This is a genomic window from Frankia sp. EI5c (assembly GCF_001636565.1).
GTDB lineage: Bacteria > Actinomycetota > Actinomycetes > Frankiales > Frankiaceae > Parafrankia.
This window is the reverse complement of record NZ_LRTK01000054.1, coordinates 1-57,671: the sequence shown is the minus strand read 5'-3', so window position 1 is coordinate 57,671 and position 57,671 is coordinate 1. Positions and strand designations below refer to the sequence as shown.

Annotated in this window: 42 protein-coding genes and 24 pseudogenes (1 of these 66 running past the window's edge); 34 read left to right on the top strand and 32 right to left on the bottom strand. The window is 72.6% G+C overall.

The window, feature by feature from the left end; genetic code table 11:
* The 5 genes and pseudogenes from UG55_RS47715 to UG55_RS20260 all read left to right on the top strand — a co-directional run.
* Positions 1–303, top strand: a pseudogene (locus tag UG55_RS47715) (Eco57I restriction-modification methylase domain-containing protein); its annotated part reaches 618 nt to the left of the window's first position; the annotation flags it as partial.
* A gap of 1 nt (position 304) precedes the next feature.
* Positions 305–544, top strand: a pseudogene (locus UG55_RS47710) (SAM-dependent methyltransferase); the annotation flags it as partial.
* A 254-nt stretch (positions 545–798) separates the two neighbouring features.
* Positions 799–1,232 (top strand): annotated as a pseudogene (locus UG55_RS47705) (PaeR7I family type II restriction endonuclease); the annotation flags it as partial.
* Between the two features lies 1 nt (position 1,233).
* Positions 1,234–1,476: PaeR7I family type II restriction endonuclease (locus UG55_RS39950; protein ID WP_242424837.1), on the top strand; the 243-nt coding region annotated here is incomplete at its 5' end.
* Between the two features lie 42 nt (positions 1,477–1,518).
* Positions 1,519–2,262, top strand: a complete 744-nt coding sequence (locus tag UG55_RS20260; protein WP_066071635.1) for an SDR family NAD(P)-dependent oxidoreductase — start codon at positions 1,519–1,521, stop codon at positions 2,260–2,262.
* A 14-nt stretch (positions 2,263–2,276) separates the two neighbouring features.
* Here the strand turns inward: UG55_RS20260 and UG55_RS20255 are convergent, their stop codons facing one another.
* From UG55_RS20255 to UG55_RS20220, 6 genes are all read right to left on the bottom strand, one after another.
* Positions 2,277–2,732: a nitroreductase family deazaflavin-dependent oxidoreductase gene (locus UG55_RS20255; RefSeq protein WP_396230959.1), complete on the bottom strand. Its 456-nt coding sequence runs from the start codon at positions 2,730–2,732 to the stop codon at positions 2,277–2,279.
* 153 nt (positions 2,733–2,885) lie between these two features.
* Positions 2,886–3,923: an LLM class flavin-dependent oxidoreductase gene (locus tag UG55_RS20250; RefSeq protein ID WP_066071629.1), complete on the bottom strand. Its 1,038-nt coding sequence runs from the start codon at positions 3,921–3,923 to the stop codon at positions 2,886–2,888.
* A gap of 54 nt (positions 3,924–3,977) precedes the next feature.
* Entirely contained in the window at positions 3,978–4,829 is an 852-nt protein-coding gene (locus tag UG55_RS20245; RefSeq protein WP_242424836.1) for an RsiV family protein, read from the bottom strand.
* A gap of 93 nt (positions 4,830–4,922) precedes the next feature.
* Complete coding sequence (locus UG55_RS20240) at positions 4,923–7,346, bottom strand: WD40 repeat domain-containing serine/threonine protein kinase (RefSeq protein ID WP_066071626.1); 2,424 nt, start codon at positions 7,344–7,346, stop codon at positions 4,923–4,925.
* Positions 7,343–8,794 (bottom strand): hypothetical protein, encoded by a 1,452-nt coding sequence (locus UG55_RS39945; RefSeq protein ID WP_242424835.1) that lies wholly within the window; start codon positions 8,792–8,794, stop codon positions 7,343–7,345. The genes UG55_RS20240 and UG55_RS39945 overlap by 4 nt, the downstream gene beginning before the upstream one ends.
* Positions 8,795–9,839: 1,045 nt before the next feature.
* On the bottom strand, positions 9,840–10,646 hold the full coding sequence (locus UG55_RS20220) for a mycofactocin-coupled SDR family oxidoreductase (protein WP_066071617.1): 807 nt from the start codon (positions 10,644–10,646) through the stop codon (positions 9,840–9,842).
* Positions 10,647–10,881: 235 nt separating this feature from the next.
* On the opposite strand from UG55_RS20220, the gene UG55_RS20215 reads away from it, so the two are divergent.
* Positions 10,882–11,253, top strand: a complete 372-nt coding sequence (locus tag UG55_RS20215; RefSeq protein WP_066071614.1) for a DUF1330 domain-containing protein — start codon at positions 10,882–10,884, stop codon at positions 11,251–11,253.
* A 19-nt stretch (positions 11,254–11,272) separates the two neighbouring features.
* Here UG55_RS20215 and UG55_RS20210 read toward each other — a convergent pair whose 3' ends face one another.
* Positions 11,273–11,593, bottom strand: a complete 321-nt coding sequence (locus UG55_RS20210) for a hypothetical protein (protein WP_066071610.1) — start codon at positions 11,591–11,593, stop codon at positions 11,273–11,275.
* 108 nt (positions 11,594–11,701) lie between these two features.
* Positions 11,702–12,115 (bottom strand): hypothetical protein, encoded by a 414-nt coding sequence (locus tag UG55_RS20205; RefSeq protein ID WP_066071607.1) that lies wholly within the window; start codon positions 12,113–12,115, stop codon positions 11,702–11,704.
* Positions 12,116–12,329: 214 nt separating this feature from the next.
* Between UG55_RS20205 and UG55_RS20200 the strand changes: the two genes are divergently transcribed.
* On the top strand, positions 12,330–13,133 hold the full coding sequence (locus UG55_RS20200) for a polysaccharide deacetylase family protein (RefSeq protein ID WP_083987018.1): 804 nt from the start codon (positions 12,330–12,332) through the stop codon (positions 13,131–13,133).
* A gap of 205 nt (positions 13,134–13,338) precedes the next feature.
* The gene (locus tag UG55_RS20195) at positions 13,339–14,778 is read left to right on the top strand and encodes a cytochrome P450 (RefSeq protein WP_066071604.1); all 1,440 of its coding nucleotides are present in this window, start codon (positions 13,339–13,341) and stop codon (positions 14,776–14,778) included.
* A gap of 15 nt (positions 14,779–14,793) precedes the next feature.
* On the opposite strand, the gene UG55_RS20190 is transcribed toward UG55_RS20195, so the two are convergent.
* Positions 14,794–16,152 (bottom strand): aspartate aminotransferase family protein, encoded by a 1,359-nt coding sequence (locus tag UG55_RS20190; protein ID WP_083987021.1) that lies wholly within the window; start codon positions 16,150–16,152, stop codon positions 14,794–14,796.
* Positions 16,153–16,314: 162 nt separating this feature from the next.
* Complete coding sequence (locus UG55_RS20185) at positions 16,315–17,295, bottom strand: alpha/beta hydrolase (RefSeq protein WP_066071598.1); 981 nt, start codon at positions 17,293–17,295, stop codon at positions 16,315–16,317.
* A 343-nt stretch (positions 17,296–17,638) separates the two neighbouring features.
* Between UG55_RS20185 and UG55_RS47700 the strand changes: the two genes are divergently transcribed.
* Positions 17,639–18,013, top strand: coding sequence for a hypothetical protein (locus tag UG55_RS47700; RefSeq protein WP_396230958.1), 375 nt, complete (start codon positions 17,639–17,641; stop codon positions 18,011–18,013).
* Positions 18,014–18,026: 13 nt separating this feature from the next.
* Here the strand turns inward: UG55_RS47700 and UG55_RS20170 are convergent, their stop codons facing one another.
* The 6 genes and pseudogenes from UG55_RS20170 to UG55_RS39920 all read right to left on the bottom strand — a co-directional run.
* Complete coding sequence (locus UG55_RS20170; protein WP_066071587.1) at positions 18,027–19,058, bottom strand: TIGR03842 family LLM class F420-dependent oxidoreductase; 1,032 nt, start codon at positions 19,056–19,058, stop codon at positions 18,027–18,029.
* Between the two features lie 27 nt (positions 19,059–19,085).
* Positions 19,086–19,709, bottom strand: a pseudogene (locus tag UG55_RS39940) (amidohydrolase family protein); the annotation flags it as partial.
* Between the two features lies 1 nt (position 19,710).
* Positions 19,711–20,037: pseudogene (locus tag UG55_RS39935) on the bottom strand (dihydropyrimidinase); the annotation flags it as partial.
* Between the two features lies 1 nt (position 20,038).
* Positions 20,039–20,534 (bottom strand): amidohydrolase family protein (locus UG55_RS39930; RefSeq protein ID WP_242424833.1); only part of this gene is annotated, 496 nt, incomplete at its 3' end.
* A pseudogene (locus tag UG55_RS39925) lies at positions 20,531–20,963 on the bottom strand (nitrilase-related carbon-nitrogen hydrolase); the annotation flags it as partial. The gene UG55_RS39930 and the pseudogene UG55_RS39925, both read right to left, overlap by 4 nt.
* A gap of 1 nt (position 20,964) precedes the next feature.
* The coding region (locus UG55_RS39920) for a nitrilase-related carbon-nitrogen hydrolase (protein ID WP_304440427.1) at positions 20,965–21,379 on the bottom strand (415 nt) is incomplete at its 3' end.
* 298 nt (positions 21,380–21,677) lie between these two features.
* Here UG55_RS39920 and UG55_RS39915 point away from each other — a divergent pair.
* The 3 pseudogenes from UG55_RS39915 to UG55_RS45575 all read left to right on the top strand — a co-directional run.
* A pseudogene (locus UG55_RS39915) lies at positions 21,678–22,173 on the top strand (LCP family protein); the annotation flags it as partial.
* 1 nt (position 22,174) lies between these two features.
* Positions 22,175–22,944: pseudogene (locus tag UG55_RS39910) on the top strand (LCP family protein); the annotation flags it as partial.
* A gap of 1 nt (position 22,945) precedes the next feature.
* Positions 22,946–23,168, top strand: a pseudogene (locus tag UG55_RS45575) (LytR family transcriptional regulator); the annotation flags it as partial.
* 24 nt (positions 23,169–23,192) lie between these two features.
* On the opposite strand, the gene UG55_RS20150 reads toward UG55_RS45575, so the two are convergent.
* The 7 genes and pseudogenes from UG55_RS20150 to UG55_RS20135 all read right to left on the bottom strand — a co-directional run bounded on the left by UG55_RS20150 (position 23,193) and on the right by UG55_RS20135 (position 30,219).
* Positions 23,193–24,242 (bottom strand): phosphotransferase family protein, encoded by a 1,050-nt coding sequence (locus UG55_RS20150; protein ID WP_066071578.1) that lies wholly within the window; start codon positions 24,240–24,242, stop codon positions 23,193–23,195.
* Positions 24,235–24,642 carry a hypothetical protein gene (locus UG55_RS20145; RefSeq protein ID WP_083987017.1) on the bottom strand — a complete coding sequence of 136 codons (408 nt, stop codon included), beginning with the start codon at positions 24,640–24,642 and terminating at the stop codon, positions 24,235–24,237. The genes UG55_RS20150 and UG55_RS20145 overlap by 8 nt, the downstream gene beginning before the upstream one ends.
* A gap of 47 nt (positions 24,643–24,689) precedes the next feature.
* Positions 24,690–25,185, bottom strand: a pseudogene (locus tag UG55_RS39905) (class I adenylate-forming enzyme family protein); the annotation flags it as partial.
* A gap of 1 nt (position 25,186) precedes the next feature.
* A pseudogene (locus tag UG55_RS39900) lies at positions 25,187–25,370 on the bottom strand (AMP-binding protein); the annotation flags it as partial.
* 1 nt (position 25,371) lies between these two features.
* On the bottom strand, positions 25,372–26,180 hold an 809-nt coding region (locus UG55_RS47695), incomplete at its 3' end, for a class I adenylate-forming enzyme family protein (protein WP_396230960.1).
* Positions 26,163–28,859, bottom strand: a pseudogene (locus tag UG55_RS27655) (ATP-binding cassette domain-containing protein); the annotation flags it as partial. The pseudogene UG55_RS27655 and the gene UG55_RS47695, both read right to left, overlap by 18 nt.
* A gap of 25 nt (positions 28,860–28,884) precedes the next feature.
* The gene (locus UG55_RS20135; RefSeq protein WP_066071576.1) at positions 28,885–30,219 is read right to left on the bottom strand and encodes an ABC transporter substrate-binding protein; all 1,335 of its coding nucleotides are present in this window, start codon (positions 30,217–30,219) and stop codon (positions 28,885–28,887) included.
* A 306-nt stretch (positions 30,220–30,525) separates the two neighbouring features.
* Between UG55_RS20135 and UG55_RS20130 the strand changes: the two are divergent.
* The 15 genes and pseudogenes from UG55_RS20130 to UG55_RS39845 form a co-directional block, all read left to right on the top strand.
* Positions 30,526–31,726, top strand: a pseudogene (locus tag UG55_RS20130) (CaiB/BaiF CoA transferase family protein); the annotation flags it as partial.
* 7 nt (positions 31,727–31,733) lie between these two features.
* Positions 31,734–31,925, top strand: a pseudogene (locus UG55_RS39895) (zinc ribbon domain-containing protein); the annotation flags it as partial.
* A 1-nt stretch (position 31,926) separates the two neighbouring features.
* Positions 31,927–32,204: OB-fold domain-containing protein (locus tag UG55_RS39890; protein ID WP_242424831.1), on the top strand; the 278-nt coding region annotated here is incomplete at its 5' end.
* Positions 32,201–32,662 (top strand): annotated as a pseudogene (locus UG55_RS47690) (thiolase family protein); the annotation flags it as partial. The gene UG55_RS39890 and the pseudogene UG55_RS47690, both read left to right, overlap by 4 nt.
* A gap of 78 nt (positions 32,663–32,740) precedes the next feature.
* Positions 32,741–33,427: thiolase family protein (locus UG55_RS39880; RefSeq protein WP_242424830.1), on the top strand; the 687-nt coding region annotated here is incomplete at its 5' end.
* A 54-nt stretch (positions 33,428–33,481) separates the two neighbouring features.
* A complete protein-coding gene (locus tag UG55_RS20115) occupies positions 33,482–34,954 on the top strand; it encodes an aldehyde dehydrogenase family protein (RefSeq protein ID WP_066071564.1) in 1,473 nt (490 codons plus the stop codon).
* A gap of 37 nt (positions 34,955–34,991) precedes the next feature.
* Positions 34,992–35,313 (top strand): annotated as a pseudogene (locus tag UG55_RS39875) (amidohydrolase); the annotation flags it as partial.
* Position 35,314: 1 nt separating this feature from the next.
* Positions 35,315–35,376, top strand: a pseudogene (locus tag UG55_RS39870) (hypothetical protein); the annotation flags it as partial.
* A 44-nt stretch (positions 35,377–35,420) separates the two neighbouring features.
* Positions 35,421–35,865, top strand: a pseudogene (locus UG55_RS39860) (amidohydrolase family protein); the annotation flags it as partial.
* Between the two features lies 1 nt (position 35,866).
* Positions 35,867–36,182, top strand: a 316-nt coding sequence (locus UG55_RS39855) for an amidohydrolase family protein (protein WP_242424829.1), incomplete at its 5' end; no start/stop codon positions are given.
* A gap of 5 nt (positions 36,183–36,187) precedes the next feature.
* Positions 36,188–36,354, top strand: a pseudogene (locus UG55_RS39850) (SDR family NAD(P)-dependent oxidoreductase); the annotation flags it as partial.
* 1 nt (position 36,355) lies between these two features.
* Positions 36,356–36,967: SDR family NAD(P)-dependent oxidoreductase (locus UG55_RS20105; RefSeq protein ID WP_242424828.1), on the top strand; the 612-nt coding region annotated here is incomplete at its 5' end.
* Complete coding sequence (locus tag UG55_RS20100) at positions 36,964–38,229, top strand: cytochrome P450 (protein ID WP_066071555.1); 1,266 nt, start codon at positions 36,964–36,966, stop codon at positions 38,227–38,229. The genes UG55_RS20105 and UG55_RS20100, both read left to right, overlap by 4 nt.
* A 10-nt stretch (positions 38,230–38,239) precedes the next feature.
* Positions 38,240–38,674 (top strand): nitroreductase family deazaflavin-dependent oxidoreductase, encoded by a 435-nt coding sequence (locus UG55_RS20095; RefSeq protein ID WP_066071552.1) that lies wholly within the window; start codon positions 38,240–38,242, stop codon positions 38,672–38,674.
* Positions 38,675–38,757: 83 nt separating this feature from the next.
* Positions 38,758–39,120, top strand: a pseudogene (locus tag UG55_RS39845) (TetR/AcrR family transcriptional regulator); the annotation flags it as partial.
* Positions 39,121–39,350: 230 nt separating this feature from the next.
* On the opposite strand, the gene UG55_RS20085 reads toward UG55_RS39845, so the two are convergent.
* Positions 39,351–40,646, bottom strand: a complete 1,296-nt coding sequence (locus UG55_RS20085; RefSeq protein ID WP_066071547.1) for an HNH endonuclease signature motif containing protein — start codon at positions 40,644–40,646, stop codon at positions 39,351–39,353.
* Between the two features lie 315 nt (positions 40,647–40,961).
* Between UG55_RS20085 and UG55_RS20080 the strand changes: the two genes are divergently transcribed.
* Positions 40,962–43,165 (top strand): arylsulfatase (locus UG55_RS20080; RefSeq protein WP_255360509.1); only part of this gene is annotated, 2,204 nt, incomplete at its 5' end.
* 20 nt (positions 43,166–43,185) lie between these two features.
* Here UG55_RS20080 and UG55_RS20075 read toward each other — a convergent pair.
* A complete protein-coding gene (locus UG55_RS20075) occupies positions 43,186–43,839 on the bottom strand; it encodes a TetR/AcrR family transcriptional regulator (protein WP_066071543.1) in 654 nt (217 codons plus the stop codon).
* 182 nt (positions 43,840–44,021) lie between these two features.
* Between UG55_RS20075 and UG55_RS20070 the strand changes: the two genes are divergently transcribed.
* From UG55_RS20070 to UG55_RS39840, 3 genes and pseudogenes are all read left to right on the top strand, one after another.
* A complete protein-coding gene (locus tag UG55_RS20070) occupies positions 44,022–45,488 on the top strand; it encodes an MFS transporter (RefSeq protein WP_066071541.1) in 1,467 nt (488 codons plus the stop codon).
* A complete protein-coding gene (locus UG55_RS20065; protein ID WP_066071538.1) occupies positions 45,488–46,339 on the top strand; it encodes a DUF72 domain-containing protein in 852 nt (283 codons plus the stop codon). The genes UG55_RS20070 and UG55_RS20065 overlap by 1 nt, the downstream gene beginning before the upstream one ends.
* 375 nt (positions 46,340–46,714) lie before the next feature.
* Positions 46,715–47,098 (top strand): annotated as a pseudogene (locus UG55_RS39840) (NUDIX hydrolase); the annotation flags it as partial.
* On the opposite strand, the pseudogene UG55_RS39835 reads toward UG55_RS39840, so the two are convergent.
* The 4 genes and pseudogenes from UG55_RS39835 to UG55_RS20045 form a co-directional block, all read right to left on the bottom strand.
* A pseudogene (locus UG55_RS39835) lies at positions 47,053–47,678 on the bottom strand (MFS transporter); the annotation flags it as partial. The pseudogenes UG55_RS39840 and UG55_RS39835 overlap by 46 nt on opposite strands.
* Before the next feature lies 1 nt (position 47,679).
* A partial coding sequence (locus tag UG55_RS20055; protein ID WP_242424827.1) for an MFS transporter occupies positions 47,680–48,639 on the bottom strand: 960 nt, incomplete at its 3' end.
* Complete coding sequence (locus UG55_RS20050; protein ID WP_066071531.1) at positions 48,639–49,844, bottom strand: thiolase family protein; 1,206 nt, start codon at positions 49,842–49,844, stop codon at positions 48,639–48,641. The genes UG55_RS20055 and UG55_RS20050, both read right to left, overlap by 1 nt.
* Positions 49,841–50,257, bottom strand: a complete 417-nt coding sequence (locus UG55_RS20045) for a Zn-ribbon domain-containing OB-fold protein (RefSeq protein ID WP_066071526.1) — start codon at positions 50,255–50,257, stop codon at positions 49,841–49,843. Before UG55_RS20045 ends, UG55_RS20050 begins: the two co-directional genes overlap by 4 nt.
* 133 nt (positions 50,258–50,390) lie before the next feature.
* Here UG55_RS20045 and UG55_RS20040 point away from each other — a divergent pair.
* The 3 genes and pseudogenes from UG55_RS20040 to UG55_RS20035 all read left to right on the top strand — a co-directional run.
* Positions 50,391–51,778: pseudogene (locus UG55_RS20040) on the top strand (AMP-binding protein); the annotation flags it as partial.
* Between the two features lie 14 nt (positions 51,779–51,792).
* Positions 51,793–51,956, top strand: a pseudogene (locus tag UG55_RS39830) (AMP-dependent synthetase); the annotation flags it as partial.
* Positions 51,957–51,970: 14 nt separating this feature from the next.
* Positions 51,971–54,340 carry a CoA transferase gene (locus tag UG55_RS20035; protein ID WP_066071655.1) on the top strand — a complete coding sequence of 790 codons (2,370 nt, stop codon included), beginning with the start codon at positions 51,971–51,973 and terminating at the stop codon, positions 54,338–54,340.
* 5 nt (positions 54,341–54,345) lie between these two features.
* Here UG55_RS20035 and UG55_RS20030 read toward each other — a convergent pair whose 3' ends face one another.
* From UG55_RS20030 to UG55_RS39825, 3 genes are all read right to left on the bottom strand, one after another.
* Positions 54,346–55,512, bottom strand: coding sequence for a CaiB/BaiF CoA-transferase family protein (locus tag UG55_RS20030; protein WP_066071519.1), 1,167 nt, complete (start codon positions 55,510–55,512; stop codon positions 54,346–54,348).
* A gap of 92 nt (positions 55,513–55,604) precedes the next feature.
* On the bottom strand, positions 55,605–56,900 hold the full coding sequence (locus UG55_RS20025) for an amidohydrolase family protein (protein WP_066071516.1): 1,296 nt from the start codon (positions 56,898–56,900) through the stop codon (positions 55,605–55,607).
* A 563-nt stretch (positions 56,901–57,463) separates the two neighbouring features.
* On the bottom strand, positions 57,464–57,671 hold a 208-nt coding region (locus UG55_RS39825), incomplete at both ends, for a TetR/AcrR family transcriptional regulator (protein WP_242424826.1).

Below are 57,671 nucleotides of genomic sequence, written 5' to 3'. Positions count from 1 at the left end.
CCGTTCCTTGAGGACGAGTCGACCGGCACCCGGGTCGGGATCGGGGTGGCCACCGGCGCGGACAGCGTCTTCATCACGGATACTCCGGAACAGGTCGACGTGGAGGAAGACCGACTTCTGCCACTCGCCATGGTCCGTGACACCACTGGTGGCACGTTCAGGTGGACGGGAACCCATCTCATCAACCCCTGGGACGCGAACGGAAAGCTGGTCGATCTGGACCGCTACCCACGCCTCGCCCGGTACCTCCGCCGGCACAGCGCCCAGCTGCGCGCCCGTCATGTGGCCCAGAAGCAGCCAGCCNGCTGGTACAAGACGATCGACAAAGTCGATCAACGGCTGGTCGCGAAGCCGAAACTTCTCCTCCCGGACATGAAGGCCAACATTCACCCCGTCCTCGAGCGGGGCGGCTTCTACCCGCATCACAATCTTTACTACATAGTCTCCGACGAATGGGATCCCGAGGTTCTCGGAGGGCTCCTGCTCTCGCGGGTCGCGGAGGCGTTCGTCTCCGCCTACGCGGTCAGGATGCGCGGCGGAACCCNGCGGTTCCAGGCCCAGTACCTCCGCCGCATCCGGGTTCCCCGCCCCGATATGATCGGCGAGGCCGATCGCGCCGCGCTACGAAGCGCGTTCGTCCATCGCGACGTCGATGCGGCAACGAGCACCGCACTCCGCGTGTACGGCCTGCCTGAACTGCCGTCCTGAGGGGGAGCCTTGACCGTCACCCGCGAGGACTTCGAGGCGGCCGTTGCCGCCTACTGGGGGGTCAGGGAGTCGCAGAACCGCTTGTCCGCCGTGCGGGAGAAAGTCGGTGCGGGGACGGCCGGCTCCGTGCGTGGGGGTAAACACTTCGATGCTGTGGCGGCGCTGCTGGCCAAGTTCTTCGTCGATGCCGGCTATCCGCCCGCCTCGATACGGGTTGCCGTCGGGCAGGGTCTGGAACTTCCCGGGTACTACCGCCCGCAGAAGCGGTGGGACGTGGTGGTCGCATATGACAACGTGCTGGTGGCCGCGTTCGAACTGAAAGCTCTCGGCGGGCCGTCCTTCGGAAACAACTACAACAACAGGGTCGAAGAGGCGCTCGGCAGCGCCGTCGACCTGCGGCGGGCGGCTCTTGCCGAGGTCTACTCCGGTGAGCGGCCATGGCTCGGCTACTTCTTCATCATGCATGACGAGGCGGGATCGCGGTCCGGGGTGCGGCTGAACAAGGGGCCGTTCCCGGTCGAGGGNGTCTGGCAGGGATCCTCCTACCAGGAGCGTTTCGCGATCTTCTGTCAGCGGCTGATGGCTGAGAACCTGTACGACGCGGTCTGCTACGTGGTGTCCTCCGAGCAGGACCCACGGCCGGTCGAGCCGGTGGAGAGCCTTGACTGGCGCCACTTCTCCGCCGCCGTCAACGCGCGCCTCGGGTATCTACGCGAGCTCGGGATCCCCGGTGACAGCCAGCCGCCGCGGAGGTCGCAGCCGCGATGACAGGTCGGACGTGATCCTGCCTGGTTCGGTAGGAAGTCAGGTATGGAACTTGCGGGCAAGGTAGCGCTGATCACCGGCTCCACCGGGGGTATCGGTCGGGAGACCGCCAGGGTGCTGGCGGCCGCCGGCGCCGACGTCGTGATCACCGGTCGCGACGCCGCCCGCGGCGCGGTGCTCGTCGAGGAGATCAGCGCCGCCGGCGGATCGGCGAGGTTCGTCGCCGCGGACCTGGCCGACCCGGCCGCGCCGCGTCGTCTCGCGGTCGCGGCGGCCGCGGCGGGCGTGGTGGACGTCCTGGTCAACAACGCGGCCGCGTTCCCCGCCGCGCCGACCCTGTCGCAGGACGTCGAGTCGCTGGACACCGCGCTCGCGCTCAACATCCGCGCGCCCTACCTGCTCACGGCCGCCCTGGTGCCGGCGATGATCGAGAAAGGCGCGGGCAGCATCATCAACATCAGCACGCTGGCCGCCCGGGTCGGGATGCCCGGCTACTCCGCCTACGGCGCGACCAAGGCCGCACTGGAGTCGCTGAGCCGCGCCTGGGCGGCCGAGTTCGGCCCGGCGGGAGTGCGTGTGAACACCGTCGTGCCCGGGCCGACCAGCACGGACGGGGTCGTCGCGGCGATGGGGGAGGAGGGCCTCGGCCGAGCCGCGCGCAACACGCTGCTCGGCCGGCTCGTCACCCCCCGTGAGATCGCCGAGACGATCCTCTTCCTCGCCTCCGATCGCACCCGGTTCATCACCGGCGCCACCATCGCGGCCGGGGCCGGCCGGCCGGCGGTCTGAAGCCGGCCGCCTGATCAGGAACGCTGGAGCGCGAGCACCGGGATCGTCCGGATCCCGGCAGCCTTCTCCTCGTATTCGGCGAAACCCGGGTAACGGCGGGCCTGCTCGGCGTAGATCCGGTCGCGCTCGGCGCCGGCCAGCTCGCGGACGCCGACCCGGTAGGTCTCGGCGCCGCGCTCGATCGTCGTCTCACCGGCGGCGGTGAGGTTGTAGTACCAGTCCGGATTCGTCGGAGCGCCGGCCTTCGACGCGAACACGTAGATCGTGTCGGCGTCACCGTCAGCCGGCAGATACATCATGGGGCTGACGTACTCACGCCCGCTCCGGCGGCCCCGGTGGTGCACCAGCACCATCGGGGCGCCCGCGAAGTTGCCCCCGACGCGCCCCTCGTTCGCGCGGAACTCCGCGATGACCTGCTCGTTCCAGTCGTTCCCCGCAGCCACAATGTTCCCCTTCCGGTCTTCCGACATCGTCTCGGGCGGGCGGACATCGTCGCTCTCCGAGCCACGGGTCGCACGCCTGCGACCACCTTCCCCGGGAACGCGGGCGCTGATGTCACCCGGGCGTGCCTATGTGACGCCGGCCTACTCCGGCCTACTCCGGCCTACTGCGCGCCGTGCGGCCTACGCCGCGCGGCGCCAGGCGTCCGCCAGTGCGGTGAAACTGGCCTGGCGGCGGGCCCGGTCAAGGCTCGGGGTGACCACGACGATCTCGTCAGCCTGCGCTTCCTGCCGCATCTCCAGCAGCCGGGTGGCGACCGCCTTCGGTTCGCCGGTCACCATCCGGCCGTCGTCGCGGCGGGCGGCGCGGAACCGGTCGGAGCGGGCGAGTCCGCGGATGTCCTCCGGCCGCAGCGGTTCCCGGATGCCGCGGCTGATGTTCTGGATGGTCAGCGTCCACGCCGCCTCGAAGTCGAGGACGGCCTCCTCGTCCTCGCTGGCGAAGGCGAGTACGGACAGCGCCGAGTACGGCTCCGCGCCCTCGGCACGGGGGGCGAACTCACGCCGGTAGGCGCGCAGTGCGTCGAATGCCAGCTCCGGGCTCATGTGATGGGCGAACACCGCGCTCATCCCGTTGACGGCGGCGAACCGCGGGCCGTACGGGCTCGACCCGAGCACGAACAGTTCGGGACGCTCGTCGATGACCGGTGCGGCCACCAGGTTCGCGTAGGGATGATCGGCCGGGAAGCCGTCGCCGAGGAACGCCAGCAGCTCGCCGACCTGCCCGGGGAACTCCGCGCCCGCGTCGGCGGACGCCCCGCGGCGCAGCACGTGCGCGGTCAGCGGGTCGGTGCCCGGCGCCCGGCCCAGGGCCAGGTCGATCCGCCCCGGGTACATCGCCACCAGCGTGCGGAACATCTCGGCGACCTTGAAGGGCGCGTGGTTGGGCAGCATGATCCCGGCGGCGCCGACCCTGATCCGGGACGTGTGCGCACCGACGTGCGCGGTCAGCAGCTCGGGCGCGGAGCACGCCAGGCTCGTCATGTTGTGGTGCTCGGACACCCAGTAACGCCGGTACCCGGCCGCCTCGACCGTGCGGGCGATGGCCACGGCTCCGGCGATCGCCGCGCTCGGGCTCTCGCCGTGCTCGATGCCGACGAAGTCGAGCACCGCTAGTGGCAGCGGACCCGCGTTCGATGGTGAACCGTCAATGACACTCACGTTGAGCTCAATCCCGGGCCTGCCGGCGGCATTCCCGCCGGCGGGCCCGGCCTGTCAGGAACGCAGGACGTCCGCCAGCTCGGGCCGGACCAGATCGGCCAACTGGTCCCACGGAGCGAGCACGCTCTGTGGCCCGAGCACGTACGGCAGGTCGGCCACGATCACCACCAGGCCCCGCGGGTTCACGACGAACTGCTGGTAGTTGGCCGGCTCGGGATCGGTGACCCCACCGGTAGGGCCGCCCGGGAACCGCCGGTCGAGCTCCGGGCGGACGATCGACTCCAGGCGGCGCAGCCCGTCGCCGGTGGAGGTGAACACGTCCTCGATGGTGACGCGGTCTCCGGTACGCAGGTCGAAGACCAGACCGCTGGCGAGCTCGGCGGGGTGCGCCGCGCCGGGCGGGTAGCGGTCACCACCGAAGGACAACGCCAGGACCTGCCTGCCCACATGGGGGTCGCCGGCCTTCAGGGTGAGGTTCGCGTAGGACGTGCCGGCCTTCTCCTGGCGCACGTACTCGGCGATGGCCGTGTTGACCCGGTCCACCACCGCCGCGTCGGGACCCTCCAGCACCGGCACCGTCGCGCTGTAGGTGGTATCCGGCCCGAGCGAGCCCTCCTCGTTTCTCGTCGTGATCCGATAGGCCGGCGAGCCGCTCGGCGCGCTGGTGGACGGCGAGGTCGGAGCCCCCTGCGGCGCGATCGTGCCGGTCGGCTCGCAGCCGGTGACCAGCGGGGCTCCCAGCAGGAGCACGCCGACGACCGCGGACGTCACCGCCGCCCTGGTCCGCGAGCGAACCAGGCGCGGGCGGACGTGGGGGTCGGCGCCGGCCGGGATGCCATCGCCGTGCTGGTCATCGCCGTGCTGGTCATCGCTGTGCTGATCTCTGAGCCTGGCTGTCCTGATCACGGGCTCATCGTCGCCCGGCACCGCTGTTGGCGCTGAAGCCAATCTGACAGCGCGCCGGTCAGCTTCCCGACGGCCGGCGGGCGTGGCCGGGCCTCAGGAGCACGGCGGTCCGTAGGGACGGCTCCCGAAGTACTCCTGCCATTCCCGCTGGGTGATGCGGTTGGCGGCGTCGGCGCAGGCGTCGCGGGCGAGCACCCCGGGGTCGATCGTCCAGAGCCGGATCGATCCGTCGCCGCTGGCCGAGACGACGGTCCGCGCCCCGGGAGTGAACAGGACCTCGTTCACCGCCTTCGTATGCCCGCGCAGGTCGATCAGCGGGACGGGGCTGGCCGGCGCGGACACGTCGGTAACCCGGACGGTGCTGTCCTCGCCCGCGGAGACCAGCAGGTTCCCGTCCGCACCGAACGCGACGCTGGTCACGCCGCCGAGACCGCCGGGGGTGGAGCCCAGGTCGACCGGCCCGGCGGGCCCGAGCCGCCACAGGTGCACGGAACCGTCGATGGCGCCGGCGGCGAGCGCGGACCCGGCCGGGGAGAACGCGACGGACTCCACCGTGCCCCCGCCCCCGCCCCCGCTGCCGCCACTGCCACCCCCTCCGCCGCCGCGCAGGGTCGGTCCCGCGGCCGGATGAGCCGGATCCGCGGCGTTCCACAACCGGACGGTCCCGTCGTTGCCGCCGAACGCGAACGTCTGGCCGTTCGGCGAGAAGGCGACCGTCCGGATTCCGGCGGTGGCGCCGTCGGCGAGCCACAGCTGCTGGGGATGGGCCGGGTCGCTCACCCTCCACAGGACGATCTGGCCGTCGTCGCCGCCGGCGGCGAGGAGGTCACCGCCCGGGGCGAAGGCGACGGAGCGGACCCGGTCGCGGTGGACCGTGACGGTCGCCAACGTGCTCGCCCGGGCGGGGCCGGCGACGTCCCACAGGCGCACCCGGCCGTCGCCGATACCGCCCGCCAGCACCTTTCCGTCCGGGCTGAACGCCACCGAGTACACCCAGTCACCGATGTTCGCGATGGTCCGCACGTGGCTGGGGCTGGCGGGGTCGGTGAGATCCCACAGTTCGATGGTCCCGCCGTCCGTCCCGGCGGCGAGCAGCCGGCCGTCGGGCCGCAGGGCGGCGGTCAACACCCGGCCGCTGGCCGGAACGGGCAGCGGACCGGCATCGGTGGCGAAGAGGCTGATCATCGCCGCGCGGGTGGATGTCGACTCCGGTGCGGCCCGGTAGGCCGCCAGGGTGAGCCGGCGGGCGAGGGGACGATCCTGGATCTGCAGGCGCAGCGCCCGGGCCGCCACCTGGCCGGGCCCGTCGGCCGTCGGCGGTTTGCCGCCCCTGGGCAGCACCACGAGCAGGACCGCCGCGAGGACCGTGCAGACCACGGCGGCGAGGACGACGATCCCCCGCCGCCCGTGCGGACGGCGAAGCCCGTCCGAGTTCGGGCCGCTGGGAGGAGTGCCGGTGCCGGCCCCGCGGTGCCGCTCGGCCCGGGCGGTCACCGCCGGCGAAATCACGGTGGGGAGGGTGGTGAGGTTCTTCTCCGGAGCGGCGGGTTGGTGCGGGGAGAGGATCGTCACCGGCGTGGGCGCCGGTTCGGGCGACGGTGGCGCCGCGGGGGGCCCGGGTGTCCTCGGCGTGACCGGTTCGACCAGCGCCGTCAGCTCGGCCAGCGGCGGCCCCACCGGCGGTTCGGCCTCGGTCAGGCGCAGGTCGAGCAGCCGGGCGTAGAGCTGCTCCGCGGTGGGCCGCAGCGCCGGGTCCTTGCGCATCGCCTCCTCGACGAGCGGGCGCAGCGAGTCCTCGAACCCGTCCAGTACCGGGGTGTCGTTGACCACCCGGAAGAGCAGAGCGGCCGGTGGGCCGGCACCGAACGGGTAGCGGCCGGTGGCCGCGTAGACCAGCACTCCGCCCCAGGCGAAGACGTCCGCCGCCGGGGTGACCGACTCCCCTCGGGCCTGCTCGGGTGCCATGAAGGCGGGGGTGCCGACGGGCTGTTCCCGGCTCAGCACCGAGGCCGCGTCGAGGGCGCGGGCGATGCCGAAGTCGATGACCTTCGGGCCGAGACGGGAGAGCACGATGTTGCTCGGCTTGAGGTCGCGGTGCACGATCCCGGCGCGGTGGACGGCCATCAGCGCGGTGGCCATGCTCGCGGCGAGCTGGTGCAGCTCCGCGTGGCTGAGTGGCCCCCGCAGGCGCACCGAGTCGGCGAGGGTCGGGCCGTCCACGAACTCGGTGACCAGGTAGGGGATGTCGCCGGTGATGTCGACGTCCAGCACCGCGGCCGTGCAGAACCGGGCGACCCGGCGCGCGCTGTCTGCCTCCAGCTTGAGCCGCTCGCGGAACTCGGGGCGGCGTGCCAGGTCGGGGCGGATGAGCTTGACCGCGACCTGCCGCCCGGAGGCGTCCAGGCCGAGGTAGACGGTACCCATGCCGCCCGCGCCGAGGCGCCCCCGCAGCCGGTAGGGCCCGACCTCGGTCGGGTCGGAGCCGCCGAGCAGCCCCGTGGTGGTCGAACCGGTCATCGCCGGCTACGGCTCTGGCCCGCCGGGCGGCGGGTACCGCGGAACCGCCGGGACGCCGTCCGCAGGTGCACAGCCAGGCTGCCGGCCGCGAGGCAGAACAGCAGCAGCACGGAAGCGGCGGAGACACTGGTGTCCGCGGAGACGAGCATCATCCCGACGCCGGAGCGCAGCTGGATGCCGCACTCGGCGACGACCTGCCGGTAGCCGGGCCGGAAGCTGGCGAAGCGCACCACGGTCTCGAAGCGGCCGTCCTGGTCGGCGACCGTGCGCCCGACGAGCTCCCCGCCGGTGGTCAGCAGCGTCGTCTCGGCACCCGGCGTGCAGCCGGCGCCCTGTGCGTAGAGGGGATCACCAGCGGACAACACGTACCGGTCGAAGCGCAGTTCGCCCGGCTCGGGCTCGCGTGCCGCCGGGACGCCCGCCGGTGGCTCCGGCGCGCCGGGCCGAGTGACCGGGGTGCAGACTCCGAGCACCCGCACGGTCCCTTCGGGGCAGGCCGCCGCCGGCGCCGGCTCGGCGCACCGGGCGCCCAGCGGCACCGTGATGCCGCCGGGGCAGAAGGTGCGGCCGGGTGGGCAGCCGGCCGTGCTCGCCGCGGACGAACCATCCCAGCAGGCGACGGACGTCTCGCGGGTGGGAACGGGCCGTGGGCACTGCTCGCCCGGCGCCACACTGACCGGGCTGTTCGGGCACTGGACGCGCGGCACCGGGCAGCCGGCGGACGTCGGGGCCCAGGAACCGTCGGCGCAGCGTACCCACGGATCACTGTGCCCGCCGGTGCCTCCGCCGGTGCCTCCGCCGGTGCCGCCTCCGGTGCCGCCTCCGCTGTCTGGCCCCTGGCCGTCGGGCGAGCCGGAACCGGTAGGGCTGCCGGACTGTGGGCAGTCAGGCAGCCGGGGCAGGTAGGCCGGCGTCCGGCAGTCCGCGGAGCTGCTGGGGGAGCCACCGCCCACCTCCCCGGGGGTCGTGGGGCTGGCGCTCGGGGTCTGGGCGTCCCGGGTGGGCGTCGACTCGCCGGACGCGCCCTGTCCCTTCGACGGGCTCGCCGTCCGCGAGGGCGGCCCGGGTGTTCGCGGCGGCGCAGGCGCGGTGTCGGAGGCCGGCGCGGCCTCGGACTGGCGGGGCGTCGTCGCGGGATGGCGGGGCGTGGTCGCGGACGAGCGGGGCGGAGCTGGGGAAGCATGGGCGGTCGGAGTCGGAGTCGGAGTCGGAGCCGGGTTCGGGGTTCGGGCCGGGGTCGGGTCGGGAACTGTCGCCGCGGGGTCGCTCGCGGCCGACGCGTCCGGGGGCGCGGCCGTCGTGGGTTCGGGTGCCGTCGTGGGTTCGGGTGCCGACGTGGCCCGGGCGCTGATCGGTGACAGAACCCCGGCCGCGGTGATCAGTAGCGCGGCAAGCGCCAGCAGCCAGCGAAGGCCGGCGGGCGTCCGCGCCGCACCCCGCGTTCCCACGAACCGTCCTCGGCCTGACATCGGCTTCCCGAGATCCCTCCTGCCCAGGGCGCACCCCGCCAGTGCCGTGGCAGCGGTCACCTACGAAACGCGGGCCGTTGATTTCGCCGCCACCCAATGGTGGAATTCGGCGCCGCGCGGCCGTCGAAAAGAACCTGTTGTGCGGTCGACCGAAGCGCGCTTCCTGTTTGCCAGCGTAACATCGGAGCCGGCGTCCACCCGGTCCATGGGGGAGATGTGATTTCCGGATCGCGTGCACCGACGGCGGCACCTAAATGCCGCCTCCTTGCTTTTGTTGTGGTGTTCCTGACAGGTCTCTGCATGCTCGCGGCCCCGGCCGCGTGGGCGGGGAACGAGAATACGGCAAGGCTGTCGGCGACAATCGACGGTCAGCCACTCGATGGTGAGGTGACCCTCGACGCGTCCGCCGTCACGCACCTTGTCGTAGGTGTTGAGAACCTCGGGGGCACCCCGCTGGAGATCGATTCGGTGCGGCTGCGCGGAATGGTGCTCGGCCTCACGTTCTTCGACTACGACACCCGGGTGCGCACGACCGTTCCCGCGCGCGGTGCGGCGAACTGGACGGTGGACCTCGACCTGCGTGATCTCAAGCGCCGGGCCAGTGGCCTGATGCCGATCCGAGTCGAGATCCGCGACGCGGAGCTGCGCACTGTCGCCTCGCGGGACGCGCGGGCGCGGATCCACGGCTCCCTGTGGTCTACCTACGGCCTGTTCGGCCTGGGTCTGCTGCTGCTGGCGGGCCTGCTGGTGACGGTGACGGGGGCGCCCCCGGGGCGGTCCGCGTCACCGGCGCGGCACTGGGCACGCGGGTCGAGCTTCGTCCCGGCCGGTTGCGCCGTGGGTCTGCTCGCCGTCTTCGTCCTGTCGGCCGCGCGTCTGGTGGCGCCGTCCCCGCCCACCGATTTCGCGATCACTCTCGGCACGACCATGGTCTTCTTCGCCGCCGGCCGATACCTGCCCNGGCGGCGGCGGGCCGGTGCGGACACCGCGGAGCCCAGTCGCGCGGCATCCCCCTGAACAGCGGTCACCTCTTGTTGACGAAACCGGCGTCCACCGGAAGCGTGATCCCGGTGACAAAGCGGGCCTGGTCGGAGACGAGCCAGACGACGGCGTCGGAGACGTCCGCGGCGTCAAGCATCGACACCGGCAGCGCATGCGGATTCGACATGTTCGGATCGCTCTGCAGAAAACCCAGCATCATGTCGTTCAGCACCATCGGCGTGCTCACGCCGGTCGGATGAATGGTGTTGACGCGGATTCGATGGGGGGCGAGCGCGTTGGCCCACGTCCGCATCAGCCCCACCAGGCCGTGTTTGGACGCGGTGTAGCCGAGGACACCGGGTGTGTCGGCGGCCATGCCGGTGAGGCCCGCGGTCGAGCTGGTGATGACGATCGCTCCGCCCGCTCCCCGCTCGACCATGCCCGGGGTCGCGGCCCGAACCGTGTTGTAGACACCGGTGAGGTTCACGTCCAGAACGTCCCGCCACTCGCCGCCGCGGTCTTCGGGCGAGAAGGGCGCGATGCCGGCGTTGGCGATCACGATGTCGACCGGCCCGAGCGCCGCGACGCCGTCGTCCAGAGCCGCCTGTAAGCGGTCCGGGTCGCGGACGTCGGCCACCGCCGGGTGAATGCGCCGGCCGAGCGCCTCGACCTGCCGCGCCGTTTCCTTCAGATCCGCCGCTGTGGCGAGCGGATAACCGACCGAGTCAATGTCCGCGCAGATATCCACCCCAATGATGTCGGCGCCTTCTCGCGCGAGCCGGACCGCATGCGACCGACCCTGCCCGCGGGCCGCACCGGTGATGAAGGCGACCTTGCCCTCCAGAATCATCACGAGCCTCCTTGCCGACGACGGGCGGAGTTCTGCCGGTTAATGCGGGCCGAGTCTAGCCCGGGCGGGACGGCGCGGGGCCGGATACGGGACACACGCCGATCCCCGCTGCCCTGGTTGCCGCGGATAGTGGTGCGCGCGGGTCGCTGTCTGGCATAGCCTCAGGCCGCCGTTCGTNGTTCAACCGGGGAACGGCATCCGCTGTCGGACCCGTGTCCTGGTTCTGGAGGCCTTCATGGCTGTCAACCCGAGTAGCGCCGACCTGCAGAGACTCGATGAGCGACCCCTGGACGAACCGGTCGTGATGCTGAACCTGCTCAGGTTCCGGCCGGACGGCGGCCGTGAGTCCTACGACGAGTACTCCCGGCGGGCGCGAAAGGTTTTGGCCCGCTACGGAGGTGAGCTCGTCTACCTCGGTGCGGGATCAACCGTGCTGATTGCCGAACCGGGCCAGGAGTGGGACGCGGTGCTGCTGATTCGCTATCCGTCGAGGGCGGCGTTTCTGAACATGGTCGCCGACCCGGAGTACCAGGAGACCGTGCGTTTCCGCACCGAGGCGCTGACGGAGGCCGTCCTCCAGGCCACCATTCCGGCGGCTCGCGGCTGAGTGCCCGGCGCCCGCGGGATCATGCCGACCAGCGGAGCGGACCGGTGCCGCCGCGCTCGGACGGGACCGGCCGCTCGGGTCGGTGGCGGCCCTCCCGCTCCCGGCGGCGGGCGAGGAGGACGTCGGCGAGCGCATCCGCGCGTTCCATGTCGTCGAGTGTGGCCCGGGTACGGCCGTCGACCGTGAGGATGGCAGCGAGAAGCTCGGAGGAGAGCCTCGTCCGGGCCGCGACCCGGGCGACGCTGGGGGGAAGCGCCTCATGGGCGGCGTGCTCTCCATGAGCGGTGCGCTCTTCGTGGGCGGTGCGAGGACGGGACCGGACCCCGAGGAGATCGAACATACATTCGATCCTGGCGTCGGTAGATCGTCCTGTCAAGGGCCGTGGACGTCCGGCGGGGCACTGTTGTGGTCCAGCCGTTGGCGGGTCGCCCCGCACCATCCGGCCAGGTCAGATGCCTGGCAGCTCGTCGGCGAGGCCGAGCGCCACGTAGGCCCGGGTGGCGATGCCGGTCGCGGCATGGCGTTCCCCGAGCGTCGCCCCCACCACCCCGACCGCGGGTACGTTCGCCACCGCGCGATGCCACAGCCGGCCCTCCGTGCGCCCGTTCATCAACCGGCGCACGGCCCACATCTCGCGGGCCAGCTGGACGACGCCGGCGGGGACCCGGCGCATGAGACGCACCCACTGAGCCCGTTCCTCCTCGGTCCCCTCGATGTCGGTAGCGGCGCCGGCACCGTCGGCGCTCCCCGCCGACCGGGCTTCCGGCACGGCGAACGCGGGCTCGCCGGCGACCGCCGCCGCCGGGTCCGACGGCGGAACCCAGCCGGTCGGGAGGGTCTCGTCGAGGACAGACCAGAGCACGGGTGGGTAGCGAGGGGTTGACCACACGCCGGCTGGCATGCTTGCGGTCGGGACGATCTCGGGGGGAAATGATGGCCTGTTCTCGGCGCGCGCTCGTCGCCGGCATTCTGGGGATGGGCGGCGGCGCGGCGCTGACCGCCTGTTCGCGGGTCCGTGATCGCGCTGCTGGGCCGCGGCCGCCCGTCACCACTGCGCCCCCGCGGCCCTGCACCCAATGGCACCGAGCTCCGCCGCACCGAACTCCGCCGCACCGAGCTCCGCCGCACCGAGCTCCGCAGCCTCGAACGCCGCCATCCAGGCCCGATCGGGAGCTCTCGGCGGCCTTCCGAGCCGGGCGGATGTGGTCGCCCGGTACGGGGGGCTCCGGCCCCAGGCCTGGGGGCTGGACCTGCCGGGAATGGTGAGCCGGTTACCGGCCGCCGGCCGGGAGCTCGCGCTGACCTTCGACGCCTGCGGCGGCCCCGGCGGGCGCGGCTACGACCGTGCCCTGATCGACACCCTTCGCCGGTGGGCGGTGCCGGCCACCCTGTTCCTCAACACGCGCTGGATCGACGCGAACCCGTCGGTCGTCGCGGAGCTCATCGCCGACCCACTCTTCGAGATCGGCAACCACGGTACGGCGCACCGCCCGCTGTCGACCTCCGGCCGCTCCGCCTACGGGATCGCCGGCACCCGCGACGCCGGTGAGGTCTTCGACGAGGTGGCCGGCAACCACCTGCGCCTGACCACGCTGCTGGGTACCCCGCCACGGTATTTCCGCTCCGGGACGGCCCACTACGACGACATCGCCGTCCGGATCGTCGGCGACCTCGGTGAGACGGTCGCCGGGTTCGGTGTGAACGCGGACAGCGGAGCGACGGCATCCCCGGCCCAGGTGGCCGCCGCGCTCCTGTCGGCGGCCCCGGGCGCCGTCGTCATCGGCCACCTGAACCATCCGGATCACGGGACTGCCGCGGGCGTGGCCGCCGCGTTACCCCAGCTGCTGGACAGGGGCTCTCGCTTCACCCACCTGCCCTAGCTCCGGCATCTGACGGCATAGCGATCCAATCCCGAAGAACGTCTCGTTCGGCCCGTCCTGCCCAGGATCGCCGCGGTCCCCGGTTGGCCGCCGAGGAGTTGCGGAACGGGTTCTGTGGACTGTCCGGAGCCCCGNGGCCTGACCCACCCGAGGTCCACAACCGGCACGGCTCCCTGACCGCGCCGTCCGACCGTGAAAGGCCACTGTGGTGTCTGCTTCTCCCTCGACCAGGCCGTCGCTCGCGCAGCCGCAGCCGCAGCCGCAGCCGCGCTCCGTCGACGAGGTCCCCGGGCCGGCGGACGGGCCGGTCGCCGCCGTGCGCCGCATGCGTGGAGAGCCGCTGCCCCAGTTCACCGCCCTGTACCGGGAGTACGGGCCGGTGGTGCGGCTGGTCCGGTGGCCGGTGTCGCTGTTCCTCGTCTGCGACCCGGAGGCGATCGCGGACGTGCTCGTGAGCGGGAACCGGGCCTACGGCAAGGGTGCGGTGGTGCGCGGCCCCGGCTCCCGGACCCGCGTCGTCCAGCCGCTTCGGCTGCTGCTCGGCGACGGCCTGCTGACCAGCTCCGGCGGGGCGCACCTGCGCCAGCGGCGCCTCGTGCAGCCACTGTTCCACAAGCAGCGGCTCGCCGAGTACGGCGAGCAGTTCGTCGGCCTCGCGCGGGCCACCACCGCGGCCTGGCGGGACGGGCAGCTGCTCGACGTGCACGAGGAGATGTCCGAGATGACCCTGGCGATCGTCGCCCGGACCCTGTTCGACGTCGGCATCAGCGACCATGTCGTGGACGTCGTGCGCGCCGCGCTCGACGAGACGATGGCCGGGTCCGCGCCGCTGCAGGCCAGCGGGCTGGGGCTGGGGGAGTCGACCCGGGTCCCGCTGCCGACGGTCCGGCGGCGCCGGGCCAGCAGGGCCGCCCTCGACCGGACCATCTACGACCTGATCGCCCGGCACCGCGCCGCCGGGGCCGACGGCCACGACCTGCTGTCGCTGCTGATGGCGGCCCGGGACGACGAGACCGGCCACCGGATGAGCGACGTCGAGATCCGCGACGAGGCCGTGACCCTCCTGCTCGCCGGGCACGAGACGACGGCCAACGCGCTGACGTGGACCTTCCACCTGCTCGGCAGATCACCGGAGGCCGCCGCCAGAATGCGCGCGGAACTCGACACCGTGCTGGACGGCCGGCCGCCGACCTTCGCCGACCTGCCGCGGCTGATCTACACCAACGCCGTCTTCAGCGAGTCGATGCGGCTGTATCCGCCGGTGTGGGCGATGGTGCGGCATCTGATCGAGGACCGGCCGGTGGCCGGTTACCTGCTGCCGGCCGGGTCGACTCTCGTCCTCGGCCAGTGGGTGGTGCACCGGGACGAACGCTGGTGGCCGGACCCGGAACGCTTCGATCCCGGTCGCTGGCTCGACGAGGAGGCCGCCGCCGCCCGGCCGCGGTTCGCCTACTTCCCGTTCGGCGGTGGCACCCGGCAGTGCATCGGCAGCGGGTTCGCCATGGCGGAGGGTGTGCTCACCCTGGCGACGATCGCCCGGGAGTGGTCGCTGACCCCGGTCCCCGGCGCGGCCGTCGAGCTGGAACCGTCGATCACCCTGCGCCCGCGGGGCCCGGTGCCGATGATCGCCCACCGGCGGCCCTGACGGCCGGGCCTCGCGTCACGCTGTGAGGGCGCGGTCGAGCATCGCGAGGCCGGCGCGCGCGTCGTCGTCCGAGATGTTCAGCGGCGGCACGATGTGGATCCGGTTGCCGGCCACGAACGGCAGCAGGCCCTCGGCCCGGCAGGCGGCGGTGAGGCGGGCCATGCGTTCGCTGGTGCCGCCGCTGGGCGCGATCGGGGTGCGGGTCGCCCGGTCGGCGACGAGTTCCACGGCCCAGAAGGCGCCCACCCCGCGGACGTCCCCGATGATCTCGTGGCGGTCGGCGAGGGCGCGCAGGCCCGGGCCCAGGACCTCGCGGCCGAGCCGGTCGGCGCTCGCCACGGTGCCCTCGTCCTCCATCGTCCGGATGGTCGCGACGGCCGCCGCGCAGGCGAGGGGATGGCCCGAGTAGGTCAGCCCGCCGGGGTAGGGCCGGTGGTCGAAGGCACGCAGCACCGGGCCGCTGACCGCGACTCCGCCGAGGGGCACATACCCGCTGGTCACACCCTTCGCGAAGGTCACCAGGTCGGGCAGCGCGTCGCCGAGCTCGAAGGCGAACCAGCGCCCGGCCCGGCCGAACCCGGCCATGACCTCGTCGAGGATCAGCACGATCCCGTGCCGGTCGCACAGTTCCCGCACCCCGCGCAGGTAGCCCGCCGGCGGGACGATGACGCCGGCGGTGCCGGGAATCGACTCCACCACCACCGCCGCGATCGTGGCCGCCCCCTCCAGCGTGATGACCTGGTCCAGATGGGCGAGCGCGCGGTCGCGTTCCTGCGTCTCGTCCGCCGCCTGGAACGGGCTGCGGTACAGGAACGGCCCGAAGAAGTGGACGACGCCGGCCGCGCCGTGGTCGTTCGGCCACCGGCGCGGGTCCCCGGAGACGTTGATCGCCAGGTCGGTGCCGCCGTGGTAGGAGCGGTAGGCCGAGAGCACCTTGATCCGGCCGGTGTGCAGCCGGGCCATGCGGATGGCGTGTTCCACGGCGTCGGCCCCACCGCCGGTGAAGAAGACCTTCTCGAAGGTGCCCGGCAGGTGCGCGAGGATCAGCCGGGCGGCCTCGGCCCGGGCCGCGTTCGCGTGCTGCGGGGCGACGACGCAGAGCGTGCCGGCCTGCCGCTGGATCGCGGTGACGACCCGCGGATGCTGGTGGCCCAGGTTCGTGAAAGCCAGCTGCGAGCTGAAGTCGAGCAGCGGGCGGTCGTAGTCGTCCCACACCCAGGATCCCCTGGCGTGGGTGATCACCATCGGGCTGATCCGGGCCTGCGCCGACCAGGAGTGGAACACGTGCCGCCGGTCGAGGTCGTATGTGCGCTGGGCGAGCAGCGGGCGGGCCGGGGCCTCGCCCGCGCGGGCGCGGAGATCCCCGGTGGCCATCGTGTCGTGCGTGCTCATGAGCCCCCGCCTCGCTCGTCGCGTCGGCACGACGCGTCCGAGACGATTAGAACCGCGGCGGCCCGCGCCCGCTCGGCGGCCGGTGGCGATCTGATCGCCGCCGGCCGCCTGTGCTCCGGTTCGTTCCCGGTTCGTTCCCGGGTTTCAGCCCCGTGGCAGCCCCAGCGCGGTGGCCAGGACCCGGATGCCCTCGGCCGCCTCGCGCCGCGAGATCGCCGCGTGCGCGGCGACCCCGGAGCCGTGGAAGGTGCCCGGGAACAGGTGCAGCTCGACCGGAACCTCCGCGGCGAGCAGGGCCTGCGCGTAGGCGATGCCCTCGTCGCGCAGCGGGTCGAACTCCATCACCGAGATGTAGGCGGGCGGCAGGCCGGCCAGGTCGGTGGCCCGGGCCGGCGCCGCGTACGGGGAGACGTCCGGTGTGCCGGGCACGCCCTCGCCGAGATAGGACGCCCAGCTGATGACGGCGTTCGGGCGGTTCCACATGGGGGTGTCGACGAAGCGCCGCATGCTCGGGGTGTCCAGCCGGTCGTCGACCTCGGGGACGCCGAGGAACTGGAAGCACAGCGGCGGCCCGCCGCGGTCGCGGGTCAGCAGCGCGAGCGCGGCGGAGAGGCCCCCGCCGGCGCTGATCCCGCGCACCGCGATCCGCGTCGGGTCGACGCCGAGCTCGGCGCTGTTGGCGGCCATCCATTCCAGGGCCGCGTAACAGTCCTCCAGCGGGGCCGGGAAGGGGTGTTCGGGCGCGAGCCGGTAGTCCACCGAGACGACGACCACACCGAGCTCACGCACCAGCCCGAGGCAGCTGGTGTCGTCGATGTCGACGTTGCCCAGGACGAACCCGCCGCCGTGGATGTTGAGCACCCCCGGGGTCGGCCCGGTCGGCGGGCCGTCGCCCGACTCCGCGGTGGCGTCCCCGGCCGGCCGGTAGACCCGCACCGGCACCGGGGGCGCGCCCGGCGGACCGGGCACGCTCACGTCCCGCACCTCGACCCCGGTGCGCGCCGGCGGCTCCACGTTGCGCCGGAATTCGTCGAGTAAGGCGCGGAACTTGGGCAGGTCGGTCAGATCGGGGCTGGGCAGCATCGGGATCACAGCGGCGAGCTCAGGGTCGAACCGGTAGGTCATCGTGACATTCCCTTTCGGTTAGGGTCGGATTCGTGACCGATCTGACGACGGGCGCCGGTCCGGCGGCGGAGACCGCGGACGGCCCGGTCACCGAGGCGGCGCGGCGCCTCGCCGACCGGCAGTGGCTGGGCCTGGAGCTGCTCGACGACGGCGAACCGGCGCACGCCCGGATCACCATGGAAGAGCGTCATCTCCCGCGAATGTACGGCGGCATGGGGCTCGCCGTCGTCGGCGCGCTGGTCGAGGCGGCGGCCGCGCGTCCCCTTGCCGGCCCGGACATCCCGGACGGGACTGTGCCCACGATGCCCGTCGTCCCCCCGCCCGAGGAGTGCCGGCCGGTCCGGTGCGCGTCGCGCCGCCCGCCACGCCCGGCTTCTTCGGCGCGGTCGAGATGCGGGAGCTGGGGGTGCCGGGCCCGCGGCTGCGGTACTGGATGCGCTTCCCCGGCCGGCCGGTGACCCGGCCGGCGCTGCTCGCCCTGGTCGCCGACTCGGTGCCGACGATGGTGATGGGGGCGCTCGGGCATCGCGGCTCCGGGTCCAGCCTGGACAACACGATCCGGGTCGGCTCGGCACCGGAGGCCGAGTGGGTGCTCGTCGACGGCACGCCCGAGCAGGCGACCGGCGGCTACGGCCACGGCTCGGTGCGGCTCTGGTCCCCGGACGGCTCCCTCGCCGGCGTCGGCAGCCAGACGGCGGCGCTGTGGTACACGCGATGAATGGTGCCGGTGGTCAGAGCCGGGCGGCGAGGCGGGTGCCGGCCCGGGGAATGATCTTTTCGCCGTAGGCGGCCAGGGTGGCGTCCTTGTGGTCGTGCTGCAGGTAGACCGCGAACTGGTCGACGCCGAGCGCGGCCAGCTCGCCGAGGCGCCGCACATGTGTCTCCGGCGGGCCGATCAGGCAGAAGCGGTCGATGACCTCGTCGGGGACGAAGTCGGCGGACGAGTTGCCGGCCCGGCCGTGGGCGTTGTAGTCGTAGCCGGCGCGTCCGGTGACGTAGTCGGAGAGCGCGGCCGGTACCGCGGTGCCGCCGGCACCGTAACGGGCCACGATGTCGGCCACATGGTTGCCGACCATGCCGCCGAACCAGCGGCACTGGTCGCGCCCGTGCGCCAGGCCCGTGTCGGTGCCGTCCGTGACGTAGGCCGGCGCGGCGACGCAGATGGTGACGGTGTCCGGGTCGCGCCCGGCCTCGGCGGCGGCCCGGCGCACGGCGGCGATCGACCAGGCGGTGACGTCGGGGTCGGCCAGCTGGAGGATGAACCCGTCGCCGATCTCACCGGTGAGCGCGAGCGCCTTCGGCCCGTAGGCGGCGACCCAGATCGGCAGCCGGGACGCCTCGCCCCACGGGAGGCGCAGCTTGCCGCCCCGGTGGCCGGCGACCCCGCCGTTGGCCAGCGGGCGGATCACCTCGATCGCCGCGCGCAGGTGGGCCAGGGTGACGGGCCGGCCGCCGGTGACCCGCACCGAGGAGTCGCCCCGGCCGATGCCGCAGACGGTGCGGTTGCCGAACATGCTGTTCAGCGTGGCGAACAGGGACGCGGTGACCGTCGGGTCGCGGGTGGCCGGGTTGGTCACCATCGGCCCGACCGTCACCCGGTGGGTGGCGGCGAGGATCTGGCTGTAGATGACGAACGGCTCCTGCCACAGCACGTGGGAGTCGAACGTCCAGACATGGCTGAAGCCGTACAGCTCGGCCTGGCGGGCCAGGTCGACGACCCGCCAGGCCGGCGGGTCGGTCTGCAGGACGACACCGAAATCCATGATGCCCGTGCCCCCGTGGGTCGCTGGTCAGATCAGGTTCTGGGACAGGCCGCGCGGGACGAACCGGCCGTGCCCCCGGCGCCCGAGATAGCCGGTCCGGTCCTTGATGACGGACCCGCGGGAGAGGACGACATCCACGTGCCCGTCGATCTCGAAGCCCTCCCAGGGGGAGTAGTCCATGTTCATGTGATGGGAGCGGCCCTCGCCGATGCCGATGGAGGTGTGCCCGGCCGGGTCGTAGAGCACGATGTCGGCGTCCGCTCCCGGGGCGATCACACCCTTGCGCCCGTACAGGCCGAACATCCGCGCCGGGGCGGCGCAGCACACCTCCACCCACCGGGCGAGGCTCAGCCGGCCGTCCCGCACCCCCTGGTACAGCAGGTCCATCCGATGCTCGATCCCGCCGATGCCGTTGGGGATGCGGGAGAAGTCGCCGATCCCCCGTTCCTTCTGGCCCGCCATGCAGAACGGGCAGTGGTCGGTCGAGACCGCGGTGACGTCGCCGGTGCGCAGGTAGCGCCACAGTTCGTCCTGATGCCCCTCGGCCCGGGAACGCAGCGGTGTCGAGCAGACCCACTTGGCGCCCTCGAACTCGCCCCACTGCTCGCTGCGGGCGCCGAGCTGCTCCTCCAGCGACAGGTACAGGTACTGNGGGCAGGTCTCGCCGAACACGTTCTGCCCGGCGTCGCGCGCCTCGGCGATGCGGGCCAGGGCCTGCCGCGCGGACACGTGCACCACGTAGAGCGGCGCGCCGGTCAGATCGGCGAGCATGATCGCCCGGTGGGTGGCCTCCTGCTCGGTCTGCCAGGGCCGGGTCGTCCCGTGGTGGTAGGGCGTCGTGCGGCCCTCGGCCAGCGCCGCGCGCACCAGGACGTCGATCACCGGGCCGTTCTCGGCGTGCATCATGATCAGGCCGCCGTTGTCCGCCGCGGTCCGCATCGCCCGCACGATCTGCCCGTCGTCGGAGAGGAACACCCCCNGGTAGGCCATGAACAGCTTGAAACTGGTGATGCCCTCGCTGATCAGCTCGTTCATCGCCTTGAGGGACTCGTCGTCGACGTCCCCGACGATCTGGTGGAAGGCGTAGTCGACGGCGCAGTTGCCGGCGGCCTTCTCGTGCCAGCGCGCGACCTGGTCCTGCACCCGCTGCCCGTGGGCCTGGACGACGAAGTCGACGACGGTGGTCGTACCGCCCCAGGCGGCGGCGCGGGTCCCGGTCTCGAACGTGTCGGCGGCGTGCGTGCCGCCGAACGGCATCTCCAGGTGGGTGTGGGCGTCGACCCCGCCCGGGATCACGTACCGGCCGGTCGCGTCGATCAGCCGGTCGGGGGGCATGGGGCCGGTGCGCACTGCCTCGGCCAGCGCTGATCCCGGCTCCAGCACGGCGGCGATCCGCTCGCCCTCGACGAGGACGTCCTGGCGGGCGGCGCCGTCCGGGCCCACCACCGTGCCACCGCTGATCAGCAGGGTGCTCATCCCAGCCCCGTCCGCTGGTAGGTCTCGGGGCGGCGGTCCCGGTAGAACTGCCAGTCGTCGCGGGCGCGGGTGATCTCGTCGAGGTCGAGGTCGCGGATGACCAGCTCCTCCTTGTCCTCGGACGCGACGTCGCCGACCACGTTCCCGCGCGGGTCGACGAAATAGGACGAGCCGTAGAAGCGCGGCGCGTCGGCGCCGAACTCGCCGGTCTCGTGGCCGATGCGGTTGTTGGCGGCGACGAAGTACTGGTTGGCCGCCGCCGCGGCCGGCTGCTCGATCTCCCACAGCCGGTTCGACAGGCCCGGCTTCGCCGCCGACGGGTTGAACACCAGCTGGGCTCCGTTCAGCCCCAGCTCCCGCCAGCCCTCGGGAAAATGCCGGTCGTAGCAGATGTAGACGCCGACCCGGCCCACCGCGGTGTCGAACACCNGGTATCCGAGGTTCCCGGGCCGGAAGTAGAACTTCTCCCAGAAGGACGGCAGCTGTGGGATGTGGTGCTTGCGGTACCTCCCGAGCAGGCGGCCGTCGGCGTCGACCACCGCGGCGGCGTTGTAGTACTCGCCCTGGGCCGCGACTTCGTAGATCGGCAGGATCATGACCAGGCCGAGCTTCGCCGCCAGCCGCTGGAACCGCTCGACGGTGGGCCCGGGGATCGGCTCCACCTGGGCGTAGTACTTCTGATCCTGGACCGCCCCGAAGTAGGGGCCGGTGAACAGTTCCTGAAAACCGATCACCGTGACGCCCTGGGCCGCGGCGTCGTGTGCCAGTTCCTCATGCCGGGTGATCATCGATTCCCGGTCGCCTGTCCAGGCCACCTGTGTTACCGCGGCCCGCACCGTCGTCATCCGGATCCGACTCCCCTTTGTCTGTGGACCCCGCGTTCCCGCAGGTCAAAGCATCCCACGAAGTTGGTCTGTTGATGTGGCGCGTGCGTTGTGGGAGTCGGCGTGCCGCCGGCCGAGAGGGCTGTTCACCCGCAAGCTAGTATTTCGCCCGGAATGGTCAGCCGATGAGCTGGTCTGCGCCCGGTGGGAGATTGAAGCGAGAGTGGTGGACGACGCGCGGGAGGGCCGGTTGCCCTTCGATCTCCGGGGTGGCCGGCCGCGGCCGACGCTCGCGCGCCGCCTGCGGCGGGCGGTCGCGATGCTGGTCTCCGTCGCGATCACCGTCGGGGTCGTCGGCGGCTGGGCCGCATACACCCGCTTCGACGCGAAAATCAACCGGGTGGCGATCGGCGACCTCGGCAAGGACCGGCCGGCCGCCCGCAAGGGCACGAAGAACTACCTGCTGGTGGGCACGGACAGCCGCCCCGGCCTGGCCGGCGAGCGCTCGGACACGACGATTCTCGCTCATGTCGGTGAGGACGACAAAGTCACCCTGACCTCCTTTCCCCGCGATCTTCTCGTGCTCGTTCCCGAATACACGGACAAGGGCACCGGAAAGGTGCACCCGCCGCGGGAGAACAAGTTCAACTACGCCATCTCGGCCGGCGGTGCCACCCTGCTGATAAAGCAGGTCGAGCGGCTCACCGGGCTGCGGGTGGACCACTACGTCTCGGTGGACCTGGCCGGATTCAGGACTATCTCGGACGCGATCGGCGGCGTCGACGTCTGCATCACCGAGTGGGGCCGTTCCCAACNGGTGTGGAATCCGGATGCCGGAAGATACTTCGTCAGTACGAACACCGACGATCCCTGGAGCGGTTTCCGGGGCGGGCCGGGAACCATCCATATCAGCGGCGAGCAGGCACTGGCCTTCGTCCGCCAGCGTCATGGCCTGCCGAACGAGGACCTCAGCCGCACCGAACGACAGCAGTACTTCCTGAGCAGGGTGCTGGCCAGGATCAGCGAGGGCGGGGTGCTCAACAGCCCGGCCAGGATCAACAGTCTGTTGGGGGCGGTCGGATCCGCGCTGAACTTCGGTGAGGGCACCGACAGCTTCGATCTGCGCGGGCTCGCCGACCGGCTGCGGGGAATCTCCAACGGCTCGCTCGGGGCCCAGACGGTGCCCACCCACACCGCCACCCGGGCGGAAGGCGCCATCAAGGACGACGGAACGATCTCCACCCGGGTCGGGGCGGTCCAGATCTACAACCAGGCGGATCTCGACGCCCTCTTCCGGTCGCTCGTCGCCGATCCCGGCGGCACTGATCCCGGCGGCACTGATCCCGGCGGCACTGATTCCGGCGGCACTGATTCCGGCGACGGTACCGCCCGGATCTCGGTGGTGAACGGCAGCGGGACCGCCGGCCTCGCCGGGAAGGCCGTCCGCGGGCTCGCGGCGAGGGGCATCAGCGCCGCCGTCAGCGCCGACAACGGCGGCAACGCGCCGTTCAGCGACTTCAAGTCCACCTGGATCCGGTACGGCACCGGTGCCGAGGCGACCGCCCGGAAGATCCTGACCCACCTCCNCGAGGCGAAGCTGGCCTCCGACGGCTCCGTCGACGGCGTCGAGATCATCGTGGGCGCCGCCTTCGACGGGCTGGCCGACCCGGCCCCCTCAGCCACCCCGGGAACCCCGGGGACCTCCGCCGCGCCGGACCCCGCGAGCCCGGTGGCCCTGGCCGGCGCCGAGCCGCGGCCGACCGGCTCCGCGGTACCGACTCCCGAGCCGCCCAAGGACTGTGTGTACTGAGGGCAAGGGTGTACTGAGGGCAGGTCAGACGGCGGCGTAGGAGTCGTGGTCGTCGACCGCGGTGCCGAGCCGCTCCAGCAGCACGCTGGTCACCTCCGGGTCGACCAGCGAGGTGATGCTCCACAGGTAGAAGCCGTGCAGCGCGCCGCGGCGGACCCCGAGCCCGGCCTCGTCCCAGGACGGACGTTCGACCCCGGCCGCGGCCAGTGCGTCCAGGTAGTGGCGCAGCAGGTCGTCCTCGTGCCGCCGGCGGTCGGCGACGGTGAGCGCGGAGGCGATGTGGTAGCCCACGTCGAGATACCAGGGCGCCCGTTGCACGAGCTGCCAGTCCAGCAGCGACGGCCGGCCGCCGCCGTCCAGGAAGATGTTGCCCACATGCGGGTCGCCGTGCACGATCGTCCAGGCGCGGGTGCTGGCGACCAGCGCCGCGAGGGCGCCGTAGGCGGCGACGAGCCGCCCGACGTCACGGACCCGCTCGGGCACGCCGGCGCCGGTGTCACCGGTGTAGTTCGCCTCGATCTTCGCCCGCCACGCCTCGCCGGTGCGTGGCCCCATCCGCGAGCTCAGCCACCCGGCCGCGGCGAGGCTCGGGTCACCCCAGGTCACGGCGTGCAGCCGGGCGAGCTGCTCCAGGCTGTCGGCGGCCTGGTCGGGGGTGTAGGGGTGCCGGCCGTCGAGGAAGGCGCCGCCCGCGGCGATGACGTCCTCGGTGATGACGACGTTCGCGCCCGTCCCGGTGTCGGCTTCGGCGTAGACGCCGCGCAGGGTGCGTACGCCGGTCCGGTCGGCCAGGTCCCGGTAGAACAGCGCCTCGGGCAGGCCGGCGTGCCGGGCCGGCCGGCCGCGCGGGGTGAAGTAGCCCTTCACGCACAGGCTGGGGGACAGGCCCGCCGGGACACCGCCGGCGCACTCGATGCCGAACCGGACGTTGGTCGAGAACCGGCTGACCGTGGGGCCGCGGGTGACCCCGGTGACCTCGATGCCCGGGTGCCGGCGGCCGAGCGCGGCCGTCAGCCACCCCGGGGACAGCACCTCGTCCAGCCGCTCCGGGACGTGCCCCGACGCCTCAGTCACCGTCGACCGCCAGCCGGTCGGTGCCGGCGAGCGACTCGAAGTGCGCCATGACCTGCTGCAGGGCCGCCGCCGGGTTGAGTTCGAGTACCTCGCTCGGCTCCTCGTAGATCAGCGAGTGCCCGGCGGGGAAGAAGTAGACGTCACCGGCGGTGGCCACCTCGTCCGGCCAGTTCGTGCCGGGGTAGATCGCCCGGAGCCGGCCGGAGAAGACGTAGCCGTAGTGCGGGCACGGGCACACCCCGCCGGGCAGGCCCTGGTAGCCGGGGGTGCAGTCCAGCGGCCCGGTGGCGGTGTAACCGACCTCCAGGTCACCCCACTGCACCGACCGGAAGCCGGCGCCGCTCGCCGGCCACCGGCCGCCACCGCCCACCGGTAACTCGTTCGGCTTGCTCACTGGCATCTGCTCCTCCTGGGCATGTCAAGCGGGCGGTCACGATTCGCGGGCGGTCACGATTCGCGGGCGGCCACCAGCGCGCCGCGGTTCACCTTGGTCGCGGCACTGCGCGGGATGGCCTCGACGACCTCGACGGTCTTCGGCACCTTGTAGGGGGCGAGGCGACTCCTGGCATAGCTGACGATCTCATCGGCCGTCGGTGGTTGGCCAGGGTCGGCGGGCTCGATGATCGCGTGGACCCGCCGGCCCCACTTCGGGTCCCGCAGGCCGATGACGACGACGTCCGCGATGTCGGGATGGTCGATGAGGGCGGCCTCGACCTCGGCCGGGAACACGTTGGCACCCCCCGAGACGATCATGTCCACCCGCCGGTCGAGCACGTACAGGTAGCCGTCGGCATCGAGGTGGCCCAGGTCGCCGGCGGTGCTGAAACCCTCGGTGGTCTGCCGCAGCGGCGGCGCGTCCCCGAGGTAGCGGTAGCCGGCCGACATCCCGGAGCGTAGGTAGATCAGCCCCGGCTCGCCGGGCGGCAGCGGCTGGCCGTCGTCGNCGAGCACCCGCACCTCGGTGTCACGGAACGGGCGGCCGACGCTGCCCTCGTGCGCCATCCACTCGTCGCCGCGCAGGGCGGTGAGGCCCAGGCCCTCGGTCATCCCGTAGGCCATGACGATCCGCTCGGGGCCGATCAGCTTCGCCCAGCGGTGCACCAGCGACCGCGGCATCGGCGCGGCGCCNTGCAGGATCCAGGCGAGGCTGGAGAGGTCCCGCTCCTCGATGCCGGGCAGGTCGGCGATGCGCTGCAGCATCGTCGGCGTCGCGGTGAACGTGCTCACCCGGTGCCGTTCGACGACGTCGACGACCCGGGCCGCGTCGAACTTCTCCAGCACCACCAGGCTGTCACCGGCGAGCAGGCTGTAGAGCGTCGTCAGCCCGTTCGCGTGGTACATCGGCGCGAGGACGCCGATGGTCTGCGGGCGCGACACCGGGTTCCACGCGGCGATGAACGGTGTGGTGAGCCGTTCGTCGTAGACCGAGGGCCGGTCGGTAAGGATGATCTTCGGTGTGCCGGTCGACCCGCTGCTGCAGATGCCGTTGATCTGCGGGGACACCGCGTCCGGCAGGTCCGGCACGGCGAGTGCGGCGGTGGCGTCGATCCAGGCCAGGTCCGCGTCGCCGAGATGAACCCGCGGGTTGATCACCTCCCGCAGCCTGGTCAGCTCCCACTCGGGGACGTCCCAGCGCACCGGCACCGGCACCGCGCCGATCTTCCAGGCTGCCAGCACGGCGAGGACGAACTGTGGGGAGTTGCGCAGCCCGATCCCGAGGCGGTCACCCAGGGCGAGGCCGCGTCCGGCCAGCGCTCCGGCGAGCTGGCTGGACCGCCGGTCGAGTTCGGCCCAGGTGAGGGCCGCCTCGGTCCCGTCGGCCGCCACGTGCCGCACGGCGATCTCCGCCGGACTGGCCGCGGCCAGGTCACGGATGCGCCGGGCGTTGCTGATCTCGGTGTCCACAGGAGAGTCCTTTCGGCCGAGGTAGGCGTCCATCACGGCCCGGTCGGCACGGATCCGTTCCGGCGGGCCCTCGGCGATCAGCCGTCCGAAGTCGAGGACGTACACGTGGTCGCAGATGCCGAGCACCAGGCTGACGTCGTGGTCGATGAGCAGTACGCCGACCCCGGAACCGCTGATCGTCCGGATACGCTCGCCGAGCCAGGCGGTCTCGGTGGTGTCGAGGCCGGCCGCCGGCTCGTCCAGCAGCAGCACCCGGGTGTCGACGGCGCAGGCCCGGGCGATCGACACGAGCTGGCGTTCACCGTGGCTCAGGGCGCTCGCCGGCCGGTCCGCCCGGTCGGCCAGCCCCACCAGGTCGAGGGCCCGGTCGAGGGCCCGCCGTCGTTCTTGACCGCGGACGCCGGACAGCGCCGCGCCCACGTTCTCCTCGACCGTCAGATCGTCATAGAGCTCCAGTGCCTGGAACGTGCGGGTGAGGCCGCGGCGGACCCGCCGGTGTGGGGGCAGGCCTTCGAGGTGGGCGTCGCCGAGGCGTACCGAACCCGCGGCGGGCGCGAAGCCGGTGACGGCGTCGATCACGCTGGTCTTGCCGGCACCGTTCGGGCCGATGAGCCCGACGATCCGGCCCGGTTCGACCCGCAGCGAGACGCCGTCGACGGCCAGCACCCCGCCGTAACGCACGGTCAGGCCCTCGATCTCCAGCACCGCGGCGTCGTCGCCGAGCGGTTCCGCGGAACCACTCGGGTCGGGCGGCGCCGGGAGCGCCCGTGCCCGTGCCCGCGGCCACGACCCCAGCCGCAGGCGCGCGGCGAGCCGCTGCCCGCCGCCGGCCAGGCCCTCGGGGTGCCCGATCAGCACACCGATCACGCTGAGGCCGGAGAGCACCGGGAACCAGTCGCCGAGGTCGATCCAGCGGTCCATGGCGACGAACGTGATGCCGCTGCCGCCCAGGACACCGGCGAGGATCCCGCCGTACACGGAGGTGACCCCGGCGAGGTAGGCGGTCGACAGCAGGGTCAGGCCGGCGATCGCGCTGAACGAGTCGAACGTGACGACGCCGCGGCGGTAGGCCAGCAGGCTGCCGCCGAGCCCGGCGATGAAGGACGCCAGCGCGAAGCTGATCACCTTGATCCGGACCACGTCGATCCCGATCCCGGCGGCGGAGCGCTCGTTCGCGCGCACCGCGAGCATCGCCGAGCCGAGCGCGCTCATCCGCAGCCGGGCGACTCCCCACGCCGTGGCGACGAGCACGCCCAGGCAGAGCAGCCCGAAGGGGATCCGGGGAAACGCGTGACCGCTGCCGATCCCCAGATCGAGCCCGAACAGGGTCGGCGGTTCCACGGTGGCGCCGTCGGAGCTGACGAAGTCGGAGTTGCGGAACCAGACCGCCTCGATCGCGTAGGCCAGGGCGAGGGTGACGATGCCCAGGGTCAGGCCGCGAAGGCGCAGCGCCGGCAGGCCGACGAGCACTCCGATGACGGTCGCGACCAGCGCCGCCAGCAGCGGCGCGATCGGGAAGGGGATGTGCCAGCCGCTGGTGAGGCCGGACAGCGTGAACGCGGCGCAGCCGGCGAGGGAGAGCTGGGCCAGCGAGACCTGGCCGGCGTACCCGGTCACCACCACGACGGACAGCCCGATGACGGCGCCGATGAACGTGCCGATCACCGCGCTGCGCCAGGTGCCGTCGGTGAGGACCAGCGCCAGCACGCCGACGGCGGTGCCGGCCAGGGTGGGCAGGACCAGGGAGCGGGGGCGCGGGGCGTGCCCGAGCGGCTGGCGCACCAGCGTTCCGCGGGCAGGCAGGCCGCGCCGGGAGGTCAGCAGCGCCACCAGGATCACAAGCAGTGGCACCAGCTCCGCCAGCCCCGACTCGGGCAGCCAGTCATGGTCGGCGGACAGCGAGAGCGCCTCCGCCTGCACCATGCCGATCGCGAGGCCCGCCGCGACGGTGGGGAGCAGGTGCTGGAAGCCGCCGACGACCGCGGCGGCCAGCGCCGGAACCACGAAGAGCGTGTAGTTGGACGGCGTCAGCGGGCTCAGCGGAGCGATCAGGATGCCCGCGGCGCCGGCCACGGTGCCGCTGATCATCCAGTTGGCGAGGGCGATCCGGTCCGGGGACCCGCCACTCACGTAGAGGCCGGTCTGCGACTCGGCCGCGGCGCGGGTGAGCAGGCCGAACCGGGTCAGCCGGAAGGCGGCGGTCAGGGCGATGGTCAGGGCCACCACGGCGGCGGCGAGGTAGAGCCGGTCCGACAGCAGGGTCAGCGAGCCGAGTGTCCAGCGTTCCTCGGGGAAGATCGCGGCCACGCTGACCGGCTCACCGCCCACCCGCAGCGCCATCACGGACTCGATCACGATGAGGACGCCGAGCGAGGCGACCGCGCGGGCCAGCGGCGGGGCGTCCCGCAGCGGCCGGAACACCAGCAGGTACAGCAGGGCGCCGAGCAGAGCCCCGACGGTCAGCGCGACGGCGGCGGCGGGGAACAGCCCGAGTTCCCCGCCGACGTCCACCGTCTTCGGCAGCCCCGGCACCGGGACCAGCAGCTCGCCCGCACGCAACGAGCCGTAGGTGTAGGCGACGTAGAGGGCGATCGCCCCGGTCGCGAAGTTGATGACGCCCGAGCTGCGGTAGGTGAGCACCAGGGCGAGGGCGAGCGCCGCGAAGACACCACCGTTGCCGAGACCGAGCAGGAGCGAGGCGACATGGTCCATGGCGTTCTCCCTGGCCCGCTCGGGATCAGTCCTCGATCGGCGTGGCGCCGACCAGCTGGTACTCCGTCGGTTCGCCGGCGTCGTCGAGCGTGGTGAGCAGGCCGCCGCGGCCGCACACGGCCGGCGAGCCGGGGATGGCGTGGCCGTTGCACCGGATCTTCAGGCCGCCCCCGCCGGGCAGCTCCGTCGCCGGCATCGTCTTCAGCGCCTCGATGATGGACGCCGGTGTCACCTCGCCGGACAGGCCCGCGACACCCGCCTGGAAGCCGGCCAGGGTGGAGAAGATGTTCATCCCGGACGGTTTGCTGGGGTCGATGTCCTTGCCGTAGGTGGTCACGACCGCCTGGTAGAGCCGCGTCGAGGGGTTGTCCGCGCCGATCGGGGTGCTCGCGGCGACCGACACGCCTTCGAGGTAGCTGCCGGAAACCGCCTTGCGGGTGGCGTCGGTGAGGCACTGCCCGATCGCCGAGATCGGGCCGTCATGGCCGACGGCCCGCAGCCCGTTCAGCGCGCTGATGCAGAACGAGTCGTTGCCGTGGATGTGCACCAGCCCCGGGTCGTCGCCGGCCAGCCGGCGCATCTGCGGGGTCATGTCGGCGGTGCCGAGCGGGACGGGGACGACCGTGAGCTCGATGCCCGCGGCCTGGTAGACGGACTTGGCCTGTTCGTAGCTGGCCCGGGAGGAGGGCACGTCGATGACGATGGCCGTCACCTTGCCCAGCTTCTGCTTCTTCGCCAGCTCGATCGGCACGCTGGAGATGCTGAACGTCGGGTCGGTGAGCGCGAACGTGGACCTGGTGTCGCCCAGCAGGCGGCGACCGCTCGCGCCGTAGAACACCGTGGGCAGGCCGGCCTGGTTGATCGGCTGCCAGACGCTTTCCAGCACGGGTGTCGACCCGACGACGACCGCGGCGACGTTCTCCTCCACCATCCGGTTCCCGCAGTCGGCGCCCTTGCCCGGATCGGCCAGCGTCTCGCAGGTGACCAGCTGGATGGGACGTCCGGCGATGCCGGAACGGTGCTCGTTGAGGTACTTGACGGTGGCGGCGGCCGAATCGCTCTCGATGTTGAGGTCGCCGGAGGCGCCCCGCCCCGTGACCAGCCCGATCCGTACCGGCTCACCGCTCGCGGGCGCCGCCGGCCCGAGGACGTCGGCCCCGCTCGCCACCGCGCCGGGGCCAGCCGCCGCGCGCTCGCCGTCGTCGCCGTCGTCGTCGCCGCAGGCGGCCACCGCCAGCATCAGCACCGCGAGCGCGGACGCCAGCAGCGACGTCCGGACGGGTAACCGGACGGGTAGGCGGCCACCGGCCGGTAACGCCGGTCGGCTCGTGGATCTGCTGGTTCTTCCGCTGTTGCGCATCTGCTACCTGCCCCGGGTCCGTCGATGGGTGGGTGTTTCGGCTGCCGGTGGTTGTTCGGGGGCCGTGTGCCCGGTACCGGGTGCCGCGGGGTCGTCAGCGGCTCGGGCTGTTCGGGCTGTTCGGGCTGGGATGGCTCTGACCAGGCTGGATGCTCGGCCGGACAGTCAGCCGGACTGATCTGCCGGCTTGGCGAGTGGATGTTTGCACGCGCATTTTGAGAAGTCAACGTCTTCCCAAACACGAGAGTGCCGTTCTACATTCTCGCTTCATGTTCTTGTTCGTCGAGGCCGAGAGGGGGCACCGGAGTGGATGAGGCCGCGTTCGGCGGGGTCCGCGTGGTCGAGCTGGCCCAGTGGGTGTTCGTGCCGGTGGCCGGAGCGCTGCTGGCCGACTGGGGCGCCGACGTCGTCCGGGTCGAGCGTCCGGAGGGCGATCCCTACCGGGGCCTGGCCACCCAGGGCATCGGCACCGACGGCGGCGGCGTGAACCTCTCCGTGGCCCTGGCCAACAGGGGTAAGCGATCGCTGGCCATCGACCTGCGGTCCGCACCGGGCCGGCAGGTGCTCGACCAGCTGCTGGAGACCGCCGACGTCTTCCTGACCAACTTCCGGCCCGGCGCGCTCCGCCGCCTCGAGCTTGACTCCGGGACGCTCACCAGCCGTTTCCCCCGACTCGTCTACGCTCGCGGGCACGGCTTCGGCGCGCGTGGCCCGGGCGCCGACCGGCCCGGCTACGACTCCTCGGCGTTCTGGGCGCAGGGCGGCCTCGCGCACGTCCTGACACCGCCCGACCGGGACACCCCGATCAGCCAGCGTGGCGCGATGGGCGACCGCAACGGGGCGATGGCGCTCGCGTTCGGGATCGCCGCCGCTCTGCTGCGACGCGAACGCACCGGACGCGGCACCGTCGTGGACGTCTCGCTGCTCGCGACCGCGATGTGGACACTGTCCTCCGACGTCCTCGCCGCCCTCGCCGGCCAGACCCCGCGGGCCGCGAGCGGCACCGAGGCCTACCGCAACCCGCTGGTCGGCTCGTACCGCACCCGGGACGGCCGGCACATCCAGCTCGTGTTCCTGGAGCCGGACCGCTACTGGGCCGACTTCTGCCGACTGGTGGGCCGGGACGACCTCCTCACCGACCCCCGGTTCGCCGACCTGCCCGCCCGCGCGGCGAACCGGGCGGCCTGCGTCGCCGAGCTCGCGGCGATCTTCGCCGACCGGACCTTCGCCGAGTGGAAGGAGCTGCTCGCCCGGATCGACGCGCCCTGGGCCCCGATGCAGGCCGTCGAGGAGCTGCTCACCGACCCCCAGGTGCTCGCCAACGACTACCTGGGCGAGGTCGCCGGCGACGGTGGCCCGTCCTACCGGCTGCCGACCGGGCCGGTGCAGTTCGACGAGCAGCCGCCCGACCTGCGCCGCGCCCCCGAGCACGGCGAGCACACCGAGTCGCTGCTGCTGGAGCTGGGTTACAGCTGGGAACAGATCGGCGAGCTGGCCGAGGCGGGGGNGATCCCGTGACGGCCGCCCGCCCGTTACCCGTGCCGGACGAGATCTCCGGCCCCTACTGGTCGGCCGCGGCGGACCACGTTCTGGCGATCGCCCGCTGCACCCGCTGCGGGTCGTTCGCGATACCGCCCGACCAGTGCTGCCCGCACTGCCGGAGCACCCAGCCGGACTACGCGTTCGAGCCGGTCAGCGGCCGGGGCNCGGTGCGGTCCTGGACGGTGGTCCGGCAGTCGGGCCTGCCGGGGTTCGCCGCCGAGGTCCCGTTCGTGCTCGTCGACGTCGAGCTCGCCGAGCAGGCCGAGCTGCGCATGATCGGCCGCCTCCTCGACGGGCCCGGTGCCGCTGGTGCCGCTGGTGCCGCCGGTGCCGCCGGCGCCTCGGACCCGCTGCTGCGTATCGGCGTGCGGGTGCAGGTCGCCTTCGAGGATGTGCGTCCCGGAGTCGCCATCCCGGCCTTCGTCCTGGTCGGCGCACCATGAGCGGCCGGCGCCGGTTCGCGGCCCGCAACCGGGTGGCCGTCGTCGGGTACGCGCACAGCGCCGTCCAACGGCATGCGGGACGTCCACTCGGCGTGCTCGCGCTGGAGACGGCCCGGGCCGCGATCGCCGACGCGGGGCTGGTGCCCGAAGCGGTCGACGGAGTGATCACCTCTGCCCTCTTCCCCACCGCGGGCTCGCACAGCGTCCAGGACGGGGTCACTTCCGTGCCGGCGACCTGGCTGGCCGAGCGGCTCGGCGCGCCCGGCCGGCCCGGGACCGCGCCGCGCCATGTCGCCGGGTTCCACGGCATCGGCCAGATCCCCGGCATGGTGGGCATGGCGGTCAACGCGGTCGTCAGCGGGGCCGCCGACCACGTGCTGGTGTACCGGGCCCTGCACAACCCACCCGGGAAATACCACGCCAACACCCTGGAACGGGCCGCCGGCCCGGCGCAGTGGNCCGCCCCGCAGGGCTTCTTCGGCCCGCTCGCGATGATCGGCCTGCCCTACACCGAATACCTCCAGCGTTATGGAGCNGACCGGGCGGCGATGGCGGCCGTCGTGGTCGAGGCACGCAAGAACGGATCCCGCATCCCCTGGTCGTACTGGCACGGCCGGCCGCTGAGCACACAGGAGTACCTGGCCGCGCCGATGATCAGTGATCCGGTCTGCCGGTACGACTGCGACTTCCCCGTCGACGGGGTGGCGGCGTTCGTCCTGACGTCGGCCGAGCGGGCGGCCGACCTGCCGCACCGGCCGGTGTACGTCGCCGGCTACGCCAGTGGGCTGCCGGCGACGCGGCGGCTCCCGCTGCACTGGCCGCTGGACGACATCATGTCCGTCGGCACCGAGACCGCCCGCCGGCTGTGGGCCGCCAGCGGCGTCGGGCCGGCCGAGGTGGACCTGCCGCAGCTGTATGACGGCTTCTCGCCGTTCGTCTACTTCTGGCTGGAAGCACTCGGTCTCTGCCCGGTCGGTGAGGCACACCGGTTCGTGCAGGACGGGCGGATCGACAGCGACCGGCCCGACGCGCTGCCGGTGCTCTCCGGCGGCGGGGCGCTCGGCAACGGCCGCCTGCACGGCATCCCGCAGATGCTCGAGTGCTATCTGCAGCTCTCCGGCCGGGCCGGCGAACGCCAGCGCGCGGGCGCGACGGTCGGCGTCGCGTGCCATTCCTCCCCCCACTACGGCGGCGCCGTCGTCTACACGGCCGAGCCGTTCTGATGCCCGAGTCCCTGCTGCCCGAGTCCCTGTCGCCCGAGAAAGCGAGATGAGCCGGTGGAAGACCTCATCGCCGAGCGGTGCTCCTACGTCGCCGGAACCTGGGTGGACGGCGAGGAACTGCTCGCCGTGGAGAACCCCGCCGACGAGTCGCGGGTCACCGACGTCTCGGTGACGCCGCTGACGGAGATCGAGCGCGCCGTCGTCGAGGCGCGACGCTGCTTCGACGAGGGGGAGTGGGCGGACACCCCACCCGCCGAACGGGGCCGGGTGCTGCACGCGTTCGTCGACCACATCGTGGCCCGCCGGGACGCGCTGGTCGCCACGATGGTCGCCGAGGCCGGCCAGCCGGTCTCCTTCGCCGAGCGGGCGCAGTTCGGCGCGGGTGTCGCCCTGGCCCGCGGCACGATCGACCTGTACCTGTCGATGTCGCACGAGGACGCCAACCCGGTGCCGGTCGACGAGCTGGTACGGGCCGGGGCGGCGCTGAGCATCCGCCGGCATGAGCCGGTCGGCGTCGTCGCCGCCATCACGCCCTACAACGGGGCGATCATCATGGCGTTCCAGAAGCTGATTCCGGCGCTGATGGCGGGCAACTCGGTGATCCTGCGGCCGAGCCCGCTGACCCCGGTCTCCTCACTGCTGTTCGGGGCGGCGGCCGAGGTGGCCGGGCTGCCGGCCGGCGCCCTGAGCGTGGTGGTGGAGTCCGGCGCCGCCGGTGCCGAGTTGCTCACCAGCCACCCGTTCGTCGACCTGGTCTCGTTCACCGGCTCCACCGCGGTGGGACGGCGCATCCTCGCGCAGGCCGCGCCGACGGTGAAGCGGGTCGCGTTGGAGCTCGGCGGCAAGTCCGCGCAGATCTACCTGCCGGACGCGGTCGGCCGGGCCGCGGCGGGCGCCGCCGCCGTGGTCGCGGCGACGGCCGGGCAGGCATGCGTCGCCGCCACCCGCCTGCTCGTGCCGCGGGAGAGCAAGGACGAGGTCGTCGAGGCGGTCGCCCGCGCCTACGCCGCCATCACGGTCGGCCCGCCCAGCGACCCGGCGGCCCGGATGGGCCCGGTCATCAACGCCGCCGCGCGGGAGCGCTGCGAGCGTCTCGTCGCCGCGGCGGAGGCGCACGGCGGGAAGGTCGCCTTCGGCGGCGGCCGCCCCGCGGGGCTCGACCGCGGCTACTACTTCGAGCCGACCGTGCTCGACCTGCGCGACAACTCCAATCCCGCCGCCCAGGAGGAGATCTTCGGGCCGGTGATCAGCATTCTCGGCTACCGCGACCTCGACGATGCCGTGCGCATCGCCAACGACAGCGAATACGGGCTCTCCGGCCAGGTCTACGGCTCCGACCTCGCCGTCGCGACCTCGGTCGCCCGCCGGCTGCGCACCGGGGCGGTGAACGTCAACGTCGGCGGCCTGTTCAGCGCCTACGCCCCGAGCGGTGGCTACAAGCAGAGCGGCCTGGGCCGCGAGCGCGGGCCGGCCGGGATCCGCGCCTTCCAGGAGGTCAAGCACCTGGCGATCAGCCCGCCGCGCTGACCAGCAGAACCTCGATGACGTCAGAAAAGGAGCAGCCGTGCCCACCGATCTCCCGCTCGACTGGTTGATCTCGGTCGACGACCATGTGCTGGAACCGCCACACCTGTGGCTGGACCGGGTCCCGGCGAAGGACCGCGACCGCGCACCGCACATGGAGTTCGACGAGAACGGACTCGACTGCTGGGTCTACGACGGAAAGCGGTTCCCGAGCTCGGGGCTCAGCGCCGTCGCGGGCAAGGAGAAGGAGGAGTTCAGCCCGGAGCCGCTTTCCTACAGCGAGATGCGGCCCGGCTGCTACGACGCGACGGCCCGGATCGCCGACATGGACCGCGCCGGCATCCTCGCCTCGCTGTGCTTCCNGACCATCACCCGCTTCTGCGGCCAGCTGTTCATGGAGGCCTCCGACCGGGAGTTCGGCCTGGNCTGCCTGAAGGCGTACAACGACTGGATGATCGAGGAATGGTGNGGTGCCGCGCCGGGCCGCTACATCCCGCTCGTGCTGATTCCACTGTGGGATCCGCGGCTCGCCGTCGCCGAGCTCGAGCGCTGCGCCGCGATGGGCGCCACCACGTTCGCCTTCTCGGAGAACCCGGCCCCGCTGGGCCTGCCGACCATCCACGACCGGGGTCGGTACTGGGACCCGGTGATGGCGGCGGCGAACGACCTGGAGATGGTCGTGTCGATGCACGTCGGCTCGTCGTCGCAGGTCCCGAAGATAGCCCCGGACGCGCCGTTCCTGGCGAACCTGACCTGGGGGGCGATGCGCACCTCGGGAACCATGCTGTCCTGGCTCTTCAGCGGCATGTTCCAGCGTTTCCCGAAGCTGCGGATCGCGCTGTCCGAAGGCGAGATCGGCTGGATGCCGTACTACCTGGAGCGCGCCGAGCAGGTGCTCGACAAGCAGCGGCACTNGGTGAAGAAGGGCGGGCGCTGGAACGACCACGCCGGCGCCGACCTTCTCGACCTGGACACGCTCGACATCCGCGCGTCCTTCCGCGAGCACGTCTTCGGCTGCTTCATCGACGACCAGCACGGGATCGCCAGCATCGACGAGATCGGCGAGGACAACATCATGTGCGAGACCGACTACCCGCACTCGGACTCGACCTGGCCGAACTGCATCCAGGTCGTGCGCTCGCGGATCGGGCACCTGCCGGCCGAGACGCAGTACAAGATCCTGCGCGGCAACGCCGAGCGGCTCTACCGCTTCACCCCGGCCGAGGTGTGACGAGCATGCTGCTTGACGGGAAATCCGCCGTGGTGACCGGCGCCGGTTCGGGGGTCGGGCGGGCGTCGGCACTCCGGTTCGCGGCCGAGGGTGCCCGGGTGGTGTGCGCGGACATCAGCCTCGACGGCGCCGAGGAGACGGCCCGCGAAATCGCGAAGGCCGAGGGCACCGCNGTGGCCGTGCGCTGCGACGTCTCCCGTGAACAGGACGTGGCCGCCGCCCTCGACCTCGCCGCGGAGCGGTTCGGGTCACTGGACGTCGTCTTCAACAACGCCGGTATCCCGACACCGCGGCTCGGTGCCCGGCTGGAGGACCACACGGTCGAGGACTTCGAGCGGCTGACCGCGGTGAACCTGCGCGGAGTCTTCCTCGGGTGCAAGCACGCCGTGATCCGGTTCAAGCGGCAGGGCGGCGGCGGGGTCATCCTCAACACCGGCTCCGTGGCCGGCCTCGTCGGCTGGGGCGGCACGGTCTACGGCGCCACCAAGGGCGCGGTACACCAGCTCACCAGGGCCGTCGCGGTCGAGGGGGCGTCGTTCGGTATCCGGGTGAACGCCATCTGCCCGGCCGGCATGCCCTACACCGGCTTCATGGCCGCCGGCGGGCTGGGAGGTGACGCGGAGGTCACGGCCGCCGCCGCCCGCCAGATCGGCTCCACCCACCCGCTGGGACGTCCGATCACCGCGGAGGACTGCGCGGAGGCCGCGGTCTTCCTGGTGTCGGACCGGGCCGCGAACATCACCGGGGTGCTCGTCCCGGTCGACGGCGGATACGTGGCGAAATGATCACGGAAGAGCTCGACCGGGATCGGATCCGTCAGCTGTTCGACCTGCGCAGCAGCTACAACGTCCGCACCGGCGGCGACTTCGAGGACGACCCCTACCCCGTCTGGCGGGAGCTGCGAGAGCGGGCGGCGGTGCACGAGGGCACCGTCCACGAGCTGACCGGGTATGACCATCCGGCGATGTTCCAGGGCCTGCCCTACCCGGATCGGCCGCACTTCTCGGTCTTCACCTTCGACGCCTGCGACCGCGTGTTCCGCGACCACGAGACCTTCGCCTCCTCGCCCGAGGCCGTCGACGTCGACGCCGCCGGCGGCCAGGTCGGCGTCGCCAGCAGCATGCTGTCGATGGGCGGCGCCCAGCACCGCCGCTACCGGGCGCTCGTCCAACCGTCGTTCGCGCCGGCCCGCGGGCAGTGGTGGATCACGAACTGGATCGCGGAGACGGTGCACGCGCTGATCGACCGGTTCGTCGACGAGGGTGCCGCGGAGCTGAACGTCGATTTCTGCGCGGCCATTCCGGTACTGACGATCACCAGCAGCTTCGGGGTCCCCGTCAGCGAGGCGCTGCGCCTGCGCGAGGTGCTGACCGACCCGCCGGCGGTCATCCGCACCCTCGCGCCGATCGTCGCGGCCCGGCGTGACTCCCCCCGGGACGACCTCATCAGCGTGCTGGTCGGAGCGGAGATCGCCGACGAGGACGGAGTGCGCCACCGGCTGTCGGACGCGGAGATCTACTCGTTCGCCATCCTGCTGCTGCTCGCCGGGTCCGGAACCACCTGGAAGCAGATGGGCATCACCCTGACCGCCCTGTTGCGCCGGCCCGATGTGCTCGCCGCCGTCCGGGCGGACCGGTCACTGCTGCGACTGGCGGTGGAGGAGTCGGTGCGCTGGGCGCCCACCGACCCGATGTTCTCCCGCTTCGTCACCCGGGACGTCGAGCTCGCCGGCCGGCGGATCCCACGGGGGTCCCTGGTGCACCTGTGCCTGGGGGCGGCGAACCGGGATCCGGCCCGCTGGGAACGTCCCGACGAGTTCGACATCTCCCGGCCGATGAAACGCTCGCTCGGGTTCGGCGGCGGGGCGCACATCTGCCTGGGTATGCACGTCGCCCGGGCTGAGATCAGCACCGGGATCGGCGCCCTGCTCGACCGGCTGCCCAACCTGCGTCTCGACCCGGCTGCCGAGCCGCCCCGCCTCATCGGAATGTACGAGCGCGGCGCGACCGAGATCCCCGTCGTCTTCGACCGCGGGATGCCCAGATGAGGAGGTCCAGATGAGTGAGGACGGATACCGCCCGCCCGACCTGGCTCTGGTCGGCGCACAGCACGTCGCGCGCTACCGGGAGACCGACGGTGCCGTCGGGTACGAGTGGAACGGCGTGCCGACCCTGCTGCTCACCACGACCGGCCGGCGCTCCGGCCAGCCCCGCACCTCCGCGCTGATCTTCGGGCGGGACGGCGCGGACTACCTGGTGGTGGCTTCCAAAGGCGGCTCGCCGACGGCGCCGGCGTGGTCTCTCAACCTGGCCGCTTACCCGAACGCCGAGATCCAGGTCCGCGCGCTGCACCTGCCGGTGGTCGCGCGGGTGGCCTCCGACGAGGAGAAACCTCGACTGTGGAAGATCATGACCGGGGTGTGGCCGAACTACGACGCCTACCAGGCCAGGACGGAACGGCCGATACCGGTGGTGGTGCTTTCGCCCGCGTAGCCCCCGGTACCGTCGGGGGCGTGTCCTGGGCCGACCGCGCCGCGGACCGCTCGCCGCTGGTCCAGCGGTCCCGGTCGCGCAGCATGCAGCAGATGAAGGTCATTGTCGACGCCGCGAAGCGCCTGATCGCGCGGAACGGCTCCTCGTTCACGACGCAGGACCTCGTGAAGGAGGCCGGCGTCGCGATGCAGACCTTCTACCGGCATTTCCCCGGTAAGGACCAGCTGCTGCTCGCCGTGATCGAGGACGTGATCAGCGAGCAGGTCGTGCGCTACCAGGCGGCGGCCAGCGGCGAGCCCGACCCACTCGCCCGGCTGCGGCTTTACATCCAGGCCGCGCTGTCCTCGCTCGGCAGCGAGGACAGCGGGGTCGGCGGAGCCCGGTTCATCACCGCCGAGCACTGGCGCCTTTACCAGCTCTACCCCGACGAGGTGGAACACGCGACCNGGCCGTTCGCCGACCTCGTCGCCAGCGAGCTGGACGCCGCGAGCGCCGCCGGGCTCATCGCCCCGATCGACACCGAGCAGACCGCGGGCCTGGNCAATCTGCTGGTCCGAGCGGTGTTCCACCACTACGCCTTCGCGTCCCGCAAGGAGTCCGCGCAGGACGTGGCCGCTCGGGTCTGGGCCTTCTGCCTGGCCGGCTTCGGCGCCGGCGCCCAGCTCCCCGGGTAGGCCTACGCCGCGGGCTCCTGGAGGAGGACGTGGAGAGAGTCGCCGAGGCGGAAGGGGCCGCCGTTGCGGGTCGTGATGTCGTGCGGGGCGATGTGCTCCGTGGCGGCGGTGAAGGCGGCCACGGGCTGGTCGCCGGGATCGAGCGCCGGTGCGGTGGTGAGGGTGCGCCCGTCGGGCAGGTGGGCGGTTACGGCGCCGTCGGCGGCTCTGCGGAGCACGATTCCCTGGTCGTGCACCTGGCGGTGGTGGGTGCCGCAGATGAGGGTGAGGCTGTCGAGGTCGGTGCGGCCGCCCTGCGCCCAGGGGATGAGGTGGTGAATGTGCAGCCAGCGGGTGTTGGCGCAGCCGGGGTACTGGCAGGTGCCGTGGTCACGGGCGTGCACGGCGGCACGGAGCCGGCGGGTGGGTAGCCGCCGGCGGCGGCCGAGGTACAGGGGGTTGCCGCGGGCGTCGGTGACCAGGGCGCGGATCGCACCGTCGCAGCCGAGGCGCTGCAGCACCGCGGCGGGAAGGCTGACCGGAGTGCTGGTCTCCGCCCAGCCGCCCGGCTCCGCTGAGCCCAGGGTGGCGGCGTTGACGTGGACGGTGAGGCCGTGGGTCGGAGTCGTGAGGGTCGGCGCCCCGTGCTGCAGGAAGCCCTCGGCCAGCGCGACGAGGGCGTCGGCGGCCCGCTGGGGGTCTGTCGCGGGGTCGGGCTCGGGCTCGGGCTCCTCCGGCGTGGAGCCGAGACTGGCCTGGGCGGCGTCGAGCGCGGCGATCAGCTGGGAGCCCTCGTCGGGTGTGAGTACGGCGGTCAGCCGCAGCATGCCGTCGTCGTCGGTGGACCAGGTGACCCGCCGCCGGGCGCGCGCCCGGGCGTGGTCGTCGGGGCTGGCGGTGCGCTGCCGGTAGGCGCGGGCGAGGCTTTCGAGCTGGCCGGCGGTGCAGTGCAGGGCGTGGTTGAGCCAGAGCTCCTCGGTGTCGGGCCGGGCCACCCGGATGACCGCGCGGACTTTCGAGTACGAGATGGTTCCGGCGGCGAACGCGGCCCGGACCGCCGGCAGGCGGGTGAGGGCGTGGGCGGTGGCGAGGTGGTCGCGGGCGGTGCGCGGGCGTAGCCCGCACCGCCAGGACAGCCAGTGCGCGCAGGACCGCACACCGATGCCGGACCAGCCGCCGCGGCGGTCGAACGCGGCCAGGAGCAGCAACCACGAGCAGGTCGCGGCGGCCAGGCGCCCCGCCCACTGGCAGATCGCGGTCTCCAGATCGTCCAGCGGGACAGCGTCCGGATCCGCGGGGAAACCTGTGATGTCGGGCATGTGATCACCGGGCCAGNGGTGTCGTCGATCGGTGGACGCGGTCATCGTCGCACCGGCCACCGACAGTTTCCCAACGCTCGAACATGCGAAGCTCAATCGGACTGTCGGCCGGCTACCGGCCCGGTGGACGGCCCGGTGGACGGCCCGGTGGACGGCTCGGCGGAGCCGGTACCGCTTGACGCGCCCTGGCCGGTGCGATGTGGTTGTCTCGGCAAAAGTGACACCTTGTTAATCGGATAAATCGAAAATGGGAGGCGTTCATGAGCCGCGACGGAACGGTCCAGGCGCGCAAGGGGCCGCCGAACGTCGTGGTGNTCCTCCTCGACGACCTGGGCTTCGCGCAGTTCGGGTGTTACGGCTCCGGCTTCGCCACCCCGAACGTCGACCGGCTGGCCGCCGGCGGGTTGCGCTACAACCGCTTCCACGTCACCGCGCTGTGCTCACCCACCCGCGCCGCCCTGCTTACCGGCCGCAACCACCACGCGGTCGGCATGGGATTCCTCGCCGACATCGCGACCAACGCCCCCGGCTACACGGCCCGCATCCCGCGCTCCGCCGCGACGCTGCCGCGCCTGCTGCGCGGCGCCGGCTACAACACGATGGCCGTCGGGAAGTGGCACCTCGTCCCCGGCGGCGAGCGCAGCTCCGCGGGGCCGTACGACCGCTGGCCGCTCGGGCTCGGCTTCGAGCGCTACTACGGCTTCCTGCGCGGCGACGCCAACCACTGGGCACCCGAGCTGGTCCGGGACAACTCCTACGTGGAACCGCCGGCCGGCCCGGACGACGGCTACCACCTGACCGAGGATCTCGCAGACGAGGCGATCCGGATGATCGTCAACCAGCAGCAGTCGGCGCCCGGCAAGCCGTTCTTCCTGTACTTCGCCGCCGGTGCGATGCACGCCCCGCACCACGTGGAGCGTTCCTGGGCCGACGCCTACGCCGGCAGCTTCGACCTCGGCTGGGACCGCTGGCGCGAGCAGGTCTTCGCCCGCCAGCTCGCCAGCGGGGTCGTGCCGGCCGGGACGACGCTCACCGAGCGGCCGTCGTGGGTGCCGGCCTGGGCGGATCTCACCGCCGACGAGCGCCGTGTCTACGCCCGCATGCACGAGGTGTACGCGGGTTTCCTCAGCCACACCGACGCGCAGATCGGCCGGGTCGTCGACACCCTGGAAAGCCTCGGCGTCCTCGACAACACGCTGCTGTTCGTGATGTCCGACAACGGCGCCAGCGCCGAGGGCGGGATCACCGGGACGTCCAACGAGCACAGCTTCACCCACCGGGTGACCGACGACCTCGCCGACAACCTCGACCGGCTCGACGACTGGGGCGGCACCCGCCACTATCCGCACTACGCCTGGGGCTGGGCCTGGGCGGGCAACACGCCGTTCCGGCTGTGGAAGCGCTACACCTGGCTGGGGGGCACCCGGGTCCCGATGGTCGTGCACTGGCCCGCCGGGATCACCCCGCCCGCCGACTCCGCGCCCGCGGCCGGGGTGCGGGGGCAGTTCGCGCACGCGATCGACATCCTGCCGACCGTGCTGGACGCCTGCGGCATCACGCTGCCCGAGACCGTCGACGGGGAGCGGCAGCAGCGGCTGGACGGCGCCAGCCTGCTGCCGACCTTCAACGACCCGGCCGCGCCGAGCCCGCGGTCCTCCCAGTACTTCGAGATGCTCGGCTCACGCTCGATCATCGCGGACGGCTGGAAGGCCACCACCGACCACGTCTCGGAGGGCGTGGTCGACGAGGAGCGGCTGATGGAGGGCAGCCGGGACTTCGAAACCGACCGCTGGTCGCTGTTCCGGCTGGACGACGACTTCTCCGAGGCGCACGACCTCGCCGACCGGCATCCGGAGGTGGTGCGCCAGCTGGAACGGCAGTGGTTCGTCGAGGCGGGGGCGAACCAGGTGATGCCGCTGCTGGACAGCCTCGCCGGCCGGTTCGGTGACCTGGTGCCCAGGCAGTACCCGGTGGGTCAGAGCCTGGTGCTCGATCCGCGCGGCGGACCGGTCTCCGACGAGGCGCTGCCGATGCTCTTCGGCGGCGGGCGGGTCGTGGCGGACGTCGACGTGCCGGAGCCGGCGGCCGAGGCGAACGGCGTGCTGTTCGCGCTCGGGGACTGGAACGGCGGCTACGCGGCCTTCGTCGTGGACGGCGTGCCGCACGTGGCGGCCGCGATCCCGGGGGCCGACATCCAGGTGGTGGCCGACGGCCCGCTCCTGCCGGGCCGGCACGCGGTGGGTCTGGGGCTGCGGCTCGACCCGGCCGGCGGCCTGCACGTGGAGGCGCTGGTCGACGGCCGGGTCGCCGGGAGCGTCCACGTCGAGCACACGCTGCCGATCGTCTGGCAGCACGGCGGGGCGTCGATCACGCTCGGCCACGACCGTGGCCTGCCGGTCAGCCCGGACTACCGCCCGCCGTTCCCCTGGACGGGGACGCTGCACCGCGTCCACATCGACGCGGGTTCGCAGCTGCCCCCCGAGCGGGACGTCCTGCGGATCGCGCTGCAGATCGAGTAGCCCCGGGTTGCCGTCAGCCGTCAGCCGTCAGCCGTCAGATCGGCGGTGGTGAGCGGACGGCCGGGCAGCGGCGTGCGGGAGCTGTCGGGGCAGGCGCGCAGGCCGTCGAGGAGGATCGCGCGCGCCCGCTCGAAGAGCAGGTCGTCCGGCCGCCCGGGTGACCTGCCCGAGCTCTGCAGCAGCAGGGTGAACAGGTGGGTGACGTCACCGCTGCCGACGTCCTGACGCAGCGTGCCCTCCTGCTGGGCGGCCCGCACCAGTTCCTCCGTCAGCTCGACGAGCTCGGCGCGGATCCGCCGGATCGGCTCGTCGGCCGCGACGGCGTCGGCGACGGCCGAGGAGAAGAGCCCGGGCATGCGCACCGTGAGGCTGAGGGCCCGGTAGCCGCCGAGGCTGCGTACGAGGGCGTCCCAGGCACGGGGCTCCTCGGCTCTGGCGGCCCGGGCGTGGTCCAGCATCTCGCTCGCGCTGCTCCGCGCCACCGCCAGCACCAGCGCGTCCCGGTCGGGGAAGTGCCGGTAGAGGGTACCGACACCGACCCCGGCCAGCCGGGCGATCTCCTCCATGGGCACGTTCGGCCCGGATTCGACGAACGCCGAGGTGGCGGCGGTGAGGATGCTGAGCCGGTTGCGGCGCGCGTCGGCCCGCAGCCGGGGCGGTGGTGAGGTGGTCATCGAGCCGGGCCTTCTCCTCGTACCGGTCGGCGTCGTACCGGCCGTCGTACCGGTCGGCGTCGTCGCATCGGTCAACTGTGCCTCAGCCCGGGCTTCGGGGGGGTAACCGGAGGGCAATCTTCCACTTGTGCTAGCGTAAGTGGAGGATATTCGTCCGGTACTGATGGATCTGGGGACCAGGTATGACTCAGGCAGCCGCCTCGGCAACCGCCGGCCAGGTCGAGACCGCTCGCCGGTCCGGAGCGGAGACGGGCTCCCGGGCCCCCGCCGGCCGCCCGAGCGTCCAACTCGCCGTGGTCGGTTTCGCCGCGCTCATGGTGTCGATGTCCCAGGGCCTGCTGGTGCCGGTGCTGTCGATCCTGCCGACCGAGCTGAACACCACCCACACCAACGTCGAGTGGCTGCTGACGTCCACGCTGCTGGTCGCGGCGGTCGCCGTGCCCGTGATGGGGCGGCTGGGCGACATGTTCGGCAAGCGCCGCATGCTGCTGATCGCGATGGGTGCGCTCACGGTGGGCTCGTTGCTCGACGCGTTGACCAGCAACGTCGCGCTGATGATCGTGGGCCGGGCGATCCAGGGAGTGTCGACCGCGGCGATCCCGCTCGGGATCAGTCTGCTGGTGTCCCTGCTGCCGCGGGAACGGGTCGGCTCGGCGATCGCGCTGATCAGCTCGATGCTCGGCGTCGGCGCCGCGTTGAGCCTGCCGCTGGCCGGTCTGGTCGCCGAGCACACCGACTTCCACGCGCTGTTCTGGATCATGGTCGTCGGCGGCGCGCTGTCGTTCGTCACGCTGCTCGCGTTCGTCCCCGAGTCACCCAGCCGCACGGGCGGCCGGGTGGACCTCGTCGGCGCGGCGCTGCTCAGCGCGGGGCTGGTCGCCCTGATGCTCCCGCTCGCCGAGGGCGCCAACTGGGGCTGGGGCTCGCCCTGGGTGATCGGCCTGCTGGTGCTCGGCGTGCTGCTGCTGCTGGTGCTGGGCCTGGTCGAGCGGCGGATCCGGGATCCCCTCGTCGACATGGTCGCGTTCCTGCGTCGCCCGCTGCTCCTGACGAACATCGCCTCAATGCTCTTCGGCTTCGCGTTGTTCGCGTCGATGATCGGGACGGCGTCCTTCGTGCAGGCCCCGGCGGAGGCCGGCTACGGCTTCGGCTCGTCCATGGTCGTCGGCGGCCTCGCGATGCTGCCCAGCGGCCTCGGCATGCTGCTGCTCGCACCCGTCGCGGCCCGGCTGGTCGCGCGGTACGGCGGAGCCCGGACGCTCGCGCTCGGAGCCGTCATCGTGGCCTTCGGCTGGGTCACGCGGATTCTCTTCACCGGCGAGCTCTGGCAGATCATCGTGTGCAACGCGGTGGTCGGGGTCGGAACGGGAATCGGCTACGCGGCCATGCCGTCGCTCATCAACGCCTTCACCCCACCGACCGAGATCGCGGCGGCCAACGGCCTGAACGCCCTGTTCCGCTCCATCGGCAGCTCACTCGCCAGCGCGATCGGCGGCAGCATCCTCGCCGCGCAGACCGTGGCGGTCGGTGCCGCGGAACTGCCGTCGCTCGGCGGCTACCGGGAACTGTTCGCCCTGTGCGCCGGTGCGGCCGTCATCGCGGCGGTCCTCACCCTGGCGATTCCGCGGGGCGGCGATACAGTGCGCTGATGCGTCTTGCGGTGGGATGCGCGATGTGGAACCTCAGCTCCTGGCAGGGGCGTTTCGTGGCCCACCGGCTTCCGCCGCAGGAACGTCTGCGCAGTTACGCCAGCTGGTGCGACGCGGTCGAGGGGAACACCACCTTCTACGCGACCCCGTCCAGGCAGACCGTGGAATCCTGGGCGCGGCAGACCGCCGGCGACTTCCGGTTCGTGGTCAAACTGCCGAAGGTCATCACTCACGACCGCTGTCTGCGCGGCGTCGACGACGACGTGCGCGCGTTCCTGGACGCGATCGAGCCGCTGGGCGGGCGGGCACATGCGGTGTGGATCCAGCTCCCCGGCGCCTTCGGGACGGGCGACGTCCCGCTGCTCGCCCGGTTCCTGAGCCGGCTGCCCCGGGGCCACCGGTACGCGGTGGAGGTCCGCCACCCCGAGTTCTTCGACGACCCGCGGGCGGCCGGCCTCCTCGCGGCCGCGCTCGCCACCGTGGCCGCCGAATGGATCCCGTTCGACACCAGCGTCTTCTTCCGCTCGCCGCCGACGAGCGCGGCCGAGCGGGACGCCTGGGCCAAGAAGCCACGGGTCTCCCGGCGGGTGATCGCGCTCACCGACCGCCCGATCGTCCGCTACCTCGGCCGCGACGACCCCGGGCAGACGGCCGAGGGCTGGCGGCCCTGGGTCCACACCGTCGCCGGATGGCTGCGTGAGGGACGGTCGCCCACAATGTTCATCCACACCCCGGACAACGCAGACGCGCCGATGCTGGCCCGGCGCTTTCACGACGACGTCCGAGCTCTGGTGCCGGACCTCGAGGCGCTGCCGGAACCGATCCCGGCGGAGCCGCTCACGCTGTTCTGAATTCGCCGGGAGCGGGCGAATCCCGATCCCAGGTCGAGGGGCAGGGCGTGGCGGAGGACCCCTGGTCTTCGACGTGACCGAGGACTTCGGCGTCATCCGCTTCGACGATTCAGGCCCCGGCAGCGTCACCTGGCGTTTCTGACCGGCCTGCGTACCCTGCTCACGAGGTCAACGACTAACTTGATTGGTTTGGTAATCTTCGGCGCACGGAATTGCGGCCGAGATTTTCCGTGCGGTTCCTCGGCGCATCGTCGGACGTGCAACCATCTCCCGGTACCCGCCGTGACATGCTGACCGGGAGTGGACGAAATGGCCGTCACCAACGACGACATCGCCGGCGCGATCAGTTCCTATCTCGACGCCTACCNGACAGACGTGGAGTCGCTCGCGACGCTGCTGGAAACGGCGCGCGGAAGCCGTGTGCCGCTGGCCGCGCGGACGACGACTCCCGGCCATGCCACCTGTGGGGCGGTCGTCGTCACCCCGGACCGGCGGGTGCTCCAGGTCTGGCACCGCCGGCTGGAACGGTGGCTGCTACCCGGCGGCCATATCGAGCCCGAGGACGATTCTCTGCTGGCCACGGCGCTGCGGGAGCTTGCCGAGGAGGCGGGAATTCCGCCCGGGCGGGTCAGTCCCGTCCTCGACCGGCCGGTGGACCTGCATGCGCATATGATTCCGCCGAATCCGATAAAGGTTGAGCCCGAGCACGCCCATTACGACTTCCGCTTCCTGCTCGCCGCGGACCAGTCGGTCGCCGGTTCCTCGGTCGCCGGTTCCTCGGTCGCCGAGCTCCGCTGGATCCCGCTGCTCGAACTTCCCGGCCGGCTCGGCGGCCGCGTGCGGGCCACCCTGCTCACCCGAGGATTCCCGCCCCACCGGACGAGCTGACCCCGCCGTGGTGTCGGCGGGTCGCCGACCCGGGCCCGGCGGGGGATCAGCACCGCGGCGAGCGCGGCGCAGACGGCGGCGCCGGCGGCCATCCAGAACGCCCGGGTGAACGCGCCGTCGGTGGGGAGTGGGCGGCCCGCGGCCGTGCTGGCGGCGAGCAGGGTGGCGACGACCTGCGAGCCCAGCGCCGCGCCGACCGAGCGCACCAGCGCGTTCACTCCGGTGGCCTGTCCGGTGGTCCCGGCTGGCACACCCTCGACGATGATGTTGGGCACCACCGACATGCCCAGGCCGACCCCGGTGAAGACCACGGTCGTCAGCACCGCGACCACCACCTCACCGCCGTGCTCCACGGCCAGCAGGGCCATTCCGGCCGCCGCGGCGAGGAAGCCACCGACCAGCGGCGGGCGCGACCCGAGCCGTCCGCTGACCCGGCCGGCGTACGAGCCGGNGATCAGCATCGCCAGCGAGGCGGGCAGCAGCAGCAGGCCGGTGCCGGTCGCGTCCAGCCCGAAGCCGTAGCCGGTGGAGCGCGGCGCCTGCGCGATCTGCGGGACGAGGACGAAGGCGCCGAACATGCAGCAGCCGACCAGCAGGGTGGCGAAGTTCGTGGCCAGGATGACCGGCCGGGCCAGCACCCGCATGTCCACCAGCGGCTGCTCGACCCGCAGCTCGAAGCGTACGAACAGGCCCAGGACGACCAGCCCCGCCGCCGACAGCCCGAGGGTCCGCGGGCTGCCCCAGCCCCAGACGGACGTCTGCGTCAGCGCGACCAGGGGCGCGGTCAGGCCGACCGCGAGCAGGAGCGCGCCGCGCACATCCACCCGGCCGGGGGCGCGGACGTCGGAACCCGGCAGCCGCAGCGCCCCGGCCGCCGCCGCGGCGGACATGAGCGCCCCCAGCCAGAAGATCCACCGCCAGCCGGCGTGGTCGAGGAGCAGCCCGCCGGCGAGCAGGCCCGCCCCGGCGCCGATGCCGGCGATCGCCGCGATCAGCCCGATGGCACCGGGCCGGCGGGATTCGGGGAGCGTCTCGCCGATGATGCCGAAGCACAGCGGGAAGATGCCGCCGCCGGCACCCTGCACCGTCCGCGCCGCCACCAGCAGCCAGATGTTGCCCGCCAGTGCCGACAGCACGCTGCCCACGGCGAACGCGGCGAGTGAGACCACCAGGAGACGCCGCCGGCCGAACATGTCGCCGAGGCGCCCCAGCACCGGGGTCAGGATCGCGGCGGCGACCAGGTAGGCGCTGAACACCCAGGCGACGTTCGCCGGGCTGGTGTGCAGCGCCTCGGTCAGCACGCCCACCCCGGGCACCACGGCGGTCTGCGCGATGGAGAACGCCGCCGCCGCCGTCGCCAGGACGGCCAGGACGGCCAGGCTGCCGGTGGGCGCGTCCCGATCCGGTGGCATCAGCCGGCGGCTCGTTCCAGCACGTGCACCCCGCAGGCGCTGCCCAGCCCGATGACGTGCGCGAGCCCGGCTCGGGCACCCTCGATCTGCCGGGCGCCGGCCTCGCCGCGCAGGTGGTGGCAGATCTCCCAGATGTTGGCGATGCCGGTCGCCGCGATGGGATGCCCCTTGGACTCCAGGCCGCCGCTGACGTTCACCGGGGTCTTCCCGTCCCGCCAGGTGGCGCCCGACTCGAAGAAGTCGACCGCGCCGCCCGGCGCGCACAGCATCAGGTTGTCGTAGTGCACGAGCTCGGCGGTGGCGAAGCAGTCGTGCAGCTCGACGAGGTCCAGCTCGTCCGGGCCGAGGCCGGCCTGCTCGTAGGCCTGGGCGGCGGCGGCGCGGGTGAGGGTGTTGACGTCCGGTAGCACCTGGCAGCCGTCCTGCCACGGGTCGCTGGTGAGCACCGACGCGCTCACCTTCACCGCGCGCCGGCGCTGCTCGGGGGACATCCGGCGCAGCCTGGCACCGCTGACGACGACCGCGGCCGCCGCGCCGTCGCAGTTCGCCGAGCACATCGGCCGGGTGTTCGGGTAGGCGATCATGACATCGTTCATGATCTCGGCCAGGGTGAAGCGCTTCTGGTAGGCCGCGAGCGGGTTGAGCACCGAGTGGGCGTGGTTCTTCTCCGCGATCCGGGCGAACAGCTCGAAGGTGGCACCCCCGTACCGGTGGCCGTACTCCAGGCCGATCTGGGCGAACACCCCGGGCATGCTGTCGGTGCCGACCTGCCCCTCCAGCGGCGCCAGGGCACCGAACCTGCCCCGGCGTGACCAGGTGCCGTCATCCGCCGCTGCCGCCGCCGGCGCGCCGAGCAGGCCGGCGCCGGCGAGCTTCTCGACGCCCACGGCCATGCCGAGGTCGGCCTCGCCGGCGCGGATCGCCATGATCGCCACCCGCAGCGCGGTCGCGCCGGTGGCGCAGGCGTTCGCGACGTTGAACACCGGGATGCCGGTCTGCCCGATCTGCTTCTGCAACAGTTGCCCGAAGCTGGAGGTGCCGGCGGTCAGGCTGCCGGTGGCGAGTACGCCGACGTCGCGGATGGTGACACCCGCGTCGGCGAGCGCGGCGGTCGCCGCCTCCGCGGCGAGGTCGATGTTGTCCTTGTCCCGGTGCTTGCCGAACCTCGTCATCGAGATCCCGAGGATCCAGACGTCCTGGGTCATCGCGGTCCTTCCGCTTGTCTCACCGCGGGTTCGAAGCCGTAGCCGACGGCCTCGGTTCCCGCGCTGTCCGCGCCCAGGGGCCGGGTCGTCAGCCGGACCCGCATGCCGAGGGTCACGTTCTCCGGGCGCGGCTCCAGGTTGACCAGGCACCCACGCACCCTGGTTCCGCCGCAGTCGACGATCGCCGCGACGAACGGCACCGGGACACCCGGCGCGGCCACCGAGACGATCGAGAACGTGTGGACCGTGCCCTCCCGCGGGAGGGCCACGGAACGGAACTCCGCGCCGCCGCAGGACGCGCACGCGTTGCGCCGGTCGAAGAAGCGCGCGGAGCACCGCGCGCACTCCTGGGCGACGAGATGCGGATCCCCGCCCAGAACCAGATAGTCGACCAGCGGAATCGGATCTGCCAAGACAACCCCCTGTGAACAAATCGATTCGCCGGTCTTTTCCAAACGGTCATCTGCCTGGATTCAGGCTGGCCATATTTACACTAGGTTGAAGTACCTGTACTGTCAACCCGGTCGCGTGGAGGGGAGGACACCCATGAAGGTCGCGCTCACTGTCAGGGACTTTCTGGACCGGGCCGAGGCGGTGTATCCGGAGGCGTTGGCGATCGTCGACGAGCCGGGTCGGCCGGGTTCGCTGGGCCGGCTGAGCTATGCGGAACTGGCCGCGCGCGCCCGCGGTATGGCGGCCGGGCTGGCCCGCCTCGGCGTGCCGGTCGGCGGCCGGGTGGCGATCGTGTCCCCGAACTCGGGCCGCTTCCTGACCGCCTTCTACGGGGTCTCCGGCAGCGGGCGGGTGCTCGTCCCGGTGAACTACCGCCTGGGGGCGGAGGAGGTGGCCTATGTGCTCGCGCATTCGGGCGCCGAGCTGCTGCTCGTCGATCCCGACCACGCCGACGCACTGGCCGGAGTGCGGGTTCCCCACCGGCTCGTCCTGGACGGGGTGTCCGACGCCGAGCTGTTCGCCCCCGCCGACCTCGCCACCGACGCCGCCGCGGCGGCGGCCTGGGCGGAGTGGAAGCCCGACGAGGACGCCGTCTGCACCGTCAACTACACCTCGGGCACCACGGCCCGGCCGAAGGGGGTTCGCCTCACGCACCGCAACTGCTGGCTGAACGCGGCCTCGTTCGGCTGGCACACCACCGTCACCGAGCACGACGTCCTGCTGCACACGCTGCCGATGTTCCACGTCAACGGCTGGGGAATGCCGTTCGCGGTCACCGGCATGGGCGGCACCCACGTCGTGATCCGCAGGATCGACGGGGAGGACATCCTCACCCGCGTCGAGCGGGACGGGGTGACGCTGCTGTGCGGCGCCCCGGCGGTGGTCGCCTCGATCCTCGACGCCGCCACCGCGCGGGCCGCCGCCGGCCGGCCGGTCCCGGGCCGTGACCGGGTGCGGATCGTGGTGGCCGGCGCGCCGCCGCCCAGCGCCGTGGTCGCCCGGGTGGAGGAGCAGCTCGGCTGGGAGTTCATCCAGATCTACGGGCTGACCGAGGCGGCACCGCTGCTCACCATCAACCGGGCCCGCCGCGGCTGGGAGAAGCTGCCGGCCGCCGAGCGCGCCCGGCTGCTGGCACAGGCCGGCGCCCCGGCTCTCGGGGTGCGGCTGCGCACGGATGACTCCGGCGAGGTGCTGGCCCGCTCGAACCACGTCTTCGACGGCTACTGGGAGCAGCCCGACCAGACGGCCGCGGCGATCCGCGACGGCTGGTTCCACACCGGTGACGGCGGCGCGTTCCACGACTCGCTGCTCACCATCACCGACCGCAAGAAGGACGTCATCATCACCGGCGGTGAGAACGTCTCCTCCATCGAGGTCGAGGACTGTCTCTACCAGCATCCGGACGTCGCCGAGGCCGCGGTCATCGGCGTGCCGGACGAGAAGTGGGGGGAGACGGTCAAGGCCCTGGTCGTGCCGCGCCCNGGTGTCGCGGTCNCCCCCGCCGAGCTGATCGAGTTCTGCCGCTCCCGGCTCGCGCACTACAAGTGCCCGACGAGCGTCGAGCTGCGGCCCGCCCTCGAACGCACCGCGACCGGGAAGCTGCAGAAGTTCAAGCTGCGCGAGCCGTACTGGGCCGGCCGCGGCCGTGGGGTCAACTAGCCGTGCCCGAGCGCATGCGTGGCCTGGCCGGCGTCCGGGTCGTCGACTTCGGGCACCAGATCGCCGGCCCGGTCGCCGCGCTGCTGCTGGCCGAGGCCGGGGCCGACGTCGTGCACGTCGACTCGCCGCGCCACGCGGCCGAGCCCGGGCCGATCGACGCCTATGTCAACCGCAGCAAGCGGCGCATCACCCTGGACCTGGGAAGCGCGTCCGACCGGGCGGTGGCGCTTGAGCTGGTCGCCCGCGCCGACGTGCTCGTCGAGAACTTCCGGCCCGGGGTGATGGACCGGCTGGGCCTCGGGCCGGGCGCGGTCTGTGCCGGAAACGAGCGTCTCGTCTACTGTTCGCTGCCCGGCTTCGCGAGCGACGACGAGAAGGCCACCCTCCCCGCCTGGGAGGGGGTGGTCCAGACCGCGGTGGCCGGTTACCGCTCGCTGGGCGAGCACTGGGACCCGTCCGGCCGCCGGAAGGCGCGGGTCCGCGACGCGGCCGCGCCGCTGTTCACACCGATCACGACGGCGTCCAACTTCGGGGCGCTGATGGGCGCCGTCTCGGTGGTCATGGCACTGATCGCGCGGGAGCGCTCCGGCCGGGGGCAGCGGATCCAGGTCCCGCTGGCGGAGGCGTTCGCCGAGGCATACAGCACGATGCTGGGCATGCGGGTGTACGAGAACCCGCTGATGGGTGACGACCACCTGCTGCGCGACCTCACCTACGAGTGCGCCGACGGCGGCCTGATCGACCTGTCGCCCTACGCGAAGTTCGTCATCCCGCTGCTGGTCGCCGCCGGGGTCGCGCCGGAGTGGGAACGGCAGGGGCTGATCGACGTCGCCGGCCGCGGCTTCGCCCCGGAGCACCGGGACCGGGCGATGACGATGTTCGCCGACCTGGTCCGCGGCCGGCCGGCGGCGTGGTGGGACGAGGTCGCGACCCGGGCCGAGATGCCGGTGGCCATGGTCCGCACCCCCGCCCAGTGGGTCGCGTCCGAGCACGCGCGCGCCTCCGGGGCCGTCCTGACCCTGGACGACCCGCTCGCCGGGCCGCTGGTGATGCCCGGCCGCGGCTTCGACCTGGGGCGGGAGCCCACCCCACCGCGGCCGCGGCACCTGCCCGACGCCGACCGCGCCGACCTGCTCGCCGAACTGCGCCGACGGCCCACGGTCGGCACCCCCGCCGCGGCGCCGGCGGGTCCGGTGGATCTCCCGTTGGAGGGCTACACCGCACTCGACGTCAGCCAGGCGGTCGCCGGCCCGACGGCGGCGCGGTTGCTGGCCGACTTCGGCGCGGACGTCGTCAAGGTCGGCAACCCGGTCCCGGCGGTGACCGACGGCATCGTCGGCCAGCTCCACCGGGGCAAGCGCACGATCCTGCTCGACGCCCGGAGCGCGGCGGGCGGCGGGCTCGTCGCCGACCTGGTCCGCGGGGCGGACGCGCTGGTCACCAACTTCACCCTGCGGTCGCAGTCCCGCTACGGCATCGACTACGAGCGGACGAGCGCGCTCAACCCCGGGCTGGTCCACTGCTCGATCACCGCCTACGGGCGCCGCGGGCCGTGGGCGCACCGCCGCGGCTACGAGAACCAGTGCAACGCGGCGACCGGCATGAGCTGGCGCTACGGCGCGCGCTTCGGCTGGACGCTCTACCAGCCCACCCCGATCAACGACGCCGACACCGGAATCCTCGGCGCCTACGCCGTGGCGGTGGCCCTGTTCGCGCGGCTGCGTGACGGCGCCGGCCAGTCGGTCGGGGCGTCGCTGGCGCAGGGCTCCACCTTCCACCAGGCGGTCCATCTGGTGGCGGAGGCGCAGGCGGCGGACGGCGCCGGCCCGGACGCCCTGCGCAACGAGTACGGCGGCACCGCGCTGGCCCGCTTCTACCAGGCGGCGGACTCCTGGTTCTTCCTCGCCGCCAGCCGGGACGACCTGAGCCGCCTGTGGCGCGCCGTGGGGCTGGACGGCTCCGCGGAACCGGACGGCTCCGCGGAACCGGACGGGTCGTGGCGTGATCCCGACGGGCCGCTCGCGGCGCGGCTGGCCGCGCGGTTCGGCGGCGAGCCGGCCGCCCACTGGGTCGAGCGGCTGGTCGGTGCGGGCCTCGGCGCGCATCTCGTCGTGTCCATCGACGACGCGGTCGAGTATCTGCACCGGCGCGGCGTGGTCTACTTCGAGCGCGGTCCGAACGGCGTGGACGTCCCGCGGCCGGGCATCGGCCGGTGGCTTTCCGAGACCCCGCCGGTCGTGGGCGCCAACCCCGGCGCGGTGGGCTCGCAGGCCGTCGAGATCCTCGCCGGGCTCGGGCTCTCCGCGGCCGAAATGGAGCGGCTGGCCGCGGCGGACGTCCTGTGCCTGCCCGGCGGGCTTCCCCGGTTGAACAGGCTGACCTGACGAGGTCAGGCGCGGCGGCCCACCGCGCCGCAGTCGTGCAGCTCGTCGATGGCGGCCGCGCTCAGCCCGGCCTCGGCCAGCACCGCGCGGGTGTGCTCGCCGACGGGCGGCGGCGCGTACGTCGGGCCGGCCGGGCGCTCACCGGAGTCGTCGCGGATGCGGACCGGGGCCCGGGGGACCGTCAGGTCACCGACCTTCCGCAGCAGCCCGCGGGCCGCCACCTGCGGGTCGCGGGGCAGGTCCGGCCCGCGGTTCACCCGCACCACACTGGCCCCGCGCGGCCCGAGCTCGGCCACCCACTCCTCGGCCCGCCGGCCGCGGAAGCGTTCGGCGAGCCGCTCGGCCACGGCGACCGGGTCCTCCCAGCGGTGCAGGGAGCCGGCCAGGTCCGGCAGCCCGAGCCCGTCGCACAACGCGGCCCAGGTGCGCGGCTCCGCGGCGGTCACGGCGACCCAGGTGTCGGCCGCGCACTCGTAGACGCGCCGGTCGGGCCCGGACGGGACGCCCCGGGGCCCGCGGTCGATGATCCCGTCCGCGGAGGACAGCAGCCAGCTGGCCGACTCGGAGAGGCTGATGTCGAGCTGGCACCCGGTGCCGGTGCGGTCCCGCTCGCGCAGCGCGGCGAGGATCCCGACGCTGGCCATGAGCGCGCCGACCGGGATCGGCAGGATCAGCTCCGGGTGCCACGGCAGGTCCGGGTGCAGCGCGGTGAGCAGCCCCGAGTGCGCCGCGAACGACAGGTCGTGCCCGGACCACTGGGCGTAGGGGCCGTCCTGGCCGTAGCCGGTGATCGAGCACCAGACGAGCCGCGGTGCCTCGGCCGCCGCGTGCTCGTAGCCGAACCCGCGCTCCGCCAGGACGCCGGGACGTTCGTTCTCGACGAGCACGTCGGCGTGCGCGGCGAGCGCCCGCAGCACCTCCAGCCCGCGGGGGTGCCGGAGGTCGAGGGCCAGCGAGCGCTTGCCGCGGTTGAGGCCGACGGGCCCGTCGAACAGCCGGCCCTTCGGCGACTCCACCCGGATGACGTCGGCGCCGAGGTCCGCCAGCAGCACGGTGCAGAACCCGCCGGGTGGCAGCCGGGTCAGATCCAGCACGGTCACGCCGCTCAGCGGCAGCGCGGCCGGGCCGCCGGTGCGTGTCTCGGACGTCGGATCGGATGGCGATTCGGGCATCGATCTCTCCTCGTGGGTGGGTACCGGGCCGGGCGGCCCCGCCCGGTACCCACTGGGCCTTCGTCCTACCGGTGCGGTGACCGGCACCGCCGCTAACCGGCCAGGAAGCGGCTGAGATTGTCGCGCATGATCTTGCGGACGGTGACGTCGTCCAGGTGCTTGAGCTGCGAGACGTACTGCATCGGGTCGGGGATGCCCTCGGAGTGCGGGAAGTCCGACCCGAAGACGAGGCAGTCGGCCCCGATGACGTCCATCGCCTTGGAGACGTTCTCCTCGGGGAACGGGGCGATGACACAGCGCTCCCTGAAGACGGCCGACGGCCGCCCGGGCAGGGTGCCCCACTTGGGCCGGCGGCCCAGCAGCATCGCGTGGTCGAGCTTGCGCAGCAGGTAGGGCAGCCACACGGTGCCGAACTCGGCGATCAGCACCCTGATGTTGGGGAAGCGACCGAACAGGTTGTGGAAGACCATGGCGGTGACGGTGTCCATGATCGGTCGGTCGCCCCAGTACGAGACCCACTGGAAGCCGTTGAAGTGCTGGTAGCGCCCTTCCGGGTCCTCGCTCCACTCGGCGCCGTGCCGGGCGTAGGTGCCGCCCAGGTGGACCGCGACCCGGGTGTCGCTCTCGTTCACCAGAGACCAGAACGGGTCGAAGTACGGGTCGAACGGCGAGCGGCCGAAGGCGGGCCCGGGCGGGAGGTCGACGAACCGGGCACCGCGGTCGAGGACGCGCCGCAGCTCGGCGACCGCGTGGTCGACGTCGAGCAGCGGGATCGGGACGGGGACCAGGATGCGGTTCTCGTGGGTGTAGCCCCAGTCCTCCCACAGCCAGTCGTTGTACGCCCGGTTGACCGCGTAGCCGGCCTCGATGTCGCCGCGCCGGAAAGCGCTCTCCCAGCCGGTGCCGACCGCGTGCAGGACGGCGATCTCGACGTTCTGCCGGTCCATCAGGGCCAGCCGGGGGTCCTTCTTCTCGAAGGCCGGGCGCATCGCGTTGTACCGCTCCACGAGCTGTGCCCGGCTGAGCTGGTCGAGGTCCTTCATCGGGTTGAGCTTGTTCAGCATCGCGCCCGGAATCGGGATGCTGCCCTGCATGGCGGGCAGGTCCGCGAGGTCGACGCCGCCGTGCCCGCCCTCGGGCTGGGAGTGGACCCCGAGCGTGCGCCGCTCGTGGTCGGCATCCTCGTCTTCCTCGTGCTCCTCCTCGGTGAGCATGCGCGGTTCGCCGGGCAGCCAGGCGCGTTCGGTCATCTCCGCCGAAAGGTAACGCGTGACGGCGTCGGCAGGCGCGTACAGGTGATGATCGGCATCAAATATGCCGTAGTCGAGAGTCTGTTCAAGACCGGCTACATAGATTCCGCGGGTCCCGAGCTGGGGGCTGTCGGACAACGTTCCTCCAAGAAGTTCATCCCGATCCTCAGATTTGAACTGAGTCTAACTCCTGGAAGTGTGCCGGCGCCACCCTCCATCGCGGCCGGGCGGGGTTCCACGGGGGATTCCGGGCGCGCGCGAGCGCAAACCGCGGGCTGCGGGCGGGGGGTGCTCTCGGGCATGCCAAAAGACGGGCCGCGGCGCTTTCGCGCGGGCGGTCCGTCAGGCGGCGAAAATGGCGGCTCCGGCGGGCGTCAGTCCGGCAGCGTGATGTCGGGATGCAGGCCGGCGACGACGATGGCCGCCCGGCGATAAAGCGCCTGGTTGAGCTTGCTGAGCCGGCCCTGCGACCATTCCATGATGGAGTCGACCACCAGGGCCTCCAGGATCTGGGCCATCTCCGACGGCTCGATCCGGCTGGTCACCTCGCCTTTTTCCTGCGCCTTTACGAAGATCTTCTCGAATGCCTCGGCGAAGGCCGGGCCCTCGTAGGAGGCGGCCGACCGGTTCGGGCGGCGGAACTCGGCGAGCGCGCGACTGACCGCGGCCGGCGGCGTGCCCTTGATGTTGCGGGCGAGCGNGTTCAGTACGGTGCGCAGCGAGTCGTTGATGCCGCGATCGGCCCGGACGCAACGATTCGCCGTGTCGTTGAGGATGGTTGCCGTCTCGACACCCATCTCCAGCAGGATGTCCTCTTTGTGAGCGAAGTGGAAGTAGAACGTCCCCTTCGTGACGCCCGCGGCCTGGCAGATCTCCTCGACCTTTGTATCCTCGATACCGGTCTCGAAA

Excerpts from the sequence above, each read along its gene's own strand:
- UG55_RS20260 (WP_066071635.1), top strand. The coding sequence starts at position 1,519 with ATGGAACTTGCGGGCAAGGTAGCGCTGATCACCGGCTCCACCGGGGGT.
- UG55_RS20255 (WP_396230959.1), bottom strand. The coding sequence starts at position 2,732 with ATGTCGGAAGACCGGAAGGGGAACATTGTGGCTGCGGGGAACGACTGG.
- UG55_RS20240 (WP_066071626.1), bottom strand. The coding sequence starts at position 7,346 with ATGACCGGTTCGACCACCACGGGGCTGCTCGGCGGCTCCGACCCGACC.
- UG55_RS20220 (WP_066071617.1), bottom strand. The coding sequence starts at position 10,646 with ATGATTCTGGAGGGCAAGGTCGCCTTCATCACCGGTGCGGCCCGCGGG.
- UG55_RS20215 (WP_066071614.1), top strand. The coding sequence starts at position 10,882 with ATGGCTGTCAACCCGAGTAGCGCCGACCTGCAGAGACTCGATGAGCGA.
- UG55_RS20210 (WP_066071610.1), bottom strand. The coding sequence starts at position 11,593 with ATGTTCGATCTCCTCGGGGTCCGGTCCCGTCCTCGCACCGCCCACGAA.
- UG55_RS20200 (WP_083987018.1), top strand. The coding sequence starts at position 12,330 with ATGGCACCGAGCTCCGCCGCACCGAACTCCGCCGCACCGAGCTCCGCC.
- UG55_RS20190 (WP_083987021.1), bottom strand. The coding sequence starts at position 16,152 with ATGGCCACCGGGGATCTCCGCGCCCGCGCGGGCGAGGCCCCGGCCCGC.
- UG55_RS20185 (WP_066071598.1), bottom strand. The coding sequence starts at position 17,295 with ATGACCTACCGGTTCGACCCTGAGCTCGCCGCTGTGATCCCGATGCTG.
- UG55_RS20170 (WP_066071587.1), bottom strand. The coding sequence starts at position 19,058 with ATGGATTTCGGTGTCGTCCTGCAGACCGACCCGCCGGCCTGGCGGGTC.
- UG55_RS20145 (WP_083987017.1), bottom strand. The coding sequence starts at position 24,642 with ATGCCAGTGAGCAAGCCGAACGAGTTACCGGTGGGCGGTGGCGGCCGG.
- UG55_RS20135 (WP_066071576.1), bottom strand. The coding sequence starts at position 30,219 with ATGCGCAACAGCGGAAGAACCAGCAGATCCACGAGCCGACCGGCGTTA.
- UG55_RS20100 (WP_066071555.1), top strand. The coding sequence starts at position 36,964 with ATGATCACGGAAGAGCTCGACCGGGATCGGATCCGTCAGCTGTTCGAC.
- UG55_RS20095 (WP_066071552.1), top strand. The coding sequence starts at position 38,240 with ATGAGTGAGGACGGATACCGCCCGCCCGACCTGGCTCTGGTCGGCGCA.
- UG55_RS20085 (WP_066071547.1), bottom strand. The coding sequence starts at position 40,646 with ATGCCCGACATCACAGGTTTCCCCGCGGATCCGGACGCTGTCCCGCTG.
- UG55_RS20075 (WP_066071543.1), bottom strand. The coding sequence starts at position 43,839 with ATGACCACCTCACCACCGCCCCGGCTGCGGGCCGACGCGCGCCGCAAC.
- UG55_RS20070 (WP_066071541.1), top strand. The coding sequence starts at position 44,022 with ATGACTCAGGCAGCCGCCTCGGCAACCGCCGGCCAGGTCGAGACCGCT.
- UG55_RS20065 (WP_066071538.1), top strand. The coding sequence starts at position 45,488 with ATGCGTCTTGCGGTGGGATGCGCGATGTGGAACCTCAGCTCCTGGCAG.
- UG55_RS20050 (WP_066071531.1), bottom strand. The coding sequence starts at position 49,844 with ATGACCCAGGACGTCTGGATCCTCGGGATCTCGATGACGAGGTTCGGC.
- UG55_RS20035 (WP_066071655.1), top strand. The coding sequence starts at position 51,971 with ATGCGTGGCCTGGCCGGCGTCCGGGTCGTCGACTTCGGGCACCAGATC.
- UG55_RS20030 (WP_066071519.1), bottom strand. The coding sequence starts at position 55,512 with ATGCCCGAATCGCCATCCGATCCGACGTCCGAGACACGCACCGGCGGC.